The sequence below is a fragment of the Subtercola frigoramans genome, assembly GCF_016907385.1.
Lineage (GTDB): Bacteria > Actinomycetota > Actinomycetes > Actinomycetales > Microbacteriaceae > Subtercola > Subtercola frigoramans.
This window is the reverse complement of record NZ_JAFBBU010000001.1, coordinates 2,750,869-2,808,539: the sequence shown is the minus strand read 5'-3', so window position 1 is coordinate 2,808,539 and position 57,671 is coordinate 2,750,869. Positions and strand designations below refer to the sequence as shown.

The window sequence follows — 57,671 nt, the reverse complement described above, 5'->3', positions numbered from 1 at the left end:
GCCGAACAGAAAGACAACCTGGTCACGCGCATCCTGCGCAAGCGAGTCGCACTGACGCCGGACTACCACGGCACGAAGGTGTCGGTGAAGATCGACGGCAAGAAGTTCTTCACGCCGATGATCATCGTCTTCATCGCGATCGGCTCGACCGACCTGCTCTTCGCGCTGGATTCGATTCCCGCGATCTTCGGCATCACGCAGAGCCCGTTCATCGTCTTCGCCGCGAACATCTTCGCTCTGATGGGTCTTCGGCAGCTCTACTTCCTGCTCGGCGGCCTTCTCGACAAGCTGGTGTACCTGCACTACGGCATCGCGTTCATCCTCGCGTTCATCGGCGTCAAGCTCGTTCTGCACGCCCTTCACGAAAACGAACTGCCGTTCATCAACGGCGGCCAGCACATCGAGTGGGCGCCCGACATCAGCACTCTCACGTCTCTCATCGTGATCATCGCCTCGATGGCTGTGGCGACGATCGCGAGCCTGCTGCGCATGCGGCACGACGCTCGAAAGGGAATTACCGAGACCCCTCGCGGTTAGAATGAGCGGATAGTCACGCGTATTTTCTAAGGTGGAGAGAAGTATGTCAGAAGAGCAGGCACGCACCCTTGCTGAGAAGGTGTGGGACGACCACATCGTCGTCAAAGGCGAAGACGGCAACCCTGACCTCCTCTACATCGACCTCCACCTCGTGCACGAAGTCACAAGCCCGCAGGCCTTCGACGGCCTGCGTGTCGCGGGTCGCCCGGTTCGACGCCCCGACCTGACGATCGCCACCGAAGACCACAACACGCCGACACTGGCCATCAACAAGCCGATCGTCGACCTCACGAGCCGCACGCAGATCGATACGCTGCGGGCCAATGCCCGCGAGTTCGGTATTCGCCTGCACTCGCTGGGTGACGTCGAGCAGGGCATCGTGCACGTGGTCGGCCCCCAGCTCGGCCTGACCATGCCCGGCATCACGGTGGTGTGCGGCGACTCGCACACCTCGACGCACGGTGCGTTCGGCGCAATGGCCTTCGGCATCGGCACCAGCGAGGTCGAGCATGTTCTCGCCACCCAGACGCTGCCGCTGAAACCGTTCAAGACAATGGCGATCACCGTCGAGGGCACGCTCCGCCCCGGTGTGACGGCCAAAGACATCATCCTCGCCGTCATCGCGAAGATCGGCACCGGCGGCGGGCAGGGCTATGTGCTCGAATACCGGGGGTCGGCCATCCGTTCGCTCTCGATGGAGGGCCGCATGACGATCTGCAACATGTCGATCGAAGCGGGCGCCCGGGCGGGTATGGTCGCGCCTGACCAGATCACCTTCGACTACCTCGAAGGTCGCCCGCACGCACCGGCCGGAGACGACTGGGACGAGGCTGTTGCCTACTGGAAGACGCTCGCCAGCGATGAGACCGCTGTCTTCGACGCCGAGGTGTTCCTCGATGCCGACGAACTCGAGCCGTTCGTGACCTGGGGAACGAACCCGGGCCAGGGTGTCTCACTGAGCGAGAACGTGCCGGACCCCGCGCAGATCACCGACCTGAACGAGCGTGCCAACGCCGAGCGTGCCCTGGAGTACATGGACATCGCCGCAGGCACCCCGATGAAGCAGATCGCGGTCGACGCCGTGTTCATGGGTTCGTGCACCAACAGCCGCATCGAAGACCTGCGTGCCTTCGCGTCGGTGATCAAGGGCCAGAAGAAGGCCGACAACGTGCGGGTCATGGTCGTGCCGGGTTCTGCCCGCGTGAGGATCGAAGCCGAAGCCGAGGGCATCGACAAGATCGTCGAAGCGTTCGGTGCAGAGTGGCGGTTCGCGGGCTGTTCGATGTGCCTCGGCATGAACCCCGACCAGCTGGCTCCGGGTGAGCGGTGCGCCTCCACGTCGAACCGCAACTTCGAGGGCCGCCAGGGCAAGGGTGGGCGCACGCACCTCGTGTCTCCGCTCGTCGCTGCGGCGACCGCGATCAGGGGCACACTCTCGAGCCCCTGGGACCTCGACAAGGCCGATCAAGCCCCGAGCTCGAACACCGATGTCTCGAACACCGATGTCTCGAACACCGATGTCTCGAACCTGACCTCAGTGAAGGCGGTCTGAACAATGGAAGCAGTTTCGGTCATCACCGGCGTCGCGATGCCGCTGGCGCGTTCGAATGTCGACACCGACCAGATCATTCCCGCCGAGTTTTTGAAGCGCGTCACGAAGACGGGCTTCGAAGACGCCCTCTTCTTTCGCTGGCGGCAGGACGCCGACTTCGTTCTGAACGACCCGGATTTCACCGGTGCTCGAATTCTGGTCGCCGGCCCCGACTTCGGTACGGGCTCCAGTCGCGAGCACGCCGTATGGGCGTTGCGCGACTACGGATTCGATGCAGTTCTCAGCTCGCGGTTCGGCGACATCTTCCGCGGCAACTCCGGCAAACAGGGGCTGCTTGCTGCCGAGGTCTCCGAAGCAGACATCGAGAAGATCTGGGCGGCCATCGACGAGGCCCCGGGCCGTGAGATCAGCATCGACCTGAACACGAAGACGGTCACTGTCGGGGACTTCACAGTCGATTTCTCCATCGATGACTACACTCGATGGAGGCTGCTCGAAGGACTCGACGACATCGGGCTCACTCTGCGAAGTGAAGAGCAGATCACCGAATTCGAACGTCACCGGCACAACTGGCGACCGAAGACCCTCCCAGTGAAGTAGGTAACAACCTCTATGAACACACTCCTTCAAGATGCTCAGAAACTCGACGCGCAGAAGGCGGCGGCACACGTGGGTCTTGTCTCTGACACGATCATCGTCAATGGTGGCAGGCCCCTCCGTGGCCGCATCGATGTGCGTGGCGCCAAGAACCTGGTGACCAAAGCCATGGTCGCGTCGCTTCTGGGCGACACGAAGAGTGTCTTGAGAGACGTTCCCGACATCAGTGACGTTCACGTCGTCTCGCGCCTGCTGGAGATCCACGGCGTCGAGATCACGGGCAGCCCGGAGTCGGGCATCCTCGTTCTCGACCCCGCCAACGTGGCCATCGCCCAGAGCGCTGAGATCGACGCACTGAGCGGGTCGAGCCGTATTCCGATTCTCTTCTGCGGCCCCCTGCTGCACCGTCTGGGGCACGCGTTCATTCCCGACCTCGGCGGCTGCCGCATCGGCGACCGGCCCATCGACTTCCACCTCGACGCCCTGCGCGCTTTCGGCGCCGTGGTCGAGAAGCTCCCGAGTGGCATCAACATCACCGCCCCGAACGGACTCAAGGGTGCCAACATCGAGTTGCCCTACCCGAGCGTGGGCGCGACCGAGCAGGTTCTGCTCACCGGGGTTCGTGCCCAGGGCATCACCGAACTCAAGAACGCGGCGATCGAGCCCGAGATCATGGATCTCATCGCGGTGCTTCAGAAGATGGGCGCGATCATCTCGATCGAGCCGAACCGCGTCATTCTCATCGAGGGTGTCGACGAGCTCAAGGGCTACGACCACCGCGCACTGTTCGACCGTAACGAGGCCGCGAGCTGGGCATCCGCTGCCCTGGCGACCAAGGGCGACATCTTCTGCGTGGGCGCGAAGCAGCAGGAGATGATGACGTTCCTGAACGTCTTCCGCAAGATCGGCGGCGCCTTCGACATCGAAGAAGACGGAATCCGCTTCTACCACCCGGGTGGTGACCTGAAGCCCGTCGTCATCGAGACCGATGTGCACCCCGGCTTCATGACCGACTGGCAGCAGCCGCTGATCGTTGCGCTCACGCAGGCGGTCGGAACCTCGATCGTTCACGAGACCGTCTACGAGAACCGCTTCGGTTTCACCGAGGCGCTCGTTGACATGGGCGCGAACATCGAGGTGCACAAGGATGGGCTCGAAGGCGGCTATCGCCGGGTACCCCGTCGTGCTCTCGAGCAGGCGGCAGTGATCACCGGCCCCACGAAGCTGCACGGCGGCGACATCGAGGTGCCAGACCTCCGCGGCGGTTTCAGTCACCTGATCGCGGCGCTCACGGCCGACGGTCGCTCGCGCGTGAGCAACGTCGGCCTCATCAGCCGCGGCTACGGCGACTTCGCCGGAAAGCTCGAGAAGCTGGGAGCCGACTTCTCCTTCGAGGCATAGACACAAGGCCGTGGCGTCTGAAGATCCGGCACAGCCGGCCGACGAAGCGCGTCGAGGTTCCGAGAAGGGTTTTGCCTTCTCGCTCCTGGCCGCGCCCGCGCTCGTCTTCGTGAACTCGATTGCGAAGCTCGATGTTCGAGGCGGCGAAAAGCTTCCGAAGACCGGGGCGTTTGTGCTCACCCCCAACCACTACAGCAACTTCGACCCGGTGATCGTGGGCTGGTCGGTGTGGAACCTCGGCCGGGCGCCACGGTTTCTCGCGAAAGCCTCCCTCTTTCGGGTTCCGGTGCTCGGCGGCGCGCTGCGCCTCATCAAACAGGTTCCCGTCGAGCGCACCGGTCGAACGAGTGCGGGCACGGCCCTGGGTGCGGCCCACGACCTCGCAACGACGGGCGAGGGCATCATCGTGTACCCCGAAGGCACGCTCACGCGGGAGCCGGAACTGTGGCCGATGCGGGGCAAATCGGGAGCCGTGCGCATCGCGCTCGAGAATGGTGTGCCGATCATCCCGATGGCGCACTGGGGAACGCAGGCGATTCTGCCGCGGTATTCGAAGAAGCTCAGTCTCTTTCCGCGCAAGACCGTGCTCATCGCCTACGGTGAACCCGTCGACCTCGACCGGTTCCGGGGTGTGCCCCTGACCCAGAGTGTGCTCTCCGAGGCGACCGAGCTCGTGATGGGGGCGATCACCGCGCTACTCGAAGACCTGAGGGGCGAGACGGCACCTGCCGAACGCTGGAACCCCTCCGCTCACAACCAGACCGAATTCGGGGCACTGTGATGGCCAGGAAACGACGGCCGATTCCCGCCCCCGTGCGGCAGGTCAGCGTGCTCGGCGCCGGCAGCTGGGGAACGACCTTCGCGAAGATCCTCGCCGACGGCGGCAACGACGTCACCCTCTGGGCGAGACGCCCAGAGCTGGCGAGGGAGATCAACCAGGCCAAGCGCAACAGCGACTACCTCCCCGGAATCAACCTGCCCCCGAGCATCCGTGCCTCTGCCTCGCTCGAGCAGGCGGTGGGCTCGTCGTCACTGATCTTCGTGTCGATTCCCAGCCAGTCGCTGCGGTCGAACCTGGCGGCACTGAAGCCGTTGCTCGGGCCAGAGACCGTGGTGGTCAGCCTCATGAAGGGGGTCGAGAAGGGCACGGGCCTCCGCATGAGCCAGGTGCTCGAAGAGGGCCTCGGCATCGACCTCGACAGGCTTGCAGTCGCCTCGGGGCCGAATCTCGCCCTCGAGATCGCCAGGGAGCAGCCCACCGCGGCTGTCGTGTCGTCTGCCAGCCTCGCCACGGCCGAAGCCGTCGCCATGGTGGCAACCAACCGGTACTTCCGTTCGTTCGTCAACACCGACGTGATCGGCACCGAATTCGGCGGGGTGCTCAAGAACCTCATCGCGGTGGCGATCGGCATCGTCGACGGCGTGGGCTACGGCGAGAACACCAAGGCCTCAATCATCACCCGGGGCCTCGCCGAGATGACCGACTTCGCGGTCGCGTATGGCGGGCACCCTGAGACGATGGCGGGGCTCGCAGGTCTCGGCGACCTCATCGCGACCAGCAGCTCCCCGCTGTCGCGGAACAACACGGCAGGTCGCCTGCTCGGCCAGGGCTACAGCTTCGCCGACGTCATCTCGCGCATGCAGCAGACCGCAGAGGGGCTGGCCTCCGTCGCCCCGATTCTCACGCTCGCCGCGGCGCGCGGAGTCGACATGCCCATCGTTCAACAGGTGAGCCAGGTGCTTGCCGGTACGCTGAATCCCCGGGACATCGCTCCGCATCTCACAACCGATTCACTCGAACCCCAGGGCGAAAGGCCGAACGATGGCAGAAAAGACCGTGGTGGTGCTGCTCTTTGGCGGCCGTTCAAGCGAGCATTCGATCAGCTGCGCAACGGCGGGCGGGGTACTCCGGGCGATTGACCGCTCGCGCTACGAGGTGATCCCTGTGGGCATCACCGCCAGTGGCGCGTTCATTCTCGAAGACGACGACGCGGCGAAGTTCACCCTCGACCCTGCGAAACTGCCCACCGTCGAAGACAACGGCACCCGGGTGCACTGGCCAGAGAGCACAGAGACGCGCGAGCTGACGGTGACGGATGCCCGGGGCCAGACCCGCTCGCTCGGCCCCGTCGACGTGGTGTTCCCGATCCTCCACGGGCCCTTCGGCGAAGACGGCACCGTTCAGGGCCTGCTCGAACTCGTCGGGCTCCCGTATGTCGGCTCCGGCGTGCTGGCGTCGTCCCTCGGAATGGACAAGCACTTCACCAAGACCGTGCTGGTGCAGGCCGGAATCGCGGTGGCACCGTGGCACACGGTCTCAACGCGCGAGTGGCTCCGTTCGCCCGAAGGGGTACTCGAGGCCGTCTCCGACCTCACGCTGCCTGTCTTCGTGAAGCCGGCGCGCGCCGGGTCATCGGTCGGCGTCAGCAAGGTCAAGAGCTGGGAGACGTTCGCCGAGGCCATGCGGGTCGCCCTCGTCGAAGACGACCGCGTGCTGGTCGAGGAGGGCATCGTCGGGCGCGAAGTCGAGTGCGGGGTGCTGGGGTCTCTCGAGGGGGCAGCGCCCCGGGCATCCGTCGCCGGTGAGGTCGTCATGACTGGGCGCGAGTTCTATGACTTCGACGCGAAGTACCTCGATGCGCCGGGAATCGACCTGGTCTGCCCGGCCGACCTCAGGGCCGATCAACTCGCCGAGATGCAGGAGCTCGCCGTGCGAGCCTTCACGGCGATCGGATGCGCCGGGCTCGCTCGCGTGGACTTCTTTCTCACGCCCGCAGGGTTCGTCGTGAACGAGATCAACACGATGCCCGGGTTTACCCCGATCAGCATGTTCCCCGCGTGCTGGATCGCCTCGGGCATCTCGTACCCGCACATCATCGACGAACTCATCGCCCTCGCCCTCGAGCCCTGAGGGTTCGGAGTGCGGGTTTCGATACGCACGGCTGTGCCGCGCTACTCAACCAGCGGCGCGTCTCGCCGGTTGAGTAGCGCGGCGGCCCCCTGAACGGGTGCTCGCTTGGAGGGCGGCGCAACACGTCGCCGGTTGAGTAGGCGCGAAGCGGCGTATCGAAACCCCTCTCGCCTAGGGGATGTAGTTGAACTCGTCGGGGTTCGGGCCGGTGCGCTCGTCGCGGTTGAGGGCGGTGATCGCCGAGACGTCGTCGTCGGTCAGCTCGAAGTCGAAGAGCGCGAAGTTCTCCTCGACGCGGGAGCGGGTGACCGACTTGGGGAACACGATGTCGCCGCGCTGGATCGCCCAGCGGAGGGTCACCTGCGCCGGCGAGCGGCCGAGGCGTTCGCCGATCGACACGATCACGGCGTCGTCGAGCACCTTGCCCTGGGCGATGGGCGACCACGCCTCCGTCGCGATTCCGTGGGAAGTGTTGAAGGCGCGCACGTCATCCTGGGTGAGGTACGGGTGAACCTCGATCTGGTTCACGGCCGGCACGATGTCGGTCTCGTCGAAGAGTCGCTGCAGGTGGTGCGGCTGGAAGTTCGAGACGCCGATCGACTTCACCCGGCCCGAGGCATGCATCTCCTCCATGGCCTTCCACGTTTCGACGTAGTCGCCGACCCCGGGCAGCGGCCAGTGGATGAGGAACAGGTCGAGGTAGTCGAAGCCGAGCGACTCGAGCGTGCGGTCGAAGGCATCCAGGGCATCCTGTCGCGCATGGAAGCCGTTGTTGAGTTTGCTGGTCACGAAGATGTCGTCGCGGGCGAGGCCGGAGGCGGCAACGGCCTCGCCGACACCCTTCTCGTTGCCGTACATCTCGGCGGTGTCGATGTGCCGGTAGCCGACCTCGAGGGCCGTCAGCGTCGCCTCGCGGGTTTCGGCCGGGTCGATCTGGAAGACGCCGAACCCCAGCTGGGGGATGGTGGCGCCGTTGTTCAAAGTCACAGTGGGAACAGTCATGACAGCAGGGTACGCCTGAGCGGCCTGTCGTCTCGTTTTCAGGCCGGGGGCTTGCAATCTACCGGGGCCTTCCGGCACGCCCACACGGCCAACCGGCCTCGAGACCTAGGCTCGACGCATGACCAATCCCTTCTTCGCGCCGAGCGCCCTCGAATACGGGCTGCCGCCCTTCGCCGACATCCGCGACGAGCACTACCGGCCCGCGTTCGAGCAGGGCATGGCCGAACATCTCGCCGAGATCGCGGCGATCACCGGGTCGGCGGATGCCCCAACCTTCGAGAACACGCTCGTCGCCCTCGAGCGGGCGGGCCAGACGCTGTCTCGCGTCTCGACGGTCTTCTACAACAAGGCGTCAGCAGACAGCAATGACGTGACAAACGCCCTGGAGGAGGAGCTGGCACCGCTGCTGGCCGCGCACTCCGATGCGATCAAGCTCGACCCCGTGCTCTATGCGCGGATCGGCGTGGTGTACGAGGAGCGCGACTCTCTCGACGCAGAGGCCTGCTACCTCGTCGAGCGATATTACGCCGAGCTCACGCAGGCCGGTGCGGGGCTGGGGGAGTCGGAGAAGGCCCAGCTCACCCAGTACAACCAGCGGCTCTCGACCCTGACTACCCGGTTCGAGAAGAACCTGCTCGCCGAGACCAACGACCTCGCGGTGGTCTTCGACGACGTGAGTGAGCTCGACGGGCTCGGCGAGGGTGAGCTCTCGGCCGCGGCGCAGGCGGCAGCGGAACGGGGTCTGCCGGGCAGGTTCGTCGTGACGCTCGTGCTGTTCACCGGGCATCCGTACCTCGCCTCACTCACGAACAGGGCATCGAGGCAGCGCATCATGGAGGCCTCGCGTGCCAGGGGCGATCGACCGGGGGAACACGACAACCGGCCACTGGTGCTCGAGATCACGCGTGTGCGGGCCCTGCGGGCGGCGTTGCTCGGGTTCTCGACGCACGCCGCTTTCGTGACGAGCGACGAGACGGCGAAGACGCCGGAGGCCGTCGACGAGCTGCTGCGGAGACTCGCGGGCCCGGCGGCGCGGAATGCGCGGCGTGAACAACTGGCGCTCCAAGCTGAGCTCGCGCAGCGAGCCCCGAGCGGTGAATCTCCCGAACTCGCAGCCTGGGACTGGGCGTTCGCGAGCGAGGCGGTGCGAAAGGCCGAGTTCGACGTCGACACCGCCCAGATGCGCCCCTACTTCGAGGCAGAGCGTGTGCTGCAGGGCGGTGTCTTCTTCGCCGCGACGTCGCTGTACGGGGTGACGTTCACCGAGCGGCCCGACCTCGTTTCGTACCACCCGGAGGCGCGTGTCTTCGAGGTGCACGACGAAGACGGCGCACCGGTGGGCCTCTACGTGTACGACCTCTACACGCGGGACTCGAAACGCGGGGGCGCGTGGATGAACTCGCTGATCGCGCAGAACGGCCTCCTCGGGCATCCGGTCGTCGTCACCAACAATCTGAATGTGCCGAAGCCGGGCGCGGGCTTGCCCACCCTGCTCACGTTCGACGAGGTCACCACGCTGTTCCACGAGTTCGGACACGCGCTGCACGGCCTGTTCGCGCGGGTCACGTACCCGAAGTTCGCCGGCACCCGCACTTTTCGCGACTTCGTCGAGTTCCCCAGCCAGGTGAACGAGATGTGGATGCTGTGGCCAGAGGTGCTGGCGAACTACGCCGTGCACCACGCCACCGGTGAACCGATGCCCGCGTCTCTCGTGGCGAAACTGCAGGCCTCGGCCGGTTTCAACCAGGGATTCGCCACCTCGGAGTATCTCGGGGCGGCGCTGCTCGATCAGGCGTGGCACGGGCTGCGGGCGGGCGATGCGCCGGTGACCGACGTCGCTGTCTTCGAGGCGGCGGCGCTCGCCGAGGTGGGGCTCGACAACCCGGCCGTACCGCCCCGGTACTCGAGCACGTACTTCGCCCACACCTTCTCCGGAGGCTACGACGCCGGGTACTACTCGTACATCTGGAGTGAGGTGCTCGACGCCGACACCGTGGCGTGGTTCCGGGAGAACGGTGGGCTGACCCGAGTGAACGGCGACCGCTTCCGGGCGCGGTTGCTGGGCGTCGGCGGTTCGAAGGATCCACTGGAGGCATTCGCGGATTTCCGCGGCCGTGCGGCGGAGATCGGCCCGCTTCTGAACCGGCGGGGGTTGAACGACTGATCGTTCTCACCGGGCCGACCACGGGCTTCCTGAGCTTCGCGTCGAGCGCAGATGCACTATGGTCGTCTCATCGCCGCGAGAGACCGAGAGGAGCACGTGTGATTCCTGCAGCCAACGCGGGGGCCTTCGCCCTCGTCGCGCTTGCCCTGATCGTCATTCCCGGCCCCAGCGTGCTCTTCGTCGTCGGCCGATCGCTCTCGCTCGGCCGACGGGGCGGCTTTCTGAGTGTCGTCGGCAACGCGCTCGGGATGCTGCCAGCCATCGCGCTCGTGTCGCTGGGCGTCGGTGCGATCGTGGCCGAATCGGTGGTCGTGTTCACGATCATCAAGTTCGCCGGGGCCGTGTATCTGATCTATCTGGGCGTGCAGGCCATCCGCCACCGGAACGATCATGTCGACACGGCTGACCCGAGTTCTCAGCAACCGCCGTCGGCCTTCCGGCTAATCCGTGAAGGGTTTGTCGTCGGTGCGACAAATCCGAAGACGATCGTATTCTTCGTCGCTGTGCTGCCGCAGTTCGTGAGTCGCGAAGCTGGCTCCATCTCTGTTCAGATGGCTGCGCTCGGCATGATCTTCTTTGCGATCTCGTTGGTCAGCGACAGCGTGTGGGCGTTCACAGCTGGCACATTGCGGGCCTGGTTTGCCCGTGACCCGAAGCGTGTCGCCCGCATGGGTGCTGGCGGCGGCGTCATGATGATCGGCCTCGGCGGGGTGCTAGCGGTCGCTGGCAACAAGACGTAGTGAGGACCAGAGTGCGCGGCTGGAACGCTGGTCTTGACGCATCGAAGGCGTAGCCCTGTTCTTCGAGCTGACCGACCCTGATGGCAACCGGATCGGGTTCGTGACCGAACTGGTCTGAGTGTCAGCCTGCGGGAGTCGGGGCCGGCGTATCGAGCGTGAACGGTGCGGGCGTGCCCGTAGTGGCGGGAGCGGTCGGGTTCGATCCGGTGGTCGGTGCGATTCCCTGGAGATCCGTGGCGTTCAGGCACTTGTTGGTCTGGGCCACTGCGGCGATGGCGCTCTGCAGGTCGACCAGGGCCGTGGAGGCGGAGACAGCATTCGAGTCGATGATCACCTCGGTGGCCGGCACCCGGCCGAAGGTGGTGAAGGTGTACGACGGTGCTTTGGAGTCGTCTTCGATCCAGTCGATTCCCGAGACGTTGTCGCAGGGCAGGGTGGTGGGTCCGTAGGGAGTGACACCGCACCGGAGCAGCACCGACGCGGGCGAGCCCCATGCTGCGGTGGCCTGCGCGTTCGTCTCGCGGGAATCCTGGCTCGCCACCGAGCTGGGGAGCCGCACCATGATCTCGGCGCAACCCGGGTCGGTGGCCGCGGTGGCAGGATCGAGGGCGACGGTGGGCGTGCATCCGGTGAGCGCAACGGCGAGAAGGCCGGCCACCAGGGCACCGGGAAGCAGAAGACGTTTACGGGCGAGCATCACTGACAGGCTACCGTTTACGAGTGAGTACTCATGGGGCAGACCCTCAGCTTCCGGTGGCACGCGTCGACACCGTCGTGTCGATCGGCGAAGTCGAAACACTGAAGAGAATCTTCCCGAGGCTTCCGGCGGCCTCGAGCGCACTACTCGGGCCCGGCGATGATGCTGCCGTGGTGGCCGCACCGGATGGCCGGTTCGTCGTCACGACGGACATGATGATCCACGGGCCAGACTTCAGGCTGGCATGGTCGACAGCGCACGACCTGGGGTGGAAGGCAGCGGTGTCGAACCTAGCCGACGTCGCGGCGATGGGGGCCACTCCCTCGGCGCTCGTGGTTGCCATTGCTGCCCCGCTCGACACTCCGGTGGCGCTGCTCGAAGGCATCTCTGACGGGCTCCGCGATGCGTGTGCAGCGTTGTCGCCCGGCACCGGCGTGGTCGGCGGTGACCTCTCGGTGTCGAACACACTGACTCTCGCAGTCACAGCTTTCGGCGACCTCGACGGGCGGCCCCCGGTCACCCGCGCGGGCGCACGGCCAGGTGATGTAGTCGCGGTCGCGGGCGACCTGGGGAGGGCGGGAGCGGGCATCTGGCTCCTGTTCGACCAGGGTGTGCACACAGAGCGTGAGCCGGACACCATTCTCGGCCAGGCTCTCAGGGTGGCCCACCCGGTCCTGGTCGAGGCGCAGCTTGCCCCGACCTCCCCGCTCCAAGCGGGACGATCGGCCGCTCAGGCGGGCGCGACGGCCATGCTCGACGTCTCCGACGGGCTGGTGCTCGATGCCGGTCGCATCGCAACGGCCAGTGGATGCTCCCTTGAACTGTTCCATGAGGCCATCGAAGCCGAGGCCGATGCCCTGCGTGAGGTCGACGCTGTGGTCGGTGCACAGGCGCGGGATTTTGTGCTCTGTGGGGGAGAGGACCATGCGCTGCTGGCCACTTTTCCGGCCGGGCAGGAGGTGCCGCCGGAATTCCGCGTGATCGGAGAGGTGCGGGGCCGGGCTGCCGGGCATCCACTTGTCACCATCGGTGGCGAAGCCTATGTCAGGCCCGGGGGATGGGATCCGTTCGCCGACTGGAACGGTGGGGTGGGCTGAGGCTGGCGCTCGCGAGCAGCTCTGACTTGTTACCGCGTCGGCGGTACGCCCGCCGTGTCGTGATCGATGATCTCGGCCAGTTCGGCATCGGCAGAGGCAGCGTCTTCGGTAGCAGTGTCTTTGTGCGCTCCGTCGCCAAGCGATACCCGTGATGCTCCATCGACCTCGAGTGACTCGGCGAGAACCTCGCCCCGCTCGAGCGTGGTGGCCAGCGGCTTCTCCTTCACGAAGATCAACAGCACGGTGGCAAGCAGCACCAGGGGCACCAGGTAGAGGAACACCGGCGTGAGTGCATCGTTGTACGAGCTGATGATCACTTCGCGAACGGCCGTGGGAAGGTTCCGCACGATGTCGGGCGTGAATGAGTTGCTGCCGCCCGTGGAGCCGGCTCCAGCAGGCATCCGTTCGAGCAGGAGCGAGGTGAGCTTGTTGGCGAACAACGACCCGACGACGGCGGTGCCGAGGGACGCACCGATCTGACGGAAGTAGTTGTTCGATGCGGTGGCCGTGCCGACCTCGCGAAGCGGGAACGAGTTCTGCACGATCAGGATCAGGATCTGCATGCACATGCCGAGCCCGATGCCCATGACCGCGAGGTAGGCGCAGATGATCCAGACCGGCATCGAGGGCGTCATGGTCGACAGCAGCAGGAGCGCCACCGCGGTGATGAACGTACCGACGATCGGCAGGAACTTGTAACGACCTGTGCGGCTCACGAGCTGACCGGAGCCGATCGAGGTGACGAGCAGGCCCGCCATCAGCGGGATCATCAGCAGGCCAGCCTGCGTGGCGTTGGCCCCGGTGACCATCTGCAGGTACGTCGGCAGGTAGGCGAGAGCACCGAACATCGCGACACCGATGATCAGGCCGGCGCCGGTCGTCAGGTTGAAGTTGCGGTCCTTGAACAGGTGCAGCGGCATGATCGGCTCGGAGGCCCGGCGTTCGATCATCACAAAGGCGAACGCGGCAACCACGGTTGCAGCGATGAGGGCGACGATCTCGACCGAATCCCAGGCGTAGGTGGTGCCGCCCCAGACGCTCAGCAGAACCAGGCCGGTCGAGGCGAGGGCGAGGGTGACCATGCCGGCGTAGTCGAGGCGCGGCTTGCTCTGCGACCCCTTCGGCAGGTGCAGAAAGGCGACGGCAGAGACGATGGCGAGGATGCCCAGAGGAATGTTCATCCAGAACGCCCAGCGCCATCCGATGCCTTCGGTGAACCAGCCTCCCAGCAGCGGGCCGGCGACGCTCGACAGGGCGAACACACCGCCCATGATTCCCATGTACTTGCCGCGCTCGCGGGCCGGCACGACGTCGGCGATGATCGCCTGCGAGAGGATCATCAACCCACCGCCACCGAGGCCCTGGATGGCGCGGCCGACGATGAGCGATGTCATGTCGCCCGAGAGGCCTCCGACGACGGAGCCGGCGATGAAGAGGCTGATCGCGGCGAGGAAGAGACCCTTGCGGCCGATGAGGTCGCCGAGCTTGCCGTAGACCGGCAGCATGATCGTCGAGGCCAGGATGTAGGCCGTCGTCACCCAGAGCATGTGGTCGACGCCGTTGAGCTCGCCGACGATCGTGGGCAGCGCGGTGCTGAAGATGGTCTGGTCGAGAGATGCCAGCAGCATGGTGACCATGAGGCCGCCGAAGACGAGGAGGATATTTCGCTTCGCAGCGGCGTTGACCGCCGTCTGCTCGGGCTGGGGACTGCGGCTGCCCGATGTGGTGCGTGCAGGAACTGATGTACTCATGGATAAATAATTGCACGCCATGCAAGATTACACAAGCGCAAACTTGCCCTGTTTGGTTCAGGGTGCACTATTGGGCCTATTCCGCGGGCCGCCGCGTACTGTCTAAACCGTGGTGATCCACCAGAGGGTCGTCTCGCCGTAGTCCTTACGGCGGTCGAGGGTGAGAGACGCCGGGAGGGTCGGTTCGGGCGACCTCGAGGTGCGCTCGACCACGATCCGGGCATCCGGTGTCACGTGCTCGGCGAGCGCCACCAGCGTCTCAGCAAGTTCGGCCTCGGCGAGGTCGTAAGGCGGGTCGACGAAGACGAGGTCGAAACTCGCCGGTGTCGACCGCAGGAACGCCAGCACCGATTGCGGGGCCACAGTGATGCGCGGTTTCAGCTGGCCGTTGGCGAGGGCGCCCCGAACGGCCGCAGCCTTCTGGATGATCGCGGCATTGCTCTTCGCCACCTTCACTGCAGCGGGGTTCTTCTCCACCAGGGTCACCTCGGCGGCCCCGCGGCTTGCGGCCTCGAGCCCGAGCGCCCCCGAACCCGCATAGAGGTCGAGAACCGCAGAGCCCTGGACCACGTCGCGGGCCTCGAGGGCCGAGAAGATAGCCTCGCGAACGCGGTCGCTCGTGGGCCTGGTACCCGACGAGGGCACCGAGAGTTTCTGCGAACCGGCGAACCCGGCAATTATTCGTGTCACAGCCTGCACCATAGTCGAACGGGCTGGCTTGGCGCGTCTGGTGCGCGTTGCGGTGTCAGACCCTGAGCCTAGAATCGGCGTATGCTTACGCCCCCACTGCCCTCGGCTCACCCGGCCGACGACCGTGAGCCGCGGGTGCCGAGCATCACCACGCTGCCCGAGCCTCGTGGCCGCACCGATCCGCGGGCCACGGCAACCCTCGATCATGCGTCGCCGCTCGACCGCAAGCTCACCACCGTGCTCGGTGGCCGAACTGCGGCGCCGCTCGAGAAGGCGTTCGGCATCGAGACCATTGGCGACATGGTCTCGTACTACCCGAGGCGGTACGCCCGCCGGGGCGAGCTGACCGCACTCACTGAGCTGCCGATCGACGAATCGGTGACCATCGTCGCCGAGGTGCGCGATGTGCGGGAGCGAAAGATGCAGTCGCGCCGCGGCTCCATTCTCGAGGTCTCCATCACCGACGGCCGCGGCATCCTGACCCTGACGTTCTTCAACCAGGCCTGGCGGGCCAAAGAACTGCGCCCCGGCGTGCGTGGCATCTTCGCAGGCAAGGTGTCGGCCTACCGGGGTGCACTGCAACTCGCGCACCCCGACTACGAGCTGTTCACCGACCTGGTGCTCGGTGAGCCAGACGCCGGCGGGGCAAAACGCTGGGCCGAACTTCCGATTCCCATCTACTCGGCCACGTCGACAATCTCGAGCTGGCAGATCCAGAGGTCGATGGAGCTCGTCGTCGGCTCCCTCAGCCATCTGGGCGACCCGGTTCCCGCTGCCGTGCGGGCCGAGCGGGGGCTCGTCGACTACCTCACCGCGCTCCGTGGCATCCACCTGCCTGAGCGCGACAGCGACTGGCGCCGGGCCCGTGAGGCGCTGAAGTTCCAGGAGGCGTTCGTTCTGCAGACAGCGCTTCTCCTGCAGCGCCGAACCGCGCACGCGCAGAAAGCACTGCCTCGCGTCGCCAAGCCGGGCGGGTACCTCGAACGCTTCGACACGGCTCTCGCGTTCAACCTGACCGGCGACCAGAAACTCGTCGGCAGCGAGATAACGGATGACCTGGCCAGAGGTGAGCCGATGAACCGCCTCATTCAGGGCGAGGTCGGCTCCGGAAAGACCATCGTCGCTTTGCGGGCGATGCTCGCCGTTGCCGACTCAGGAGGGCAGTCCGCCCTGCTCGCGCCCACGGAGGTACTGGCCTCGCAGCACCTCCGCTCCATCGTGAAGATCCTCGGCCCCGACCTCTCGGCGGCTCTCGTGCCCACCCTCCATACCGGCCAGGTGCCCGTGGCCCAGCGCCGGAAGGCCTTACTCCGAATGGTGTCGGGGCAGGCGCAGATCGTCATCGGCACCCATGCCCTGCTCAGCGACGCCGTTCAGTTCTACGACCTCGGCCTCGTGGTGGTAGACGAACAGCATCGTTTCGGCGTCGAACAGCGCGAGGCGCTCCGGCTGAAGGGCGCCCAGCCGCCCCACGTGCTCGTTCTCACGGCGACCCCGATTCCCCGCACGGTCGCCATGACCGTCTTCGGCGACCTCGACATCAGCACGATCGCCGAGCTGCCGGCCGGGAGGCAGGGCATCTCCACCTTTGTCGTTCCCTTGGCCGAGAGGCCCGGCTGGGTCGACCGCATCTGGCAGCGCACCGCCGAAGAGCTGGCCCTCGGCAGGCAGGCCTTCGTGGTTTGCCCGGCCATCGACCCGACCGCCACCGAGGCCGGCCAGCAACTCGAAGCGCCGGGCGAAGCCACCAATTCGGTGCCGGTCGTCGTTGTCGGGCCGCGGGTCGGCCCCCGCAAGCGCGGCGAAGAGCGGGTTGCCACACCCGATGCCTCCCCAGCCCGGCCGGTGGCGAACGTCGCCGAGATGCTGTCGGAGATCCGCGCCAATCCGCTTCTCGCCGGTAGGCGCATCGAACCGCTCCACGGGCGCATGAGCACCGACGAGAAGGAGCAGACCATGCTTGCGTTCGCCGCCGGCGACATCGACGTGCTGGTGGCCACCACCGTCATCGAGGTCGGTGTCGACGTGCCGAACGCCTCCACGATGGTGGTCATGGATGCTGACCGCTTCGGTGTCTCGCAACTGCACCAGTTGCGCGGCCGCGTGGGTCGCGGATCGGTGCCCGGTCTCTGCCTTCTCGTCACCAGTGCCGAACCCGAGTCCCTCGCGCGGGAGAGGGTCGACGCCGTCGCCTCGACCCTCGACGGCTTCGAGCTCGCCCAGATCGACCTGCAACTCCGACGCGAGGGCGATGTGCTCGGCAGTTCGCAGTCGGGTGGCCGATCGAAGCTGCGGCTGCTGAAGGTGATCACCGACGGCGAACTGATCGGCGAGGCCCGGCAGGCCGCTGGCGAAGTGCTTGAATCCGACCCGGCACTCGCCGGGCATCCGGAGCTCTCCCAGGCTCTCGACCGTCGGCTCAGCGAGAGCGACCGGTCTTTTCTCGCGAAGAGCTGAGCCTCAGCGGGCCGTCTGGAGCCCGGCGGACCCCACGGGCCCGGAGCGCGCCGTAACCCTGCGCCTTGTGTTCGCCGCGGCTTGCTACCCTGAACCAATGAGCACGATCGCTGTCGTCCCCGGTTCGTTCGACCCTGTGACCCTCGGGCACCTCGATGTCATCGGGCGTGCCGCAGGAATCTTCGACGAGGTGCACGTGCTGGTCGTGCACAACCCGTCGAAGACCGCCCTCCTCCCGATCGCGCAGCGCGTGTCGCTCATCCAGCAGGCGATCGTCGATGGCGGGCTGCCCGCCAACATCCTGGTGACGTCGTGGAGCGTCGGGCTCCTGGTCGACTACTGCGTCGAAGTGGGTGCGAAGGTGCTGGTCAAGGGCATCCGCTCGCAGGTCGACGTCGCCTACGAGACGCCGATGGCCATCGTGAATCGCAACCTCGCCGGAGTCGAGACCGTCTTCCTGCTCCCCGACCCGGCCCACGCGCACGTCTCGAGTTCACTCGTACGGCAGGTGGCGTCGCTGGGTGGCGACGTTGCGCCGTATGTGCCCGCGGCAGTCGCTGCCTTCCTCAAGGCTCACGCGTAGGCTGCACTCCGCAACTGGCCCCGGCGGCGCGATAGCCCACAACAGCCCGCTGCCGACAACTGCGCATTCCCCGCTGTGTACCCCCTCGTGACGGGCCTGAGCCGTGACCGCGAGTGGCAGAATTGACGGATGACTGAACTCCAGGTCGGCTATGCCGCAATGCTTGAACAGTTCCACCCGACGGAGGCGGTCGCCCTCAGCGTTCTCGCGGAGCAGCACGGGTTCAGCGGAGTCATGGCAGCAGACCACTTTCAGCCGTGGGTGCCGCAGCAGGGCCAGAGTTCGTTCGTCTGGAACGTTCTGGCCGCGGTGGGCGAGCGCACGAAGGGTGACTTCGGCCCGGGAGTGACGGCCCCCACCTTTCGCTGGCACCCCGCGATGATCGCTCAGGCCTCGGCGACGATGGCCGCGATGTACCCGGGCCGCCACTGGCTCGGGCTGGGCTCGGGCGAGGCCCTCAACGAGCACATCGTCGGCCAGTACTGGCCGGAGACACCCGAGAGAATCAACCGGATGTTCGAAGCCATCGACATCATCAACAAACTCTTCACCGCCTCGCTCGCTGGCAGAGACGTGAAACACCGCGGGGAGTTCTACAAGCTCGAGTCCACCCGGCTCTGGACCATGCCGGAGGTCGCCCCCGAGATCCTCGTTGCCACGTCCGGGCCGGTGACGGCCAAGCGCGCCGGTCGCCAGGCCGACGGGCTGATCACTGTCGGCGCCCCACTGGAGAAGATCGCGGGACTGTTCTCCAGATTCGGCGAGGGTGCACGCGACGCGGGCAAAGACCCCGACGTGATGCCCAAAGTGCTGCAATTGCACCTGTCCTGGGCACCAGACGAGAAGGATGCCCTCACGAACGCGATGGTCGAGTGGCCGAACGGCGGCATGAGGTTTCCGAAGGCCGACATCCGCTCGCCGTTCGAGTTCGAGCAGCTTGCCAAGCTCGTGCGCCCCGAAGACTTCGAGGGCCGCATGGTCATCTCGGCTGACCCCGACGTGCACCGCGAGCACATCCAGCGGTTCGTCGATCTCGGGTTCGACCGCATCTACCTGCACAACGTCGGTCGCAACCAGGCCGAGTGGATCGAGGTCTTCGGCCGCGACGTTCTGCCGAAGCTGAGGCGTTAGCGTGGGCACGTCAGCGTATTTCGCGGTGTATGCCGTTGAGGGCATACCCGAAGTGATTGAGGGCGACGACGTCGCCGAGCTCATCGGCACGGCGATCGATGCGAGTGATCTGGTGCCCGAAGCCGGCGACATCCTGGTCGTCACGAGCAAGATCGTCTCCAAGGCCGAGGGTCGCAGTGTCTTGGCGGATGACCGTGAAACCGCCATCACGGCCGAAACCGTTCGCGTGGTCGCCACCCGAAGGCACCCCGGTGGCGTGACCAGAATCGTCGAGAACCGGCAGGGAATCGTGCAGGCCGCTGCCGGGGTCGACTCCAGTAATACTCCCGCCGGCACGGTGCTCCTGCTGCCGATCGACCCCGATGCTTCAGCGCGAGTCATCGCAACCGCCCTCCGCTCGAGATTCGGGGTCGAAGTCGGGGTGGTGGTCTCAGACACCCTGGGGCGGGCCTGGCGCGAAGGCCAGACCGATGCGGCGATCGGCTCGGCCGGGGTCCGAGTGCTCGACGACCTGCGTGGAGGCATCGACACCTTCGGGCAGCCCCTGATCGTCACCCAGATCGCGGTGGCCGACGAACTCGCTGCTGCTGGCGACCTGATCAAGGGCAAGGCGAGTGGCGTGCCCGTGGCGCTCGTCCGCGGGCTCTCGCACTACGTGACACCCTCACTGCAGACGCCTGCTCGTGCCCTGAACCGCACCGGGCCGGGCGACATGTTCCGGCTCGGCACCGATGAAGCACTGGCAGAGGGCTTCGAGAAGGGTCGTTCAGAGGGGTTCGACCAGGCGTTCGCCGAGGGATTCGTGGCGGGTCGCACTGCGGGTCTCGAGGAGGCGCACCGCTCTGGGCGCCCAGCCGGGTCGACCGCGAGTCCAGGCGACGGAGCCCCGGTCTCATGACGGGCTGGGTCGTGGTCGTGCCCGTCAAGGGGTCGACGGAATCGAAGACCAGGCTCGCGGCGGCGTGGACGACTGAGGCAGGCCTCACCGGCGAGCAACGCCGCGAGCTCGCCCTTGCCTTCGCGCTCGACGCGGTGACGGCCATCGCGGCAGCGGCAGACGTGCGCGAGGTCATCGTCGTGACCGGGGATGCCGTCGCTGCCGTGGCGTTGGCGGCTCTGGGCGCTCATGTCGTGGACGACCCGGGTGCTGGGCTGAACGGTGCGATCAGCGCTGGAATCGCCGCGGCCCGCCTCCGGCACCCCGACGCGATGGTGGCCGCTATGACCGCAGACCTGCCCGCTCTGACCCCCGCCGACGTCGACGATGTGCTCAGGGCGGCAGCCGGGCATCCACTCGCCTTCGTTGCCGACGAACAGGGCACGGGCACGACGACCATCACTGCGGCACCCGGAGTCGAGGTGATTCCGCGCTTCGGGGAGCAGTCTGCGCAGGCTCATGCCGACAGCGGAATGTTTCGGCTCGCCGTGCGTCCAGGTTCCACCGTGAGGCAGGACGTCGACACTCCGGAAGACCTGGATCGGCTGCGGGGCGGTTTCGGGCCTCACACGAGCGCACTGCTCACGCTGCGCCGCTGACCCCTACCAGCGCACGGCCCCAACGCCGGATGAGTAGCCGCGGAGCGGCGTATCGAAACCCCGCGGGCCAACTTGCCATGTCAGGGGCGCCTGATCGCTGGTTGACTACCCGCCGCGCGGCGTATCGAAACCCCCAGGGCCCAACTCGCGAGGTTAGAGACGCCGGATCTGGCGGTGCGGAGCCAGCCGTGAGCGGGCCGGCAGTTCGTGGGCGACTGCGTTGTAGCGAAGTCGAGGCGCTTCGGCGGCGACGGTGGCGAGCCAGCCCTCGGCGGTCGCCGCGACCGGAAACGCGGTGATCAGCCGCAGCCGGCCACCCAGCAGAACGCCGTAGGCGACGGCACTCGAGCCGGCGATCCCCGTGACGTAGACCGCGCGGAACACCTCTTCGCGCTCGTCGGGCGCGAACTCGTCGACGACACACCGTGGGCGGACTGCGCCTTCGAGGGTCTCCGGATTCTGCAGGATCGGCACCAGCGCCCCTGTCACCTCCTGCAGCCATCCGGTGCCGTCCCGGCCGCTCACGAAGCTCGACGGTCGTCCTGCGGCACTGCTCAGCGCCTCGGTCACCCAGCGCTCGCGTTTGAGGCCATAGGGCGTCACCGTCGCCGAGAGCAGGTAGCCGTAGAGGTGCAGCACGCCGGCATTGCCCACGGGCCAGTCGGCGCTCAGCCCGGCCAGCGAGTGCAGGGTCTCGAAGAGAGTGCGCCCCACCACGGGTGCACCGAGGTTCTCGTCGATCACCGTCGACAGGCCCCAGTGCGCGAACGAGCCAGCCGCCCTATCTGCAGCCAGCTGCGAGAACAGGAGGGGTGTGTCGTGCCGCATGATTCTCTGCGCGTCGGCGTCTGACTCGGCGGCGACCAGTGCAACGGATGCCCGCTGAAGCTGTTCGGCGAACGAGAGAGGTGCGGGCATCCACCCATCGTAGGAGCCGTGGCGCAGATCGGCACCGCTGCGAACATTCCGTGCATCTTCGTGCGTTGACACGCAGAACTAGTCATGCGAGAGTAGTTGCATGTCATCGATCCGGCTCTTCATTCTGGGGTCGCTCTCCCAGCACGGCGAGCTGCACGGTCACCAGCTCCGCCTTCTCGCCGAAGAAGAGCGCGTGCACATGTGGACCGACATCAGCGTCGGCGCCATCTACGGCGCCATCAAGCGAATGGCGGCCGACGGACTGATCGACGTGGTGCGTACCGAACGCGAGGGCGGCTACCCCGAACGACAGGTCTACGCGATCAGCATGAGCGGCAGGCGTGCGCTCGACGAAGAGCGTCGCGAGGGCTTGGAGCAGGTGCACCTCAAGCCCGACCCGTTCGACCTCGCACTCACCCGCCTGGACCGAACCCGGCTGGATGATCTGCAGCCCGTTCTCGAAGGCCGCCTGGTGGCTCTCAAGAACGTGCTGGCCGACGCTCTCGCCGCGCACCAGCGTGCGGCGCCCCACGTCACGGTGAGCGAATCGTGGGCGCTCGACCACCGTACGCACCGCATCCGCGCCGAGATCAGCTGGCTCGAAGCGCTCCTGGCCGGGCTGCCTGAGCTCGTCGCCGACGAGCGTGCGAGGCACGGCAACCCCGACCCGCTGCCCGAATCGTCACCCCGTTCGCCGAACACCGGCTAGTCAAACCTGCGGTCAGCCGAGAATTCGGCTGACCGATCCATCCCATCAGATTCCACCCCCCAGAGTCCCTCCCGCCAGAACCACGCTCCTCACCACCCATCCGGCTGATTCGTAGTCGGGTACGAAAGGCCTATTCACCATGACTTCACCCACTTCCAGCGCCGGCGGCGCCGCGGCGTACGCCCCGCCGGCCGTGCCCCGGCAAGCCTGGCAGGCACTCATCGTGCTTCTTGCCGGCATGTTCATGGCACTGCTCGACACTACGATCGTCAATGTCGCCCTCCCCACGATCCGCACCAGCCTCGACGCCTCGGAGTCGACCCTTTCGTGGATCATCTCGGGCTACGCTCTCGCGTTCGGCCTGGCACTCATTCCGGCGGGCCGTGTGGGCGACCGTATCGGTCACAAGTGGGTGTTCTTCACCGGGCTCGCACTGTTCACCGCGGCAAGCGTGGCGTGCGGAATCGCCCAGAACGACACGCAGCTCGTCGTCGCGCGAGTCGTGCAGGGGCTGGCCGGCGGTATCTTCGTGCCGGCCGTCACGGCCTTCATCCAGACCCTCTTTCCGGGCCAGGCGCGTGGCAAGGCGTTCGCGATCATGGGCGCCGTGATCGGTGTGTCGTCGGCGTTGGGGCCGATTGTGGGCGGACTGATCATCCAGGCCTTCGGCAATGAGAACGGCTGGCGCCTGGTGTTTTGGGTGAACCTGCCGATCGGTGCGGCGACGCTCATTGCGGCCGCGATTCTGCTGCCCAGTAGAGAAGCTGCAGAAGCGGTCTCCCGCCAGGCTGCGGGTGCAGCGCATCCGGCTTCGCTGAAGACCGGTTCTGCTGCGATGTCGACTACTTTTGGTTCTGCGCGACCCGCAAGCTCTGGCATCGACTGGATCGGGCTCGTGCTCATCTCCGGTGGACTCGTCGCGCTCCTCGTGCCGCTCATCCAGGGGCAGGACGCGGGCTGGCCGCTCTGGACGTACCTCACGATCGGGCTCGGTGTTGTGCTGATCGCTGCGTTCGGCTTCTGGGAGGTCGCCTACACGAAGCGCGGCAACAGCCCGCTCGTTCCGCCCCGCCTGTTCGCGCACCCCGCCTTCACGGGTGGCGTGATTCTGGCGCTGGTCTACTTCGCGGCCTTCACCAGCATCTTCTTCACCATCTCGATCCTGTGGCAGGCCGGGCTCGGCCACAGTGCCCTCGAGTCCGGGGTCGTCTCGCTCCCGTTTGCGATCGGCAGCATCGTGGGTTCTGCCCAGAGCAACCGCCTCACCCAGCGACTCGGCCGTGGCGTGCTGCTGATCGGTACCGTGCTGGTCGCCGTCGGACTCATCTGGCTCTGGCTCGTTCTGCTGCTCACGAAGGGCTCAGACCTCTCGGTGTGGCAGCTCGTGCTGCCCTTGCTCATCGCGGGTGTCGGCAACGGTCTGTTCATCGCCCCGAACGCGCAATTCATCGTCGCGACGGTCGATCGCGCTGAGGCCGGTGCGGCCAGCGGTGTCATCAGCGCGATCCAGCGCATCGGCAGCGCTGTCGGCATCGCGGTCATCGGCAGTGTGCTGTTCGGCTCCATCACCATCACCGGCCACACTCCGGCCGATGTCGCCACCGGGTTCGGCTCGGCGGCAGCGTCGGCCATGCTCGTCAGTGCGATCTTCGCCGTGGTCGCAGTGCTTCTCGTCTTCGCGCTGCCGAAGCGCGTGCAGCAGCCCGGCCGGCCGCCGGCAGCTGCCGGAGTGGTGCCCGCTGGGGCGAAGCACTCGGCGTAACGCGCGACCCGGCCGCCACGCCGGGAGAACGGGCGGAGATCGGCCACCATGGTGACGTATTGCGCGCATGGTGCCGCATCTCCGCCCGAACTCGTGTCGTGCGTCTCCGCGGGAGCAGCGCGGGTTGCGGCAATCGTCGGAAATGCCCTTCACGCAGCCGCTGTCCCGCGCCGCTGCCTTCGTATCTCCGACCACTTCGCGGGGGAGAACGGGCGGAGACAGGGCGCCATGTCGACGTATTGCGCGCATGGTGCCGGATTTCCGCCCGAACTCGTGTCGTGCATCTCCGCGGGAGCAGCGCGGGGCGCGACGCCGGCCGCGAACGACGCGTCAGCCCCGGGGTGGGAGCGCGCGAGCCGCAGCGAGGGCCGTCGCCGCGATGGCCGCCGTGTGTGCGACCGAGTTCATCCAGAGCGGGGTCGCCGTCACCGAGACACCGGCCGCCTCGACTCCGGCAGCCAGCGCGGCATCGGTGTCGTCGACGAGCCAGGCGTCGAGCACGCCGCCGCTTCGTCGGGCGCCGTAGTGGAGGGCCACAGCATCCGCCGCCGTTTCGACCCCGATCGCGCTGAGGCACGCGTGCGCCATACCCCGCACGGCCGCCCCCGAGATGATCGGCGAGACGCCGACGACCGGTGCCTGTGTTGCCTGAAGGGCGGCACGGATGCCCGGCACAGCCAGGATCGTATCGATCGAGACCACGGGGTTCGACGGCGCGACGAGCACCACATCGGCACCGGTGATGGCCTCGAGCACCCCGGGCGCGGCGACGGCGGACTCGATGCCGTGCTGCTCGAAGCGCAGAGCAGGCAGCGAGGCGCGGTAGTGCACCCACCACTCTTCGAAGTGCATGGTGCGGGTACCGGTGCCATCGCGTGTGCCTGCGCCTGCGCCGTCTCCAGTCTCGTCGGCGACCACCACGTGCGTCTCGACCGGCTGGTCGCTCATCGGCAGCAGTCGCACGCCGAGGTTCCAGCGGGCGGTGAGCTGAGCCGTCGCCTCGCTGAGCGTCAGACCCTCGCGCAGCAGGTGCGAGCGCGTGATGTGCGTGCCGAGGTCGAGGTCGCCGAGGGTGAACCACGGCCATCCGACACCGTAGGCGGTGAGCTCGGCACTGACGCGCTCCGACTCGCCGAGCCGGCCCCAGCCCCGCGTCTCGTCATTCGCGCCGCCGAGCGTGTACATGATCGAATCGAGGTCGGGGCAGACCCGCAACCCCGTGAGCCAGAGGTCATCACCCGTATTGACGACCGCGGTGACCTCGGCTGTGGTTCCGCCCACCCCATCGGGCAGCGTCTCCCGGAGGTGTTCTCGCAGCCCCCGCAGAAACTTCGCCCCGCCAACGCCGCCAGCCAACACCGTGATCTTCACCGGTCAATCCTGACACTGTTTCGCTGCCCGGCTGTCTCGCGCAAGCGGGCTGCGTGAATCACGCCAGGCGTGACGCGACCTCGAGGAGTACGTCTTCGCGCCCCGCATAGATGCCGTCGGCGCGCGGCCAGTGGCTGATCACGTCCGTGAATCCGAGATCGGATGCCCGGCCCACCAGCTCGTCGAACACCGCCACGCTCTCGAGCGAGAACCGCCCGCCAGAATCGAGAGACAGGTAGCGGTCGATTGTGGCGGGGTCGCGCCCGGCCTTCCCTGCGGCGTCGTCGAGGCGCAGGCCGAGCTCGCGCACCGCCGACCACCACTCCTCGCCGACCGCGCCGTCAGCGCCGGTGGTCACCCACCCCTGGCCGTGTTTCGCGACGAGCGCCAGGCCTTTCGGGCCGTTGGCTGCGAGAACGAACGGCACCCGCGGCTGCTGTGCCGGAGTACCGACCATCCGTGCCTCGTGGGCGGTGAACCACGAGCCGGTGAAGCTGATGCCTGCGCCCACTCCGGCACCAGTAGTGTCGCCAGTGCCAGTGCCAGTGCCAGTGCCAGTGCCAGTGCCAGTGCCCGTGCCCGCATCAGTGCCATCGACGGCCCCATCGGCATCCGGATGCTCGAACCGAAGCAGCGCGTCCAGACCCCCCACGAATTCGGCGAACCTCTCGTGCCGCTCCCGGGGCGTCAGCGCGGGCTGGCCCAGCACGAAGGCGTCGAAACCCGTTCCTCCGGAGCCGATGCCCACGAGCATCCGGCCGCCTGAGATGTCGTCGAGTGTGGCGAGCTCCTTCGCGAACGGCACCGGGTGTCGAAAGTTGGGCGAGGAGACAAACGTGCCGAGCAGGATGCGTTCGGTGACGACCGCGGCAGCCGTGAGCGTCGGCACGGTTGCGCCCCACGGTTCGTCGGCGAGGCTGCGCCACGAGAGGTGGTCGTACGTCCACGCGTGGTCGAAACCGAGTTCGTCGGCGAGCATCCACTTTCGGCGAGCCTGCGGCCAGGGGTCCTGGGGCAAGATGACAATCCCGAATCGCATTTCCCCACCCTAACGAGGCTCATGGCCGCCAGCCAGCGTGGTTGGGAGAACCTGTTCGATCGGCGGGGGGCACACCGTTCGTAAGCACGAAGGGCCGGGGGAGGAGTCCGGCCGGGTGGAGCGCACTGGGGTGAAGCGCACTGCGGTGAAGTACGCTGCGGTGAAATACGCTGCGGTGAAATGCGCTGCGGCGGAACGCGCTGGGGCGAAGCGCAGCAGGGGTTCCGCGGTCAGGCGCGGGTTGCACTCGCCAGGTGGGTCGCGACGTCGTCGAACTCGTCACGCACCAGCCCCGCAGTGACCCGCACGTGCTGGCCGGCAGCCAGCCCCGCCTGCTCGGTGAACGAATTCGCCAGGAACGGGGTTCCGGCAGCGACGCGGATCCCGCTCGCAGCCAGCGAGACGATCGCCGCCTTCTCGTCGGCAACGGGCAGCCACAGATTGATGCCGTCTGCCGTGTCCAACTCCACGCCGTGCCGGGCCAGCGCCGTGCCGAGCTCGATCTGGCGCAGCTGGTACGTGCGACGGGCCGCCGACACCTGCGTGACAGACTCGCGCGCCGTGAGGAGCTCGTAGAGGATCACCTGCAGCATTCTCGAGGTCCAGCCCGGCCCGAGCATCCGTCTCGCCACAATGCGGTCGATCAGCGCCGCCGGCCCGGCGAGAGCACCGATTCGCAGGTCGGGGCCGTGCGACTTGGCGTAGCTGCGAACATGCAGCGTGCGGTGGGGCAGCCAGGTGCCGAGGCTCGTTGCCGGTGCCCCGCTGATCTCGCCAGAGTGGTCGTCTTCGATGATCACTGGGTCGGTCAGGTGCGAATGCGACCGCAACAGGCCCACGAGTTCACGCGCGCGTTCCTCGGTCATCGTGGCGCCGGTCGGGTTCTGTGCCCTGGGCTGCAGGATGATTGCTGCCGGGTTCGACCGCAACGCCGCCGCAAACGGGCCGGGCAGCATGCCGTGCCTGTCGATGGGCACCGCGACACGTTCGGCGCCGAGGTGCTCGAGCAGATCGAGAAAGGGAGGGAAGCCGGGTTCTTCGATGACGACCCGGTCTCCGTAGCGGATCACCACCTCCAGTGAACGGGAGATGGCGTCGAGGGCACCGTCGGTGATGGTGAGCGATTCCGGGCTGTAGGGCCAGGATGCCCGGAGGAGCCTCTCGAGCTCCGGCAGCACCCTGACAGTGAGGTAGCTGGTCGTGTCTGCGCGGGTGGGGAGGTGTTGGAAGGCCGCTGCGAGATCGGGAAGCAACTCCGGATCGGGCGTGCCGGTGGAGAGGTCGAGCCTGCTCTGCACGTGCGAGCCTGCCAGCTCTGCGAAGTGGGTGGGCATCCACCGGGTGCTCGCTTGGAGTACGAAGCTGCCTGCGCGGCCTCGCGAGGTGATCAGGCCGACTCCGGCCAGGGCCTGCCAGGCGTTCGAGACCGTGGCGGGGCTCACACCGAGCCCGGATGCGAGGTCGCGCACCGTGGGAAGCCTGTCGCCCGAGGCAATGCCGCCCGTGCGGATTAGGCGCGAGACAGCGGCAGCGATACCCTCGGGCGACTTGTTCTCCACAGCCGCGACGATCTGCTCGATCATGCACACCTCTTGACTTATTTACGCTCACGTCACACGCTGAAACACGAGAGAAATGTTCAGCACGAATAATAACAAAACCGGGTTTGAGAGGAATATACACAGATGACGGTCATTCGAGCAGCAATTACCCAGACCACGTGGACGGGCGACAAAGAGTCGATGATCGCCAAACACGAGCAGTTCGCCCGCGATGCAGCGGCCGACGGGGCCCAGGTCATCTGCTTCCAGGAGCTCTTCTACGGCCCCTACTTCGGCATCACCGAAGACGCGAAGTACTACGCCTATGCCGAACCGGCAGACGGCCCGATCGTGCAGAAGTTCGCGGCGCTCGCGAAGGAGCTGAACCTGGTGATGGTGCTGCCCATCTACGAAGAAGACATGCCGGGGGTCTACTACAACACCGCTGTCGTGGTCGACGCAGACGGAACGATTCTGGGCAAGTACCGCAAGAACCACATTCCGCACGTCGAGAAGTTCTATGAGAAGTTCTACTTCCGCCCGGGGAACCTCGGGTACCCGGTCTTCCAGACCGCGGTCGGTCCGATCGGCGTCTACATCTGCTACGACAGGCACTTCCCGGAGGGGTGGCGTGAACTCGGTCTGAACGGGGCTCAGATCGTCTTCAACCCGAATGCCACCAAGCCGGGTCTCTCCAACCGTTTGTGGGAGCTCGAGCAGCCCGCTGCTGCCGGCGCGAACGGTTACTTCGTCGCCGCTCCCAACCGCGTCGGCCTCGAAGACAACGAGTACGGTGACCTCGCTGTCAACTTCTACGGCAACAGCCAGTTCGCCGACCCGCAGGGCAATATCGTCGGCGAATACGGCAGTGGCGAGAACGAGGAGATTCTCATCCGCGACCTCGACCTCGGCCTGGTGCGGGTAGCGCGCGACAACTGGCAGTTCTACCGTGACCGCAGGCCGGAGACGTACACCTCGATCCCCAAGCCGTAGACACCTACCCCCCGACGCTGGTTGAGTAGCGCACAGCGCGTATCGAAACCGTCTCCTCGGCTGAATCCTTTCTGCCGAGCATGATTTCGACGGCCTCACTCAGCGATGATCGAAGGAGCAGTGCGATGAAGACCCTCATCACCAACGGAACAGTTGTCAACGCCACGGGAACGGCCACGGCCGACGTGCTGATCGACGGGGAGACCATCGCCGCCGTGCTCGCGCCCGGCTCGACGCTCCTGGGTTTCGACCTCGCAGGCAGCGTCGACCGGGTGATCGACGCGCGGGGCAAGTACGTCATCCCCGGTGGCATTGATGCCCACACGCACATGCAGATGCCGTTCGGGGGCACGGAGGCCAGCGACACGTTCGAGACCGGCACCCGTGCGGCGGCGTGGGGCGGTACAACGAGCATCGTCGACTTCGTCGTGCAGTACGCGGGTGAGAACATCCTCGACCAGTACACCCTGTGGCACCAGAAGGCTGCCGGCCAGTGCGCGATCGACTACGGCTTCCACCAGATCCTGAGCGACGTGCAAGACAGTTCGCTCACCGCGATGGATGAACTGCTGAACGAGGGCGTATCGAGCTTCAAGCTCTTCATGGCCTACAAGGGCGTCTTCCTCAGCGACGACGGCCAGATCGTCAAGGCGATGCAGCGCGCCAGCGAGAACGGCAGCCTGATGATGATGCACGCCGAGAACGGCAGCGTGATCGACTTGCTCGTGCAGCAGTCCATTGCGCGCGGCGACACCGCGCCGTACTTCCACGGCATCACCAGGCCCTGGCAGGCCGAAGAAGAGGCCACCCACCGGGCGATCATGCTGGCGAACCTCACCGGCGCACCGCTGTACATCGTGCACGTGAGTGCCAAGCAGGCCGTCGAGCAGATCGCTGTCGCCCGCGATCGAGGCCAGAACGTGTTCGCTGAGACCTGCCCGCAGTACCTGTACCTGTCGCTCGAAGAGCAGCTGGGCGCCACGAGTGAGCAGTGGGGCGATTTCGAGGGCGCGAAGTGGGTGTGCTCGACACCGCTGCGCTCCCGCGCCGAGGGGCACCAGCACCACATGTGGCAGGGGCTCCGCACGAACGACCTTCAGGTGATCTCCACCGACCATTGCCCATTCTGCATGAAGGGCCAGAAAGACATGGGGCTCGGGGACTTCTCGAAGATCCCCAACGGTATCGGTTCGGTCGAGCATCGCATGGACCTCATCTACCAGGGTGTGGTGATGGGGGAGATCAGCCTGCCGCGCTGGGTCGAGCTCACCTCGACCACCCCGGCACGCATGTTCGGCATGTACGGCAAGAAGGGCGTCATCCAGCCGGGGGCCGACGGCGACGTCGTCATCTACGACCCCAACGGCCACACCTCCATTGGCATGGGCGAGGGCAAGAAGAACCACATGAACATGGACTACGCCGCCTGGGAGGGTTTCGAGATCGACGGGCACGTCGACACCGTGATCTCCCGGGGCAAGGTCATCGTCGACGACAACCAGTACCTCGGCACGAAAGGTGACGGCAAGTACTTCAAGCGCGGCCTCAGCCAGTACCTGATTTAGGTTCTTCTTGTCCCGCCGGTCCCCGCCCGGCGTGACGTCTCACCCCTCGAATGGCGGTCCAGATCGCTGGTTGAGTAGGGCGAAGCCCGTATCGAAACCTCACATGAACAGAAAGCACCCCATGGAATTCGGAGCAGTCCTCCAGACGCACCCGCCGGCGTCGCGCACGCTGGCGCTTGCCAAACTCGCCGAGCAGCACGGGTTCGACTACGCGTGGACCTTCGACTCGCACCTGCTGTGGCAGGAACCGTACGTCATCTACAGCCAGATCCTGAACGAGACCCATCGCATCAAGGTGGGTCCCATGGTCACGAACCCCGCGACCCGTGACTGGACGGTCACCGCGTCGATCTTCGCCACACTGAACGAGATGTACGGCAACCGCACCATCTGCGGCATCGGCCGGGGCGATTCGGCGGTGCGTGCCACCAACGGCGCGCCCACGACGCTCAAGACCCTGCGCGAGTCGATCCATGTCATCCGCGAGCTCGCGAACAGCCGGCCTGTCGAATACAACGGGGCCACCGTGCAGTTCCCGTGGAGCCGCGGCTCCGAACTCGAAGTCTGGGTCGCTGCGTACGGGCCTCTCGCGTTGAAGCTCACCGGTGAAGTCGGTGACGGCTTCATCCTTCAGCTGGCCGACCTCGACATCGCCGAGTGGATGATCGGGGTCGTTCGCAAAGCGGCCGAGAACGTGGGTCGCGACCCGATGTCGATCAAGTTCTGCGTAGCCGCCCCCATGTACATCGGCGATGACTGGGAGCACATGCGGGAGCAGTGCCGCTGGTTCGGTGGCATGGTCGGCAATCATGTAGCCGACATCGTCTCGAAGTACGGCACCGACTCGTCGGTACCCACAGCCCTCACCGACTACATCAAGGCGCGCGAAGGTTACGACTACAACGAGCACGGCCAGGCGGGCAACACGCATGCGAACTTCGTGCCCGATGAGATCGTCGACCGTTTCTGCCTGCTCGGCACGGCCGAACAGCACATCGAGAAGCTCAAGGCACTCAAGGAGCTCGGTGTCGACCAGTTCGCCGGGTACCTGCAGCACGACAACAAAGAAGAGACGCTGCGCGTCTACGGCGAGACGGTCATCCCGGCCCTCAGAGACCACATCACGGCTACCGCATGAGCGATCGGGCCGCGGGCAGACCAGAGTCGAGAGGTTCGGCGCGCCTCAGCGCCGTCGTCTGGGGTCTGGTCGGCCTGATCGTGCTCGTCGTGCTGTGGGAGGGGTACAAGGCCTTCGGACCGGCTTCGGGAGTGCAGGTGTTCGACACGAGCATCCTGCCGCGAACGGACGACCGCTCGATGCCTCACCTGCTCGCGATGGTGCAGCGCGCACTCGAACCCGTGAACTCCTCCGCCGGGTCGCAGGCGGTCTGGGTCGCGGTGGTTGCCGCTGCTCTGACCAGCCTCGGCGTGGCTGCTGTGGGCTGGGCGATCGGTTCTGTGGTCGGGTTCCTGCTGGCGCTGCTCATGCAACGACTGCAGGTCGCTGAGCGTGCCGTTCTGCCGTGGCTCATTCTGAGCCAGACGGTGCCGCTGATCGCTCTTGCTCCGGTGATCGTCGCCTGGGGCGGAAAGATCCAGATCGGTGCCTTCTCCTGGGACAGGTGGATGTCGGTGGCCGTCATCGCCTCCTACCTCGCGTTCTTCCCGGTTGCGGTCGGTGCCCTCCGCGGCCTGCAGTCGCCCGACACCATCCACGTCGAGCTCATGCACACGTACAACGCCGGGTGGTTCAAGACCCTGCTGCGACTTCGGCTGCCCGCCAGCGTGCCCTTCCTGCTCCCGGCACTCCGTCTGGGCGCTGCAAGTGCCATCGTCGGCACGGTCGTCGCCGAGGTCTCCACCGGGTACAAGGGGGGCATCGGGCGCATGATCATCGAATTCGCCCAATCGGGAACCTCCGACCCAGCCAAGGCCTACGTCCCGATTGCCGGCGCGGTCATTCTCGGACTGGCATCCGCCGGGCTCGTGGCACTGCTCGGGCTCGCCCTCAAACGCTTCAACCGCCAGGAGGCGTCATCGTGACCGACAGCACACAGCCCCCGGCCGCATCGAGCGCGCCAGGTCCGGCCATCGTCGAGCCTGCCATCGTTGTCAGCGGCGCGAACAAGATCTTCCAGGTCGCCAGGGGTGCCGAAGTCCGGGCGCTCGACGACATCAACCTCTCGGTTGCTCCCGGCGAGTTCGTCTCGCTGATCGGGCCCTCCGGGTGTGGCAAGAGCACGCTGCTTCGTCTGATCGCCGATCTCGATTCTGCGACCAGCGGCGACATCACGGTGTTCGGCAAGACAGCCCGCCAGGCGCGTATCGACCAGGAGTACGGCATCGCCTTCCAGAGCGCTGGGCTGCTTCCCTGGCGCACGGTCCAGGCGAACATCGAGTTGCCGCTCGAACTGCACGGCGTGGGCAAGACCGAGCGGGCCGCGCGGGCAGAGGAGCTGATCGAACTCGTCGGCCTCACGGACTTCCGGTCGCGCTTCCCCGACCAGCTCTCCGGCGGTATGCAGCAACGAGTCGCCATCGCCCGCTCGCTCGCCGAGCGCCCGAAGCTCCTGCTGATGGACGAACCGTTCGGCGCGCTCGACGAGATGACCCGCGAGCGCATGCAGCAGGAGCTCGTTCGCATCTGCTCCGAGACAGGCGCGGCTGTCGTTTTCGTGACCCACTCGATCCCCGAGGCGGTCTTCCTCTCCGACCGTGTCGTGGTCATGTCGCCCCGGCCCGGGCGGATCGTCGACATCGTGGACATCGACCTGGGCCCCGGCACCGAGCGTAGCGAGGTCCTCAGGGAGAACCCCGCCTACTACGCCGGCGTCATCGCCGTGCGCGAGGCGCTGCACGGCCGGGCTGCCGCTCCCTTGGGGGCTGATCTCCGATGACCAGTGAACGGGTCACAGCGCTTGCCGGGCCCTCTTCTCCCGTGGTCGCGGCGCTTCCCGGCGAATCGGTGTCGCCGGTCGCAGCAGGCGGTGCCACGCGCGGCCAGGGTGGCCGGTGGATCGCCAGGTCGATCGTGCCTCCGCTCGTACTGGGGCTCGCGTTCCTCCTGCTCTGGCAGCTCGCCGTGCTCGTGTTCGACATCAAGCCCTATCTGCTGCCGAGCCCGACCGACATCGCCGGACAACTCGTCACGGTCTTTCCGTTGCTCTGGTCGTCGATGCTCGCGACTGGCCTGAACGCTCTGATCGGTGTGGTCGTCGGCGGCCTGCTCGCGGTCGTGCTGGCACTCCTGGCCTCGCGCCTCACGATCTTCGACCGGATGATCGTGCCGATCGTCGCGGGCATCGCCGTCGTGCCTATTGTCGCCGTCGCACCCATCCTGAACACGATGTTCGGCTCCACCTCCGACACGCCCAGGCGTATCGTCGTGCTGATCGTCGTCTTCGCGCCCATCTTCATCAACACCCTGCGGGGGCTCCGCCAGGTGAGACCGGTGCACCGTGACCTCATGCGGGCCTATGCAGCATCCAATTGGCAACTGACCCGCACGGTCACCTTGCCGGGCGCCGTACCGTTCATCTTCACCGGCCTGCGCATCGCCGCACCTCTCGGTGTCATCTCCGCGATCGTGGCTGAATACTTCGGCGGGCTCCAGAACGGCCTCGGTTCGCGCATCACGTCTGCTGCAGCCAACAGCGCCTACCCCCGCGCCTGGGCCTATGTGTTCGGAGCGATCGTGCTCGGGCTCGTCTTCTACGGCGCGAGCCTCCTCCTCGAGCGGCTTGCCACCCGGCGGCGCGCCTAGCCCGCCTGCGGCAGACACCAGAACATCCCCGAGACCGCACCACCCAGACCGCACCACCCAGACCGCAACACCCACAGCACCACTGCACCACCGATCTGATGGAGGAACAGATGAAACACAGCAAACGCATCACCCTCGGCGTGGCGGCCCTCGCCGCGTCGGCAGCACTCGTGCTTTCCGGCTGCTCGAGTTCGTCGAGCACACCGGCACCCTCGGCGACAGCAGGTGCCCTCACTCCGGTGAAGCTCCAGTTGCAGTGGTTCACCCAGGCGCAGTTCGCTGGGTACTACGCGGCGCTCGACCAGGGCTACTTCAGGGACCAGGGCCTCGACGTCACCATCGTCGAAGGTGGCACCGACATCGTTCCGCAGACCCAGCTCGCCGATGGCGCGGTCGACTACGCCGTGGCCTGGGTCCCCAAGGCCCTCGCCTCCCGTGAACAGGGCGCCGGCATCACCGACGTCGCCCAGATCCTCCAGAAGTCAGGCACCCTGCAGGTCTCCATGGCGGCCAAGAACATCACAACGGCTGCCGACCTGAAGGGCAAGGTCGTCGGCAACTGGGGCTACGGCAACGAGTTCGAGATGTTCGCCGGTATCACCAAGGCAGGCCTCGACCCGGCGAAAGATGTCTCTCTCGTGCAGCAGAACTTCGACGAGGCCGGTCTTCTCGACGGCTCTATCGATGCGGCGCAGGCGATGACGTACAACGAGTACGCGCAGATCCTCGAGACGATGAACCCGGCAACCGGCAAGCTCTACCAGCCCAGTGACCTCAACGTCATCAACTGGAACGATGAGGGAACGGCAATGCTCCAGGATGCGATCTGGGCGAACACCGAGAAGCTGAAGAGCGACGAGGCGTACCAAGCCACGACGGTCAAGTTCCTCACTGCCGCACTGAAAGGGTGGATCTACGCCCGCGACAACCCCGAGAAGGCCGCTGACATCGTGGTGGCCAAGGGCTCGCAGCTCGGCGCCAGCCACCAGCTGTGGCAGACCAACGAGATCAACAAGCTGATCTGGCCGTCACCCGACGGCATCGGAATCATCGACACCGCGGCCTGGAAGCAGACCGTCGATGTCGCCATGACAGCGAAGAACCTCGAAGGAACGACAGTCATCACCAAGGCACCCGATGCAGACGCGTACGACAACACCTACGTGCAGAAGGCGCTCGACGCGCTGAAGGCCGACGGTGTCGACACCACCGGCACGTCCTTCAAACCGATCACCGTCACCCTCACCGAGGGCGGCAAGTAAGCGAGCGCGGCGGGGTGGCCTGAACGGCCACTCCGCTCATAGCGCGGCGCGAGGCGTGCGAAACCCGTACACAGACTGTCGTCCAGTGGGCGGGTTTCGATACGCTCCTTTCGGAGCTACTCAACCAGCGGCACCACTCAGACGAACAGACAAGGCACCACACCGTGAACCTCTCACCCGAAGACGGGCAGCTCGCCTACGAACTCGATCGCGCGCACGTCTTCCACTCCTGGTCTGCGCAGGCAGCCCTGAAGCCCATGGTCATCGCCGGCGGTCTCGGCAGCACCGTCTGGGACTTCGACGGCAATGAACTGCTCGACTTCTCGAGCCAGCTCGTCAACGTGAACATCGGGCACCAGCACCCGGCCGTGGTTGCCGCAATCCAGGCGCAGGCCGACATTCTGGCCACGGTGGCGCCGGCCCACGCGAACCTCGCCCGCGGGCAGGCGGCCCAGCGCATCCTCGAGCGAGCGGGCAGCGAGTTCAGCAAGGTCTTCTTCACCAACGGGGGAGCTGATGCGAACGAGAACGCCATGCGCATGGCGCGTCTGTACACGGGCCGTGACAAGGTGCTCTCGACGTATCGCTCGTACCACGGCAACACCGGTTCGGCCGTCGTGGCCACCGGGGACTGGCGTCGTGTGCCGAACGAGTACGCCAGGGCGCACGTGCATTTCTTCGGCCCGTTCTCGTACCGGTCGGAGTTCTGGTCGATGACCCCCGAAGAAGAGTCGGCCAGGGCTCTTCACCACCTCGAGAGAGTCATCCAGGCCGAGGGGCCGTCGTCGATCGCGGCCATTCTGATCGAGACGATTCCCGGTACCGCCGGTGTGCTTGTTCCGCCGCCGGGGTATCTCGCCGGCGTGCGTGCCCTCGCTACCAAGTACGGCATCGTTCTCATCTTCGACGAGGTCATGTGCGGCTTCGGCAGAACCGGCGGCTGGTTCGCCTTCCAGTCGCTCAGCGAGGGCGGCGAGACGGTGATCCCCGACCTCATCACCTTCGCCAAGGGAGTGAACTCGGGCTATGTGCCGGTGGGCGGCGTCATCATTCCGCCGTTCATCGCGGATGTCTTCGACGAGCAGGTGTTCCCGGGCGGGCTGACCTACTCCGGGCATCCACTCGCCATGGCGTCGATCGTCGGTGCACTCGACGCGATGCAGAACGAGGGCATCGTCGACAACGCGGCGCGGGTCGGGGCCGACGTGATCGGGCCGGGCCTCAGGGCGCTCGCGGAGAAGCACGACGCCATCGGTGAGGTGCGCGGCCTCGGTGTCTTCTGGGCGCTCGACCTCGTGGCCGACCCCGTCACCCGTGAGCCGCTCTCGCTGGCCACGATCGGCGTGCTCAAGGCGAAACTGCTCTCGCTCGGGTTGCTGCCCTTCTTCGCCGACAACCGCCTCCACGTGGTCCCTCCGTGCGTCGTCACCGACGCCGAGGTCGCTCGCGCGCTCGCGATCTACGACGAGGCCTTCACTGCCGTCTTCGCGTAGCGAGCGGAAACCCCATCGACTCTCCCGAATGTGCATCTTTTTTCGAAATATCGTGCACGAACGGGAAAGTCGATGGGGGCATCAGCGCGCCGCGTGGGCCCGCAGGAGAGATGCGGGGGAGATGCGCGAACCCACCAACACAGTGCTGCGCTGACGCTGTAGCGTGGCTTCATGGACGTGCGCCGGCTCGAACTGCTTCGTGAGCTTGCCGAGCGCGGGAGCATCACCGAAGTGGCAAAGGCCACGCACCGCACCCCCTCCGCGGTCTCACAGCAACTCCGAGTCCTCGAGCGCGAGGCCGGGCTGCCGCTGACCGAGAAGGCGGGCCGGGGCATCGTGCTCACCGATGCCGGTCGCGCCCTCGCCCGAAGCGCCGCCGACGTCGCCGTGGCGATCGAGCGTGCGGATGCCCTCTGGGACGAGTTCCGCCACGATCCCACCGGAGAGGTCTCCCTTGCCACCTTCCCCACCGGCGGCCAGATGATGCTCCCTGGCGTGCTGCACCGCCTGGCCCGGCAGAGCGGCCTCACGCTTCACGCAAACGACCGTGACCCCATCTCCGAGGCCTTCCCCGAGCTCACCAACGATTTCGACATCGTGATCGCCCATGCGCCGACCCGCCCGCCGTCGATGTGGCTCGGCAGGGGCCTGAGCATCGTGCACCTGATGACAGAGCCCCTCGACGTGGCGCTGCCGTTCGGGCATCCGCTCGACTCTGCAGCCAGCGTCACGCCAGCAGACCTGATCGGCGAGCAGTGGATCGGCGTGCCGTGGGGGTACCCGTTCGAGCGCACGCTCTACGACATCTCGGCGGCGGCCGGTGCGCCTGTCAACATCGTTCAGCGTTTCGCCGACACCCGCGTGACCGAGGCTCTCGTCTCAGCGGGCCTCGGTGTCGCCATCCTGCCGCGATACACCGCAGGGGGCGCCTACCTGACCTCCAGCGCCATGTCCCAGCGCATCTCCCTCAAGCCTCTCTCCGGCGTGCGTGCCGAGCGGCACATCTACGCCCTCATGCGACCCGACCGGGCCGAGCGCCTCGCCGTGCGTACTGTGGTGGATGCCCTGCGAGCCGAATCCGACGCAATCACTGAGGCCAACCCGACGACCGCCCCGTGACCTCCGATCCGCAGGTAAACTCATTCCCCGTGAGCAAATTCAACATAACTCCGTTCACGCTGAACGTCTGGGACCTGATGCACCAGCCCGGCGAGATGCGTGAGCGACAGCTCGACCTCGTCGTGCCTGAGAAGCTGGGCGAAGGCCTGGTAGCCGTGCAGGCAGGCAGTGTTCTCGAGACCGATGTGCGCCTCGAGGCCCTCCACGACGGCATTCTGGTGACCGCCGAGGTCCGGGGAACTGCCAGCGGAATCTGCGGCAGATGCCTCAAAGACATCGATTTACCCGTTCGAGTCGAGTTTGCGGAGCTTTTCGCGTATTCTCGTGACGAAGCTTTTGATTTTGAGGTTCAGAACGACCATGTCGATCTTGAACCACTGATCAGGGATGCGGTTGTTCTCGCACTCCCGTTCCAACCGGTTTGTCGGCCGGATTGCCCAGGCCTCGACCCCGTAACGGGCGAGCGACTGGAAGATCTGCCTGACCGGGCGCCGCAGCAGAATCTCGATTCCCGCTGGTCTGCCCTCGCCGGGCTGCTCGATTCATCAGAATCTGCGGGGTCAGAAGCTTCCACAGACTTGTCGGCCACTGCCGACACGGCCACCGAAGGCGAAACAACGCCCGGCGGCCACGTACCTGAGACAGAAAAGAGTTAGCTGATGGCTGTACCAAAGAGGAAGATGTCGCGGGCTTCCACCCGCATGCGCCGCGCACAGTGGAAGGCCACCGCGCCGACCCTGGTCAAGACCGTCGAGAACGGCAAGACCACGTACAGCCTGCCGCACCGCGCCAAGGTTGTTGAAGACTCCGCCGGCACCGCGCTGTTCCTTGAGTACAAGGGCCGCAAAGTCGCCGACATTTGATCCGACAGTTCGCCCCTGGGGCGGCACGGTGCGAAACTGCACCGGTGGGTTTCGAACTCTGCACGACCAATTGGTGTGGCCGGGTGAGGTGAATTCATGACGAAAGTCACGAAGTCACCCGCGCGTTCGCACCTTTTGGCGACCCTGCAGGTCGAGATCCCCGATGACCTGCTCGACCTGGCGCTCACCCACCGGTCGTGGTCGTACGAACACGGCGGGGTTCCCACCAACGAGCGCCTCGAGTTCCTCGGCGACTCCATCCTGGGCCAGGCCGTCACGGTCATGCTCTACAACCGCTACCCCGAACTCGGCGAAGGCGACCTGGCCAAACGCCGCGCAAGCCTTGTCTCGACTGTGGCGCTGGCAGGCATCGGCAAGACGATCGGCCTCGGCCCGTTCATCCTGCTCGGTCGCGGCGAAGACCTCACCGGCGGCCGCAGCAAGGCGTCGATTCTCGCCGATACCGTCGAGGCCCTCATTGGCGCGACCTACCTCGGTGTCGGAGCCGACACCGCTACCGCCCTCGTGCTGCGCCTGGTCGAACCCCTCATCGAGAACCCCGACACCTTCGGCGAGTCGATGGATCCGAAGACCACGCTCCAGGAGCTTGCCGCCACGCTCGGCGCTGAAGCCCCGGTGTACGAGGTCTCCGAGAGTGGCCCCGACCATCGCAAGAGTTTTGTTGCCACCGTGACCGTCGGCACCCTCGCCACGGCAACGGGCGAAGGGTCGAGCAAGAAACAAGCCGAATCGGCTGCCGCCAGACTGGCCCAGCAACTGCTGGCTCCCGGTGCCTGAACTCCCCGAGGTCGAAGTCGTTCGCGCCGGGCTCGAACGAGCGGTCTCCGGCTCGCTTGTGACGGGCGTCGAGGTGTTCGAACCGCGTTCCCTGAAGCGCCACAGCCCGCTGGGGGGCGCGTTCGCTGAACAGCTCACCGGCCAGCGCATGCTCGCCGCCGTGCGCCGCGGAAAGTTCCTGTGGTTCCCGCTGGGCTCGGGTCGCGCCCTCGTCACCCACCTCGGAATGAGCGGGCAAGTGCTGCTTCGCGAGCCCGGGTTCGCCGAAGGCGGACTGCTGCGCATCAGGCTGGGCATCGAGCATCCCTCGTTCGGGGAGTTCTGGGTGAACTTCGTCGACCAGCGCATCTTCGGCTCGATGGCGGTCGACACGATGGTTCCGACCAGCGACGGTGCCGCCGCGGGTTTTTCCGGGTTGGTGAACCCGGCGGCCGGAGTCACGCCAGGCGAGGCTCGGACGAGTGGCTCCGATGCCGTTGCCTGGGCGAACCTCATCCCGTCGCAGGTCGCCCACATCGCCCGCGACCCGCTCGACCCCGCCTTCGACGAGTCTGCCTTCCTGGCTTCCCTCGCTCGAAAGTCGACGGGAATAAAGCGGGCCCTGCTCGACCAGACGCTGGTCAGCGGTATCGGCAACATCTACGCCGACGAAGCCCTCTGGGCGGCGAAGCTGCACTATGCCCAGCCCACGGCGACACTCACCACTCGCCGGGCACGCCTGCTGCTGGCTGAGGTGCGGCTGGTGCTCACCAAGGCCCTTGCCGAAGGCGGCACGAGCTTCGACGCGCAGTACGTGAACGTCAACGGCGCTTCGGGGTACTTCTCGCACAGCCTGAACGCCTACGGCCAGCAGGGCAAGCCGTGCCCGCGGTGTGGGCGGCCGATCATCCGTGAGTCGTTCATGAATCGTTCCTCGCACTTCTGCGGCCACTGCCAGCGGCTGCGGTTGACATAGCCAGCATTCATCTGCTGTTCACAGGGCGTCCATCCGATTCGCTGCCCCCGACGAGGTCGTGCTCGTAGGTTCGTCTGACAAGCGCGCGAGGTCTCGTACGCGCTGGTCGGCAGTGGGGTGGGGTGACAGGCGATGGCGATGGTCAGTACCCGTTCGCGCTCGGCAGTCCAGCTCACCGATCTCGTCAAGCGCTATCGCTCCGGAGTGGTTGCGGTCAACGGCCTCACGGTGAGCGTCGAACCCGGTGAGATCATCGCGCTGCTCGGGCCTGCCGGTGGAGGCAAGTCCACCGTGCTCCGCGTCATCGCCGGCCGCGAGAGCCCGACCAGCGGCGAAGTGCTCATCGGGGCCGAACCGGCCCACGTGGGCGGAGCCCGACACAGAGGCGGGCACCAGTGCGAGCTGATCACCGATTCCCGTTTCCGGAACACGCTCCTGGCTCCGGAGAGTGCGTGCCGGCATCTGCGCGACGTCGTCACACGAGCTCTGGCATCAAGGCCCGAGGTGGTGATGCTCGACGAGCCATTCGGTTCAGTGGATGCCCGGTCCCGCGTTCTGCTGAGGGAAGAAGTCCGCCGCATCCATGCCGAGCTCGGCATCACGATGATTCTCGCCACCCAGCACCACGATGATGCCCTGGCGATCGCTGACCGCGTCGTTGTGCTGCGTTCGGGCCGCGTGGAGCAGATCGGGCGGCCGGAGGAGATCTACCGGGAGCCGGCGAATGCGTTCGTCGCCGAATTTGTCGGCCAGGTCAACCGGTTGCCCGGTGAGGTTCGAGGGGGATTCGTCGAGGTCTATGGAGCGTGGATCCCGCTTCTCACTCCCGTGGCGCCGCCGGGGCCGGCCTTCGCCCTGGTCAGGCCGGAAGACATCGTGCTTCTCCCGCCTGAACACGGCGAAGCGGCGCCGAGCGGGACGACCTCCAGAATTGACGCAATTGTGAACGGTGTTGTCGTCGGTTCGAGTTTTTTGGGCTCGACGAGACTCACGAGCGTGCTCCTCGTCGACGGCACCCAGGTCATCGTTCAGCATCATCCGGGCATAGTGCCGCAGACGGGCGAGTGCGTGAGACTCGGCTTCACTGGCGCGTGCGTCTCCGTCCAGTTGCGGAGTCTGCGGCCACGACAGGCCGGGGCGGATTCAGTTCGCGTCTGAGCCTGCTGTGGCGTGCTGGCGAGCGCCGACGTGCCCGAGAATGGCGACCGCCACGGTGATCAGCGCAGAGAGCGAAACTCCCCAGCCCAGCCCGAGTCGCAGCAGCAGGGCGCCCACTCCGGCTCCCAGCGCGATCAGGAAGATCGCCGCTGCGCGGCGGAACCAGGGCTGGCCTTTCCCTCCGGCGAGGCGCGAATCCGCGGCGAAACCGGTGATCGTCGAGGTCACCACAACGGTTGTCACGTCTTTCACGCCGATGTGCCGCGCCGTGCCGGCCTGAATGCCCATGGCGATCGCGAGGAAGAGCGTCACGATGTACTCCTGCGGTTTCGGCGGTGTGCCACCGTAGATCAGCAGTGTGATCGCGAGGCCGACCATGATGACGGCGACCGTCGTCAGCAGCGAGGTGCTGCGGTGGGTCCAGCCGGCTTTGATCGGGCGAAGGATCCGCCCCGCGATCACAGCGCCCAGCATGAAGCTGAGCAACGCGATGACCGGCCCGATGATCGGAAGGCCATCCGCGCCCGCCAGGGCCATGCCGAGAATCACGACGTTGCCTGTCATGTTGCCGGTGAAGACCCGGTCGAGCCCGAGGTAACCGACGGCGTCGACGACGCCAGTTGAGAAGGTGAGGGCGAGCATGAGGCCGAGGTGCAGGTTCTCGGGGTTGGAGCTGAGTCGTCGAATCACAAAGGGTCCTCTGCTGTGTGGGGGTGATGGTGTGTGGCGAGCCGCGGGCCGGTGCCACGGCGGGGGTCGGTCAGTCGGTCAGTATGCAGTGTCAGTGGTGCGACGGGGCCGCTGCCGCGGGCCGGTGTCGCAGGGCGGTACTCTCGAATCGTTGACGGAAGGCAGATCCCCTGATGATCCTCGAACCACTCCAGCCCGGGAACGGCCCTATCCGTTCACAACACTATCTGCCTGCAACAGGCCGGAATGTGCTCTGGGGGAGGCTGCCCTGCGCCGCCGATGAGGCCGTGCTCGACATCGAATCGGGTGATGACGTCACCATCGACACGCTGAGTCACGAGGGCATCCTCGAAGACCAGGGTCGCGACCCGCGCCGGTTCTTCGGTGGCCACGGGGTGGACGGGCACTACGTTCTCGACGACGCCATCGCCATCGCGGCCTCCGACTACCCTCGCGATCGCGCCGTCGACGGGCCCCACGTCGTGACCGGGCCCATTCGCGTGCGGGGGGCGAAGCCCGGCGATCTGCTCAAGATGACCCTCGTCGAAGCGCTGCCGAGAGTGCCCTACGGCGTCATCTCCAACCGCCACACCAAGGGTGCCCTGCCGGGTGAGTATCCCCAAGGGCTCGAGACGGTGAGTGCGTACGCCGAGGTCGACGAAGACGCCGATGGAACCCGGGTGGGCACCCTGCCCCTCGTGCACGGCGGACCCAAGCTCGTGAGGTTCCCCCTCGCGCCGTTCCTCGGCATCATGGGCGTAGCCGTCTCGGGCGACACCCGCCCGCACTCCGTTCCGCCGGGGCCGCACGGGGGCAACATCGACATCAATCTCCTCACCGCCGGCAACTCGCTCTACCTTCCGGTCCAGGTCGCGGGCGCGCTCGCGTACGTCGGAGACCCGCACTTCGCCCAGGGCGATGGGGAGGTCGCCCTCACCGCCATGGAGGCCTCGCTCCGCGTGACGGTGCGCTTCGAGGTCGTTCCCCAGGCGGATGCCCTGCAGCAGTTCGGCCGCCTCATCGGCCCCCTCGCCGAGACCCGTGACTTCCTCGTCCCCACCGGCATGAGCCTCGACCTCGACGAGGCCGTGCAGCACTGCGTGCGGGCGGCGATCTCGCTGTTGGGCGCCCGCTACGGAATGGACTCGCACCTCGCCTACGCCTACCTCAGCGCGGCCACCGACTTCAACATCTCCCAGGTCGTCGACATCGTCAAGGGCGTGCACGCGCGCATCCGTGTCTCCGACTTCGACGGGGTCCCCCGCCACGCCGGTTGAGTAGGCTCGCGCAGCGCGCCGTATCGGAACCCCCTCGCGACATCGTTTCAATACGCAACGCTGCGCGCCGCGCCACTCACCCAGCGGCCTGCAACATCCCTGAAACACTTGTTGCGTATACTGGAACCCTGAAACACTTGGATCACACCCACCCGTAGCGCCCCGAGGAGCACCCCATCGCCAGCCTGCCCATCAACCCTCCCTCCCGCCTGCTGATGGGCCCGGGCCCGATCAACGCCGACCCGCGGGTACTCCGCGCCATGTCGGCCCAGCTGGTGGGCCAGTACGACCCCGCAATGACGGCCTATATGACCGAGACCATGGGCCTCTATCGCCAGGTCTTCAAGACGCAGAACGAGCAGACCCTGCTCATCGACGGCACCTCCCGGGCAGGCATCGAAGCCGCGATGGTGAGCATGATCGAGCCGGGTGACCGAGTGCTCGTGCCAGTCTTCGGCCGCTTCGGCCACCTCCTTCGAGAGATCGCCGAGCGCTGCGGTGCAGAGGTCCACGTGATCGAGGCTGAGTGGGGCACGGTCTTCACTCCGGAGCAGATCGAGGCAGCCATCATCCAGACGCAGCCCAAGATCCTCGCGGTCGTGCACGGCGACACCTCCACCACCATGGCTCAGCCCCTCGACGAGCTCGGCGCGATCTGCCGCGCGCACGACGTCATCTTCTACACCGACGTCACCGCCTCGCTCGCCGGCAACACCTTCGAAGCCGACGCCTGGGGCCTCGATGCCGTGACGGCTGGCCTCCAGAAGTGCCTCGCCGGCCCCTCCGGTTCTGCGCCGGCCACGTTCTCAGCGAAGGCCGTCGACCTCGTCAATTCCCGAAAGAGCATCGAGGCGGGCATCCGGTCAGAGGGTGACGAGGTCACCGCGACCCCGATCCGTTCGAACTACTTCGACCTCGCCATGATCTTCGACTACTGGGGTGTCAAGCGCCTCAACCACCACACCGAGGCCACCACCATGCTCTACGGCTCGCGGGAATGCGCGCGCCTGCTCGTCGAAGAGGGTATCGATGAGGCGGTCGAACGGCACCGGATGCACGGCGGAGCCATGCTCGAAGGCCTCCGCGGCCTCGGCCTCACCATCTTCGGCGACGAGTCGCACAAGATGAACAACGTGACCGCCGTGTTCATCCCCGACGGTGTCTCCGGCGACGCCGTGCGGGGCGAACTGCTCGACGACTTCGGCATCGAGATCGGTACGAGTTTCGGCCCCCTTCACGGCAAGGTCTGGCGCATCGGCACCATGGGCTACAACGCCCGCAAAGACACTGTGCTCACGACGCTCTCGGCGCTCGAGCAGGTTCTTCGGCGTGCCGGGGCGAACGTCGTCGGCGGTTCTGGTGTGCGGGCCGCGTACGACTTCTACGCCAGTGAGTCTGGCGGCCCTGTTGCGGCCGCCACGCCGGAGGTCGCGCCGGCGCTCGCCGAGAGCCTGGCGCTCTAGTGCAGCAGGGCCAGACTGTATCGGTACCATCCGCCAGCGCGGCGATCGACCGAACCAGCGCGCTCTCGATCCTGGCTCGCTGCGACGAACTGGCTGCCCACAGCACGCTCCCCGGCGGGCTGATCAAGCGGGTCTACCTCTCGAACGAACACCGTGCGGTCAATGCCCTCGCAGCCCAGTGGATGATCGAAGCCGGCATGCGCACCTGGCAGGATGCTGCTGGCAACCAGTGCGGGCGACTCGAGGGGCGAACGCCGGGCCTGCCCGCGCTCCTCCTCGGCTCTCACCTCGACACCGTTCCCTCCGCCGGTCGCTACGACGGCATCCTGGGGGTGCTCATTGGGATCGCCGCCGTCGACCGGATCCACGCCAGCGGCACAGAGCTGCCCTTCGCCCTGGAGGTCGTCGCGTTCGGCGACGAAGAAGGCACCCGGTTCGGCCGCGCACTCCTCGGCTCCCGCGCACTCGCCGGCACCTTCGACCGCGACTGGCTCGACCTCAGCGATGCCGACGGAATCTCCCTCAGCGATGCCTACCGGGCCTTCGGGCTCGACCCAGAGAACCTGGGCGATGCGGCCAGGGGCTCTGACGATCTCATCGGCTACCTCGAGGCGCACATCGAGCAGGGCCCGTACCTGGAGGAAGCCGACCAGGCACTCGGAATCGTCTCCTCCATCGCCGGAGCCCGCCGCTTCGCCATCACGGTGACGGGCAAGGCCGGCCACTCCGGCACACCGTTCGACCGTCGGCACGATGCCCTGGCTGGTGCCAGCGAGATCGTCACGCTCATCGAGCGCACGGCTCGCGATGCCGGCCTCATCGCGACGGTCGGGCACCTCGACGTCTTCCCGAACGCGGTCAACGTCATTCCGGGTCGCGTGGAGCTGAGCCTCGACCTGCGCGCAGAATTCGACACCGAACGCGATGCCGTCTTCGAACGGCTGTCCACCATCATGACGGAGATCTGTCACTCCCGCGGGCTGACTCTCGACATTCGCCAGACGCACAATGCCCCTGCGGTCGCCTGCAGCCCTGGCCTGCGTGAGGCCATCGCCGTGGGCATCGCCGCGACCGGTCAGAAAGACGCGCAGCTCCTGCTGAGCCGTGCGGGTCACGACGGCATGGCTGTCGGCGATCTCACCGAGATTGCCATGCTGTTCATCCGGTGTCGCGGGGGAGTCAGCCATCACCCCGACGAGCACGTCACAGCGGCCGACGTCGCCAGTGCCACAGATGCGTTCGAATCCGCCGTGCTCTCGCTGGCTGGTGCGACCCTGTGACCCTGGCTCCCGCCGCACCGATCGGCCAGCGCATCGACGAGTCATACGGCGACCTCTCGCCACAGGAACAGCGCGCGGCGGACTTCATCCTCGATCATCTGGCCGACCTCGCCGTCTACAACGCCTCAGAGCTCGCGCGGCTCAGCGGCGTGTCCAAGGCAACGGTCTCGCGGCTCTTCCGCAGCCTCGGCTTCAGCGATGCCCAGGAGGTGCGCGACCACGCCAGGGCCCTCCGCAACCAGGGCGTTCCGATCGGCGGCATCTCGCTCGGTGAGCCGCAGGCAGAAGGGGGGCTGCCTGCCGGTACCAGCGCAGCACTGAACTCTCACATCGAGCAGGAGCTGTCGAACATCCGCACCGCACTGCTCGCTGTAACCGACGGCAGAGTCGCCGAAGCCGCCCGCATTCTCGCCGCAGCACGCCGCGTCGTCGTGATCGGCCTGCGGAATTCGTATCCGGTGGCCCTTCATCTGCGCCAACAGCTCATCCAAGGACTCGACGACGTTCGCCTGGCGCCGCAGCCCGCGCAGTCGATCGGTGAAGAACTCGCCGGCCTCGGGCCCGAAGACGCCGTGGTGATCGTCGGTTTCCGCCGCAGGCCCAGCGGGTTCACCCGGGTGGTGGATGCTGTACGGCACCGCGCCGTTCCCCTGGTGTTGATCGCCGATTCCTCAGCGGGCCGCTTTGCCGACGACGCGAGCGTCTGGCTCGACTGCCCGGTCGACAGCGTGTCGGCCCTCGACAGTTATGCGGCGGCGAACAGCCTGGTCGCCCTCCTCGCGAGCGAAACTCTCGGTGTCGCCGCAACGGGCAGCCGCACGCGTATCTCGTCGATCAACCGGCTCTACGGCGACCTCGGGGAGCTCGAGCCGACGGTCTGAGTGGGCGCTTCTCCTGCCTCAGACCGGCCCGAATCGAAATATTCTGTGCCCGACACGAATTTTCTTGCCGCCGTGTCCTTTCGGTGGCACTCCAATCGTTCCTACAGTAGAGCCAACCATCCGGGCTGGCTCGACCGAACCTAGGAGTACTCATGCCTCTCTACGCTGCCATCATCTACTCAGCCGATGTCGACTGGTCGCTGCCCGAATACGCTGACGAAACGAAGGAGTACATGGCCTTCAGCGAGAGCGCTGCCGCCGTCATCCGGGGCGGCGCTGCGCTCTACCCCACGGCGACCGCAACCACCGTCACCGTTCAGGGAGGCAAGGGCGGGGACGTGGTGCTGAGCGACGGCCCCTACGCCGAGACCAAAGAGGCACTCACCGGCTTCTACCTGCTCGAATGCGCAGACCTCGATGAGGCGATCCGCCACGCCGCCACCATCCCCGGTGCCTGGAACGGGGCCATCGAGGTCAGGCCGGTCCTTCCACTCATGTCGTGACAACCGGCGAGACCACCCCGGGCGTCGGGTCGGTGATGAGCAGCGCTCCTCTCCGACCCGACGCTCGAGTGTCCTCCGACGTGGTGGGATCCGGCGGGATCCCCGGCGAGCCGATGCCCACGGACGCGATGGCCGCGGACGCGATGCCCGCAGACGCGATGCAAGCCGACCTGGCGCTCGCCGAGTTCCTCCGAAGCGAGGGGCGCCGGGTCGTCGCGACCCTCACTCGTCAACTCGGCGACCTCACGCTGGCTGAAGACGCCGTGCAGGACGCGTCGCTCCGAGCACTTCAGGCATGGACCCGCGACGGCGTGCCCGAGAACCCCAGAGCGTGGCTCTTCGTCTCAGCAAAGCGTCGCGCCATCGACATCCTCCGCCGCGAGAAGACGCGATTCGACAAAGAACGGCAGGCGACCATCATGACTGCCCTAGCGGCTCCGGATGATGCACCCCACGATCTCGAAGACGACCAACTGCGACTCATCTTCACCTGTTGCCACCCTGCCCTGTCGACCGAGGCCCAGGTCGCGCTCAGTCTGCGCGTACTCTGCGGACTCACCGTTGCCGAAGTCGCCCGCTCCCTCCTCGTCTCTGAGCAGACGATGGCCAAACGGTTGACCCGGGCTCGTACGAAGATCGCGAAGGCTCGCATTCCCTACGTCGTGCCCGGCCCCGACGAACTTCCCGACAGGGTCAACGGAGTCACGACCACGGTCTATCTCCTCTTCGGCGAGGGGTATGCCTCGCTCTCCGACGGGCCGGCCCTGCGCAGTGCCCTGGCCGATGAGGCGATCCGTCTTGGGCGCCTGCTCACCGTTCTGTTGCCCGGCTCTCCAGCCGTCGAAGGCCTTCTCGCGACCATGCTCCTCCAGCACTCGCGCCTGCCAGCCCGCTTCGACGCGAATGGAGACGTGGTGCTGCTGGCCGACCAGGATCGCGCGCTCTGGAACTCCGCCCTCATCAACGAGGGGGTGGCGCTCGCCGCCGCCGCCATCACACACAGCCCTCGTCAGCCCGCACGGTTCGCCGTGACGGCGGCAATCGCCGGGTGCCACGCCTTGGCTGCAGATCCCTCGGAGACGGATTGGCTCGCGATCCTGAGTTGGTATGACGTTCTTGCCACGATCGACCCGAACCCGGTGGTGAAATTGAATCGGGCAGCGGCACTCGCCGAGAGCGGATTTCCCGCCGAGGCCCTGGCCGAGGTCGATGCGCTGGCCGGGCTCGACTCGTACTTCTGGTTCCACGCCACCCGCGCCGAGCTCCTGGCGCGCCAGGGTGCCGCCGCCGAGGCCTCCGTTGCCGCGCAGCGGGCCCTCCAGCTCACCGACTCCGAACCGCAACGCCGTCTGCTGCGTCTGCGCTATCCACCGGTGCCGGGCGCGACGTCGTCCGGGGTGCCGCTGTAGTCGACGTCGGTTCCGTCCCACAGCTCGCCACACTCAGCCGACACGGCATTGTGCTCGGCGAGATAGTTCTTCGCCCCGGCATCGCCAGACAATCCGGCAGCCAGCGCCCCCCAGTGCGCCCTGCCGATGAACACCGGATGCCCGGGCGCACCCGAGTACGCAGCCTGAACCAGGGCGTGCTGTGCCCCCCGCGTATCGAATGCCCGGGCGATCACGCGCTCGACTGCCGACAGGGGCAGGTCTGGCAGATCGACCAATGTCACGATCAGGCCGGCCGCCACCGGTGCATGCGTGGCAAGCTCGGCGATTCCCGCACGAAGCGAAGCGGCCATGCCCGATACCCAGTCGTCGACCACCACGATGAGCACGTCCGTGTCAGCGCCGAACTCTTCTCCGATTACGGCTACGGCATTGTCGGCATCGGCACCGACGGCGATGACGACAGGTGAGCATCCGGCAGCCTGGAGCGTGCGCGTGCTGCGTACCACCCAGGCCTCACCCGCGGCGGTGCGAGCCAGCGCTTTCGGGCCACCGAACCGGCGTCCCGCCCCCGCTGCGAGAACGAGGCCCGCGACCTGCGCCGGTGCCGATTCCGCTGCTGCTGAGCTCATCCGCCCATCGTATCCGGGGCCGATAAACTGAGGTCATGAGGCTCTTGTGCTGAACCTGACGACTGACGAACTCCGTTCGCGGCTTCGTGGCTGCTTGAACGTGAACCGGTGGGTCGACGACGTTGCAGGGCAAGCCCCTTTCGACTCTGTCGATCAGCTTCTCGACGCAGCCCGGAATGCGGCAACCCCGCTCACCGAACCAGAGATCGACGAAGCGCTTGCCGATCATCCACGCATCGGTGAGAAGCACGCAGGGCAGGGTGCAGCCCAGGCCTTCTCGAAGTCAGAACAGTCCTCGGTCGACGCAGACGACGTCGAGGTCAACGCAGCCATAGCGCGCTGCAATGCCTCCTACGAACAGCGATTCGGCCGGGTCTTCCTGATCAGGGCCAAGGGTCGCTCCCGGGCGGAGATCCTCGGCGAACTGACCCGTCGTCTCGAGCTCGACCCCGAGACTGAGGTGGGCATCGTCGCCAGCGAACTGCGGGACATCACGATGCTCCGGCTCCGGGCGGTCGCAGAAGAGATCGACGCCGAGTCGTCACAGAGCCAGGAGTTGCAGAAATGACCGAACGCAGCCATGTGACCTCTCATGTGCTCGACTCGACCACGGGCAGGCCTGCCAGGGGAGTGGAGCTCGTTCTCGAATCACAGACCGGCGGTGAGTGGATGCCCGTTGCATCCGCCACCACCGACGCCGACGGCCGCGCAACCTCCCTCGGCCCCGTTGCTCTGCCCGCCGGTCGCTACCGGGTGACGTTCGACACCGGGGCCTATTTCGGTGCGCAGAACAGGCAGACGATGTACCCCGAAGTGTCGATCACCTTCGAGCTCGCACACCCGGGCGAGCACTATCACATCCCGCTCCTGCTCAGCCCGTTCGGTTACTCGACCTATCGAGGTAGCTGAGACACGCCGGTTGTGGCGCATGATTTCGGGCTTCATCAGCTCGATTTGCATCATCGCCAAAACCCCCATAGAGTAACTACTCGTCACCCCAAAGGTGCCGGAAAGCCGCAGAGCTTCCGGGCCTCAAGTGGGGGCCATCCCCCGCAAACAAGCAAGTCATTCCTTAGGGAATCTCTGCTTGCGAGCGTAAGATGTAAAACCACTCCCGCAACAGTCAGTTCGGGTTTTCTTGGCGACTCTTCAACTGCCTCGAATGCCTCGATTTGACAAGGATGCAGAGAGTGATAAGATAGTAAAGTTGCCCCGAACTGCTTCTCTCTCAGAGAGTCAAGCGCTTGGGAGCGTCCGATCTTTGAGAACTCAACAGCGTGCACATTGTCAAATGCCAATTCCCCGTGGCACCTTTTGGGTGTCCGGGTTCCTTTGGGAAATGAAATTAGCGATTGCCTTTCGGGGTGGTCGCGGACAAGCAAGTCAGTAATGATTTGTTCTGTCAGTATCGAACTTGTCAGTCAGCATTCGATTCCCGTTTGTTGGTTGGCGCGTAAGCATTTACGGAGAGTTTGATCCTGGCTCAGGACGAACGCTGGCGGCGTGCTTAACACATGCAAGTCGAACGATGATCCAGAGCTTGCTTTGGTGATTAGTGGCGAACGGGTGAGTAACACGTGAGTAACCTGCCCTTGACTCTGGGATAAGCACTGGAAACGGTGTCTAATACCGGATATGACCTTCGGCCGCATGGCCTGTTGGTGGAAAGATTTTTTGGTCAAGGATGGACTCGCGGCCTATCAGGTTGTTGGTGAGGTAATGGCTCACCAAGCCTACGACGGGTAGCCGGCCTGAGAGGGTGACCGGCCACACTGGGACTGAGACACGGCCCAGACTCCTACGGGAGGCAGCAGTGGGGAATATTGCACAATGGGCGAAAGCCTGATGCAGCAACGCCGCGTGAGGGATGACGGCCTTCGGGTTGTAAACCTCTTTTAGTAAGGAAGAAGAACTTCGGTTTGACGGTACTTGCAGAAAAAGCACCGGCTAACTACGTGCCAGCAGCCGCGGTAATACGTAGGGTGCAAGCGTTGTCCGGAATTATTGGGCGTAAAGAGCTCGTAGGCGGTTTGTCGCGTCTGCTGTGAAAACTGGAGGCTCAACCTCCAGCCTGCAGTGGGTACGGGCAGACTAGAGTGCGGTAGGGGAGATTGGAATTCCTGGTGTAGCGGTGGAATGCGCAGATATCAGGAGGAACACCGATGGCGAAGGCAGATCTCTGGGCCGTAACTGACGCTGAGGAGCGAAAGCATGGGGAGCGAACAGGATTAGATACCCTGGTAGTCCATGCCGTAAACGTTGGGAACTAGATGTAGGGGCCATTCCACGGTTTCTGTGTCGCAGCTAACGCATTAAGTTCCCCGCCTGGGGAGTACGGCCGCAAGGCTAAAACTCAAAGGAATTGACGGGGGCCCGCACAAGCGGCGGAGCATGCGGATTAATTCGATGCAACGCGAAGAACCTTACCAAGGCTTGACATATACCGGAAACCTGCAGAAATGTAGGCCCCGCAAGGTCGGTATACAGGTGGTGCATGGTTGTCGTCAGCTCGTGTCGTGAGATGTTGGGTTAAGTCCCGCAACGAGCGCAACCCTCGTTCTATGTTGCCAGCACGTTATGGTGGGAACTCATAGGAGACTGCCGGGGTCAACTCGGAGGAAGGTGGGGATGACGTCAAATCATCATGCCCCTTATGTCTTGGGCTTCACGCATGCTACAATGGCCGGTACAAAGGGCTGCAATACCGTAAGGTGGAGCGAATCCCAAAAAGCCGGTCTCAGTTCGGATTGAGGTCTGCAACTCGACCTCATGAAGTCGGAGTCGCTAGTAATCGCAGATCAGCAACGCTGCGGTGAATACGTTCCCGGGCCTTGTACACACCGCCCGTCAAGTCATGAAAGTCGGTAACACCCAACGCCAGTGGCCTAACCCGTAAGGGAGGGAGCTGTCTAAGGTGGGATCGGTGATTAGGACTAAGTCGTAACAAGGTAGCCGTACCGGAAGGTGCGGCTGGATCACCTCCTTTCTAAGGAGCACGTTCATCGGTCCTCTGTATACAGGGACATAAACGGTGACAGTCATTTCAACGGAAGTTATCTGTTGGTGGCGCTCATGGGTGGAACATTTGACATTCACGTAGTGCGTGGTTGGTTGTTAGTACGACCCTTTCGGGGGTTTGGAACAGGGCTGGTTATCGTAACCGTGTTGTGCACGCTGTTGGGTCCTGAGGGACCGGGCAGCTTTTTCGTCGTTCACAGGCCTTTTGGGTGTGTGGGGGGTGGGAGGGTTGGCTGTAACTTGTTTGGACCTTATTTCGGCCCTGGCTTTGTGCTGGTGGTTGTTTGGGGTACCGCCCGTATTTTGAGAACTACACAGTGGACGCGAGCATCTTCAGATGTGTCACGTAAATGAACCGGATGGCCTTTGGGTTGTGCGGTGATTGTTGCGGGCACTGTCTGATAATCAATGTTCCCCGGACTTTCGGGTTCGGGATAAACATTGGTCTTTGTTGTGTAATTTTGTTTGTTGAAGTTTTTAAGAGCAAACGGTGAATGCCTTGGCATCTGGAGCCGAAGAAGGACGTATAAATCTGCGATAAGCCTCGGGGAGCTGATAATAGAGCTGTGATCCGAGGGTCTCCGAATGGGGAAACCCCGCCAGGCCCGTGAGGTGACCTGGTGACTCCCGCCTGAATATATAGGGCGGGTAGAGGGAACGTGGGGAAGTGAAACATCTCAGTACCCACAGGAAGAGAAAACAACATGTGATTCCGTGAGTAGTGGCGAGCGAAACCGGAACAGGCTAAACCGATCATGTGTGATAGCCGGCAGGCGTTGCATGGTCGGGGTTGTGGGACTTTTCAGCAGTTACTGCCGTACTGCGAGGATTACAGCGCCATATAGACGAATGGGATTGAAAGCCCAGCCGTAGCAGGTGCCAGCCCTGTAGTCGAAATGTGGTTATGGTCCGAAGAGTATCCCAAGTATCGCGGGGCCCGAGAAATCCCGCGTGAATCTGTCAGGACCACCTGATAAGCCTAAATACTCCCAGATGACCGATAGTGAACAAGTACCGTGAGGGAAAGGTGAAAAGTACCCCGGGAGGGGAGTGAAATAGTACCTGAAACCGTTTGCTTACAAGCCGTCGGAGCGCCCTTTGTTGGTGTGACGGCGTGCCTTTTGAAGAATGAGCCTGCGAGTTAGTGATCAGTGGCGAGCTTAACCCGTGAGGGGAATGCGTAGCGAAAGCGAGTTCGAATAGAGCGTTTGAGTCGCTGGTTCTAGACCCGAAGCGAAGTGATCTATCCATGGCCAGGTTGAAGCGACGGTAAGACGTCGTGGAGGACCGAACCCACTTCAGTTGAAAATGGAGGGGATGAGCTGTGGATAGGGGTGAAAGGCCAATCAAACTTCGTGATAGCTGGTTCTCTCCGAAATGCATTTAGGTGCAGCGTTGCGTGTTTCTTGCCGGAGGTAGAGCTACTGGATAGCCGATGGGCCCTAAAAGGTTACTGACGTTAGCCAAACTCCGAATGCCGGTAAGTGAGAGCGCAGCAGTGAGACGGTGGGGGATAAGCTTCATCGTCGAGAGGGAAACAACCCAGACCACCATCTAAGGTCCCTAAGCGCGTGCTAAGTGGGAAAGGATGTGGAGTTGCATAGACAACCAGGAGGTTGGCTTAGAAGCAGCCACCCTTGAAAGAGTGCGTAATAGCTCACTGGTCAAGTGATTCCGCGCCGACAATGTAACGGGGCTCAAGCACGCCACCGAAGTTGTGGCATTTATATTTTTGGCAGGCCTTCGTGGTCCAGCCGTATGGATGGGTAGGAGAGCGTCGTGTGGCCAGCGAAGCGGCGGTGTAAACCAGCCGTGGAGGCCACACGAGTGAGAATGCAGGCATGAGTAGCGAAAGACGGGTGAGAAACCCGTCCTCCGAAAGATCAAGGTTTCCAGGGCCAGGCTAATCCGCCCTGGGTAAGTCGGGACCTAAGGCGAGGCCGACAGGCGTAGTCGATGGACAACGGGTTGATATTCCCGTACCGCAGAAGAACCGTCCAAGCCAATCCGCTAATGCTAAGCATCTGAAACCAGATAGACCGATCCCTTCGGGGTGAGGCGTTTTGGCGTAGCGTGCGACCCGATGTGGTGCGGTTAGCGTATTAACAGGTGTGACGCAGGAACGTAGCTGAGCCGGGCGATGGTTGTCCCGGTCTAAGAATGTAGGCCGAGGGGTAGGCAAATCCGCCCCTCTTATAAGGCTGAGACTCGATGGGTACCCTTCAGTGGGGAAATCAGTGATCGTCTGCTGCCAAGAAAAGCATCGGCGTGAGGTTCCATGTGCCCGTACCCCAAACCGACTCAGGTGATCAGGTAGAGAATACTAAGGAGATCGAGAGAATCGTGGTTAAGGAACTCGGCAAAATGCCCCCGTAACTTCGGGAGAAGGGGGGCCGGAGCTGTGAAAGGACTTGCTCCTGGAGCAGTGTATGGCCGCAGAGACCAGTGGGAAGCGACTGTTTACTAAAAACACAGGTCCGTGCCAAGTCGCAAGACGATGTATACGGACTGACGCCTGCCCGGTGCTGGAAGGTTAAGAGGAAGAGTTAGCCGCAAGGCGAAGCCCAGAATTTAAGCCCCAGTAAACGGCGGTGGTAACTATAACCATCCTAAGGTAGCGAAATTCCTTGTCGGGTAAGTTCCGACCTGCACGAATGGCGTAACGACTTCCCAGCTGTCTCAACCGCGAACTCGGCGAAATTGCACTACGAGTAAAGATGCTCGTTACGCGCAGAAGGACGGAAAGACCCCGTGACCTTTACTATAGCTTTGTATTGGTGTTCGGTGTGGCTTGTGTAGGATAGGTGGGAGACTGTGAAGCGGGCACGCTAGTGCTGGTGGAGTCATTGTTGAAATACCACTCTGGTCACTCTGGATATCTAACTACGAACCGTAATCCGGTTCTGGGACAGTGCATGGTGGGTAGTTTAACTGGGGCGGTTGCCTCCTAAAGAGTAACGGAGGCGCCCAAAGGTTCCCTCAACCTGGTTGGCAATCAGGTGGCGAGTGTAAGTGCACAAGGGAGCTTGACTGTGAGACTGACAAGTCGAGCAGGGACGAAAGTCGGGACTAGTGATCCGGCAGTGGCTTGTGGAAGCGCTGTCGCTCAACGGATAAAAGGTACCTCGGGGATAACAGGCTGATCTTGCCCAAGAGTCCATATCGACGGCATGGTTTGGCACCTCGATGTCGGCTCGTCGCATCCTGGGGCTGGAGTAGGTCCCAAGGGTTGGGCTGTTCGCCCATTAAAGCGGTACGCGAGCTGGGTTTAGAACGTCGTGAGACAGTTCGGTCCCTATCCTCTGCGCGCGCAGGAAATTTGAGAAGAGCTATCCCTAGTACGAGAGGACCGGGATGGACGAACCTCTGGTGTGTCAGTTGTACTGCCAAGTGCACCGCTGATTAGCTACGTTCGGAACGGATAACCGCTGAAAGCATCTAAGCGGGAAGCCGGCTTCGAGATGAGATTTCCATACCATTTATGGTGAGAGGCTCCCAGGAGACTACTGGGTTGATAGGCAGGATGTGGAAGCACCGACGAAAGAGGTGTGGAGCTGACCTGTACTAATAAGCCGATAACTTCAACACCACCACCACACCCCCGCAAGGGCCCGGTGTGGCTGAAAATCTTTGCGCAACAAAAACACTCGCGTCCACTCTGTGGTTCCCGACATACGGTCGGGTCACAACCAAACCCGCTAACGGTTTGGCACAACTAAACATGAACGAAGCTAAACACTTCCGAACATTTTAGACACCCCATCAGGATGTCCCTAATGTTTCGGCGGCCATAGCGCGAGGGAAACGCCCGGCAACATTCCGAACCCGGAAGCTAAGACTCGCAGCGCCGATGGTACTGCAAGGGAGACCTTGTGGGAGAGTAGGACACCGCCGGACTCACTCTAGAAACACGACAGAGGCCCACCCCACCAGGTGGGCCTCTTGCCGTTAACGGATGTCTCTCGAATTCGGTCTCTATAGTGACCAGGTGAGCGATGAGCTGCTGAAGCCGAGATGGTCCCTTCCTCTGTGGGCGGTGTGTGTGCTCTTGAGCCTTCTCTCGGCCGGCGTGCTCTTCTTGGCCGCTGCCGTGGCCCCCGTGCCTGAGCACCTCCACTCCCACGTCTCCATCACCGTCGATGGAGTGCCGCAGGTAGTACCGGCAAATGTGGGAATCGATGAGAAGACACAGGTGACGTTGCCGTTGCACACGCACGAGGCCACAGGCATCCTTCACGTCGAATCGCCCATTCAGCGCACGTTCGAGCTGGGGGAATTTTTCGCCGAATGGGGTATCCCGCTCGATTCAGAGGGTGTCGGAGACTTTCGCCAATCGTCGACCGAGTCGTTCATGTTAACGCCAACTCAATATGGGGCCACGGTT

The 57,671-nt window shown here is 65.1% G+C and carries 50 protein-coding genes and 3 rRNA genes (2 of these 53 only partly in view); 43 read left to right on the top strand and 10 right to left on the bottom strand.

Going from position 1 to position 57,671, the window contains the following annotated elements:
- The 7 genes in view from JOE66_RS13115 to JOE66_RS13085 are tightly spaced (at most 43 nt apart) and all read left to right on the top strand, a layout consistent with a single transcriptional unit that may run on beyond the window.
- Positions 1–537, top strand: the 3' portion of a protein-coding gene (locus JOE66_RS13115) for a TerC family protein (RefSeq protein ID WP_205110094.1). It extends 468 nt beyond the left edge of the window; 537 of the gene's 1,005 nt are visible here — the last part of the coding sequence; the start codon falls outside the window, past its left edge; the stop codon is at positions 535–537.
- Between the two features lie 43 nt (positions 538–580).
- Positions 581–2,089 carry a 3-isopropylmalate dehydratase large subunit gene (gene leuC, locus JOE66_RS13110; RefSeq protein ID WP_239518305.1) on the top strand — a complete coding sequence of 503 codons (1,509 nt, stop codon included), beginning with the start codon at positions 581–583 and terminating at the stop codon, positions 2,087–2,089.
- Positions 2,090–2,092: 3 nt separating this feature from the next.
- Positions 2,093–2,689 carry a 3-isopropylmalate dehydratase small subunit gene (gene leuD, locus JOE66_RS13105; RefSeq protein ID WP_205110092.1) on the top strand — a complete coding sequence of 199 codons (597 nt, stop codon included), beginning with the start codon at positions 2,093–2,095 and terminating at the stop codon, positions 2,687–2,689.
- Between the two features lie 12 nt (positions 2,690–2,701).
- Entirely contained in the window at positions 2,702–4,087 is a 1,386-nt protein-coding gene (gene murA / locus JOE66_RS13100; protein ID WP_205110090.1) for a UDP-N-acetylglucosamine 1-carboxyvinyltransferase, read from the top strand.
- A gap of 10 nt (positions 4,088–4,097) precedes the next feature.
- Positions 4,098–4,868, top strand: coding sequence for a lysophospholipid acyltransferase family protein (locus JOE66_RS13095; RefSeq protein WP_205110088.1), 771 nt, complete (start codon positions 4,098–4,100; stop codon positions 4,866–4,868).
- A complete protein-coding gene (locus JOE66_RS13090; RefSeq protein WP_205110086.1) occupies positions 4,868–6,007 on the top strand; it encodes an NAD(P)H-dependent glycerol-3-phosphate dehydrogenase in 1,140 nt (379 codons plus the stop codon). Before JOE66_RS13095 ends, JOE66_RS13090 begins: the two co-directional genes overlap by 1 nt.
- The gene (locus tag JOE66_RS13085) at positions 5,910–6,998 is read left to right on the top strand and encodes a D-alanine--D-alanine ligase family protein (protein WP_205110084.1); all 1,089 of its coding nucleotides are present in this window, start codon (positions 5,910–5,912) and stop codon (positions 6,996–6,998) included. Before JOE66_RS13090 ends, JOE66_RS13085 begins: the two co-directional genes overlap by 98 nt.
- 171 nt (positions 6,999–7,169) lie before the next feature.
- On the opposite strand, the gene JOE66_RS13080 is transcribed toward JOE66_RS13085, so the two are convergent.
- Positions 7,170–8,000 (bottom strand): aldo/keto reductase, encoded by an 831-nt coding sequence (locus tag JOE66_RS13080; RefSeq protein ID WP_205110082.1) that lies wholly within the window; start codon positions 7,998–8,000, stop codon positions 7,170–7,172.
- A 118-nt stretch (positions 8,001–8,118) separates the two neighbouring features.
- On the opposite strand from JOE66_RS13080, the gene JOE66_RS13075 reads away from it, so the two are divergent.
- Together JOE66_RS13075 and JOE66_RS13070 are read left to right on the top strand one after the other, a co-directional pair.
- Positions 8,119–10,164 carry a M3 family metallopeptidase gene (locus tag JOE66_RS13075; RefSeq protein WP_205110080.1) on the top strand — a complete coding sequence of 682 codons (2,046 nt, stop codon included), beginning with the start codon at positions 8,119–8,121 and terminating at the stop codon, positions 10,162–10,164.
- 98 nt (positions 10,165–10,262) lie between these two features.
- Positions 10,263–10,904 (top strand): LysE family translocator, encoded by a 642-nt coding sequence (locus JOE66_RS13070; protein ID WP_205110078.1) that lies wholly within the window; start codon positions 10,263–10,265, stop codon positions 10,902–10,904.
- Between the two features lie 121 nt (positions 10,905–11,025).
- Here JOE66_RS13070 and JOE66_RS13065 read toward each other — a convergent pair whose 3' ends face one another.
- On the bottom strand, positions 11,026–11,601 hold the full coding sequence (locus tag JOE66_RS13065; protein WP_205110077.1) for a DUF3515 family protein: 576 nt from the start codon (positions 11,599–11,601) through the stop codon (positions 11,026–11,028).
- Positions 11,602–11,624: 23 nt separating this feature from the next.
- Between JOE66_RS13065 and JOE66_RS13060 the strand changes: the two genes are divergently transcribed.
- On the top strand, positions 11,625–12,698 hold the full coding sequence (locus JOE66_RS13060) for a thiamine-phosphate kinase (RefSeq protein WP_307827198.1): 1,074 nt from the start codon (positions 11,625–11,627) through the stop codon (positions 12,696–12,698).
- Between the two features lie 29 nt (positions 12,699–12,727).
- Here the strand turns inward: JOE66_RS13060 and JOE66_RS13055 are convergent, their stop codons facing one another.
- Both JOE66_RS13055 and rsmD read right to left on the bottom strand, forming a co-directional pair.
- Entirely contained in the window at positions 12,728–14,449 is a 1,722-nt protein-coding gene (locus JOE66_RS13055; RefSeq protein ID WP_205110076.1) for an MDR family MFS transporter, read from the bottom strand.
- 102 nt (positions 14,450–14,551) lie between these two features.
- Positions 14,552–15,139: a 16S rRNA (guanine(966)-N(2))-methyltransferase RsmD gene (gene rsmD / locus JOE66_RS13050; protein ID WP_205110075.1), complete on the bottom strand. Its 588-nt coding sequence runs from the start codon at positions 15,137–15,139 to the stop codon at positions 14,552–14,554.
- 81 nt (positions 15,140–15,220) lie between these two features.
- Here rsmD and JOE66_RS13045 point away from each other — a divergent pair, with 81 nt between their 5' ends.
- The 5 genes from JOE66_RS13045 to cofC all read left to right on the top strand — a co-directional run bounded on the left by JOE66_RS13045 (position 15,221) and on the right by cofC (position 20,846).
- Entirely contained in the window at positions 15,221–17,596 is a 2,376-nt protein-coding gene (locus tag JOE66_RS13045) for an ATP-dependent DNA helicase RecG (RefSeq protein ID WP_205110074.1), read from the top strand.
- Positions 17,597–17,693: 97 nt separating this feature from the next.
- Positions 17,694–18,179 carry a pantetheine-phosphate adenylyltransferase gene (gene coaD / locus JOE66_RS13040; RefSeq protein ID WP_205110073.1) on the top strand — a complete coding sequence of 162 codons (486 nt, stop codon included), beginning with the start codon at positions 17,694–17,696 and terminating at the stop codon, positions 18,177–18,179.
- Between the two features lie 129 nt (positions 18,180–18,308).
- On the top strand, positions 18,309–19,310 hold the full coding sequence (locus tag JOE66_RS13035; RefSeq protein ID WP_205110072.1) for a TIGR03557 family F420-dependent LLM class oxidoreductase: 1,002 nt from the start codon (positions 18,309–18,311) through the stop codon (positions 19,308–19,310).
- Position 19,311: 1 nt separating this feature from the next.
- A complete protein-coding gene (locus JOE66_RS13030) occupies positions 19,312–20,208 on the top strand; it encodes a coenzyme F420-0:L-glutamate ligase (RefSeq protein WP_205110070.1) in 897 nt (298 codons plus the stop codon).
- Positions 20,205–20,846 carry a 2-phospho-L-lactate guanylyltransferase gene (gene cofC / locus JOE66_RS13025; RefSeq protein ID WP_205110068.1) on the top strand — a complete coding sequence of 214 codons (642 nt, stop codon included), beginning with the start codon at positions 20,205–20,207 and terminating at the stop codon, positions 20,844–20,846. The genes JOE66_RS13030 and cofC overlap by 4 nt, the downstream gene beginning before the upstream one ends.
- A gap of 153 nt (positions 20,847–20,999) precedes the next feature.
- Here cofC and JOE66_RS13020 read toward each other — a convergent pair whose 3' ends face one another.
- The gene (locus JOE66_RS13020) at positions 21,000–21,764 is read right to left on the bottom strand and encodes an amino acid deaminase (RefSeq protein ID WP_205110066.1); all 765 of its coding nucleotides are present in this window, start codon (positions 21,762–21,764) and stop codon (positions 21,000–21,002) included.
- Positions 21,765–21,864: 100 nt separating this feature from the next.
- Here JOE66_RS13020 and JOE66_RS13015 point away from each other — a divergent pair, with 100 nt between their 5' ends.
- Both JOE66_RS13015 and JOE66_RS13010 read left to right on the top strand, forming a co-directional pair.
- Positions 21,865–22,473, top strand: a complete 609-nt coding sequence (locus JOE66_RS13015; protein ID WP_205110064.1) for a PadR family transcriptional regulator — start codon at positions 21,865–21,867, stop codon at positions 22,471–22,473.
- 139 nt (positions 22,474–22,612) lie between these two features.
- Positions 22,613–24,235 carry an MFS transporter gene (locus tag JOE66_RS13010; RefSeq protein WP_205110062.1) on the top strand — a complete coding sequence of 541 codons (1,623 nt, stop codon included), beginning with the start codon at positions 22,613–22,615 and terminating at the stop codon, positions 24,233–24,235.
- Between the two features lie 330 nt (positions 24,236–24,565).
- Here JOE66_RS13010 and cofD read toward each other — a convergent pair whose 3' ends face one another.
- The 3 genes from cofD to JOE66_RS12995 form a co-directional block, all read right to left on the bottom strand.
- A complete protein-coding gene (cofD, locus tag JOE66_RS13005; RefSeq protein WP_205110060.1) occupies positions 24,566–25,606 on the bottom strand; it encodes a 2-phospho-L-lactate transferase in 1,041 nt (346 codons plus the stop codon).
- A gap of 58 nt (positions 25,607–25,664) precedes the next feature.
- A complete protein-coding gene (locus JOE66_RS13000) occupies positions 25,665–26,645 on the bottom strand; it encodes an LLM class flavin-dependent oxidoreductase (RefSeq protein WP_205110058.1) in 981 nt (326 codons plus the stop codon).
- Positions 26,646–26,875: 230 nt separating this feature from the next.
- Positions 26,876–28,228, bottom strand: coding sequence for an aminotransferase-like domain-containing protein (locus JOE66_RS12995; RefSeq protein ID WP_205110057.1), 1,353 nt, complete (start codon positions 28,226–28,228; stop codon positions 26,876–26,878).
- A 102-nt stretch (positions 28,229–28,330) separates the two neighbouring features.
- Here JOE66_RS12995 and JOE66_RS12990 point away from each other — a divergent pair, with 102 nt between their 5' ends.
- The 14 genes from JOE66_RS12990 (at position 28,331) to JOE66_RS12925 (ending at position 42,155) form a co-directional block, all read left to right on the top strand.
- Complete coding sequence (locus JOE66_RS12990) at positions 28,331–29,179, top strand: nitrilase-related carbon-nitrogen hydrolase (RefSeq protein WP_205110056.1); 849 nt, start codon at positions 28,331–28,333, stop codon at positions 29,177–29,179.
- 125 nt (positions 29,180–29,304) lie between these two features.
- Positions 29,305–30,744, top strand: coding sequence for a dihydropyrimidinase (gene hydA / locus JOE66_RS12985; protein WP_205110055.1), 1,440 nt, complete (start codon positions 29,305–29,307; stop codon positions 30,742–30,744).
- Between the two features lie 121 nt (positions 30,745–30,865).
- Positions 30,866–31,882, top strand: a complete 1,017-nt coding sequence (locus JOE66_RS12980) for a TIGR03842 family LLM class F420-dependent oxidoreductase (protein ID WP_205110054.1) — start codon at positions 30,866–30,868, stop codon at positions 31,880–31,882.
- A complete protein-coding gene (locus JOE66_RS12975; RefSeq protein WP_205110052.1) occupies positions 31,879–32,787 on the top strand; it encodes an ABC transporter permease in 909 nt (302 codons plus the stop codon). The genes JOE66_RS12980 and JOE66_RS12975 overlap by 4 nt, the downstream gene beginning before the upstream one ends.
- On the top strand, positions 32,784–33,641 hold the full coding sequence (locus JOE66_RS12970; protein ID WP_372435494.1) for an ABC transporter ATP-binding protein: 858 nt from the start codon (positions 32,784–32,786) through the stop codon (positions 33,639–33,641). Before JOE66_RS12975 ends, JOE66_RS12970 begins: the two co-directional genes overlap by 4 nt.
- On the top strand, positions 33,638–34,507 hold the full coding sequence (locus tag JOE66_RS12965) for an ABC transporter permease (protein WP_205110050.1): 870 nt from the start codon (positions 33,638–33,640) through the stop codon (positions 34,505–34,507). The genes JOE66_RS12970 and JOE66_RS12965 overlap by 4 nt, the downstream gene beginning before the upstream one ends.
- 110 nt (positions 34,508–34,617) lie before the next feature.
- Entirely contained in the window at positions 34,618–35,769 is a 1,152-nt protein-coding gene (locus tag JOE66_RS12960) for an ABC transporter substrate-binding protein (protein ID WP_205110048.1), read from the top strand.
- 164 nt (positions 35,770–35,933) lie between these two features.
- On the top strand, positions 35,934–37,262 hold the full coding sequence (locus tag JOE66_RS12955; protein ID WP_205110047.1) for an aspartate aminotransferase family protein: 1,329 nt from the start codon (positions 35,934–35,936) through the stop codon (positions 37,260–37,262).
- A 171-nt stretch (positions 37,263–37,433) separates the two neighbouring features.
- On the top strand, positions 37,434–38,381 hold the full coding sequence (locus tag JOE66_RS12950) for a LysR family transcriptional regulator (protein ID WP_205110045.1): 948 nt from the start codon (positions 37,434–37,436) through the stop codon (positions 38,379–38,381).
- Positions 38,382–38,410: 29 nt separating this feature from the next.
- Positions 38,411–39,037 carry a YceD family protein gene (locus JOE66_RS12945; RefSeq protein ID WP_307827196.1) on the top strand — a complete coding sequence of 209 codons (627 nt, stop codon included), beginning with the start codon at positions 38,411–38,413 and terminating at the stop codon, positions 39,035–39,037.
- A 3-nt stretch (positions 39,038–39,040) separates the two neighbouring features.
- A complete protein-coding gene (gene rpmF / locus JOE66_RS12940) occupies positions 39,041–39,244 on the top strand; it encodes a 50S ribosomal protein L32 (RefSeq protein WP_205110043.1) in 204 nt (67 codons plus the stop codon).
- 96 nt (positions 39,245–39,340) lie between these two features.
- A complete protein-coding gene (rnc, locus tag JOE66_RS12935) occupies positions 39,341–40,042 on the top strand; it encodes a ribonuclease III (RefSeq protein WP_205110041.1) in 702 nt (233 codons plus the stop codon).
- A complete protein-coding gene (locus JOE66_RS12930) occupies positions 40,035–40,997 on the top strand; it encodes an Fpg/Nei family DNA glycosylase (RefSeq protein ID WP_205110039.1) in 963 nt (320 codons plus the stop codon). The genes rnc and JOE66_RS12930 overlap by 8 nt, the downstream gene beginning before the upstream one ends.
- A 138-nt stretch (positions 40,998–41,135) precedes the next feature.
- The gene (locus tag JOE66_RS12925) at positions 41,136–42,155 is read left to right on the top strand and encodes an ABC transporter ATP-binding protein (protein WP_205110037.1); all 1,020 of its coding nucleotides are present in this window, start codon (positions 41,136–41,138) and stop codon (positions 42,153–42,155) included.
- Here JOE66_RS12925 and JOE66_RS12920 read toward each other — a convergent pair.
- Positions 42,141–42,845: a YoaK family protein gene (locus JOE66_RS12920; RefSeq protein WP_307827194.1), complete on the bottom strand. Its 705-nt coding sequence runs from the start codon at positions 42,843–42,845 to the stop codon at positions 42,141–42,143. The two genes, JOE66_RS12925 and JOE66_RS12920, sit on opposite strands and share 15 nt — an antisense overlap.
- Before the next feature lie 173 nt (positions 42,846–43,018).
- Here JOE66_RS12920 and JOE66_RS12915 point away from each other — a divergent pair, with 173 nt between their 5' ends.
- The 6 genes from JOE66_RS12915 (at position 43,019) to JOE66_RS12890 (ending at position 49,658) form a co-directional block, all read left to right on the top strand.
- Positions 43,019–44,122 carry an acetamidase/formamidase family protein gene (locus tag JOE66_RS12915; protein ID WP_205110035.1) on the top strand — a complete coding sequence of 368 codons (1,104 nt, stop codon included), beginning with the start codon at positions 43,019–43,021 and terminating at the stop codon, positions 44,120–44,122.
- 215 nt (positions 44,123–44,337) lie between these two features.
- Entirely contained in the window at positions 44,338–45,585 is a 1,248-nt protein-coding gene (locus JOE66_RS12910; protein WP_205110033.1) for a pyridoxal-phosphate-dependent aminotransferase family protein, read from the top strand.
- Complete coding sequence (locus JOE66_RS12905; protein ID WP_307827193.1) at positions 45,585–46,865, top strand: allantoate amidohydrolase; 1,281 nt, start codon at positions 45,585–45,587, stop codon at positions 46,863–46,865. Before JOE66_RS12910 ends, JOE66_RS12905 begins: the two co-directional genes overlap by 1 nt.
- Entirely contained in the window at positions 46,862–47,746 is an 885-nt protein-coding gene (locus JOE66_RS12900; RefSeq protein ID WP_205110031.1) for a MurR/RpiR family transcriptional regulator, read from the top strand. Before JOE66_RS12905 ends, JOE66_RS12900 begins: the two co-directional genes overlap by 4 nt.
- A gap of 152 nt (positions 47,747–47,898) precedes the next feature.
- Positions 47,899–48,249 carry a YciI family protein gene (locus JOE66_RS12895; RefSeq protein WP_205110029.1) on the top strand — a complete coding sequence of 117 codons (351 nt, stop codon included), beginning with the start codon at positions 47,899–47,901 and terminating at the stop codon, positions 48,247–48,249.
- A complete protein-coding gene (locus tag JOE66_RS12890) occupies positions 48,246–49,658 on the top strand; it encodes a sigma-70 family RNA polymerase sigma factor (protein WP_307827192.1) in 1,413 nt (470 codons plus the stop codon). Before JOE66_RS12895 ends, JOE66_RS12890 begins: the two co-directional genes overlap by 4 nt.
- Here the strand turns inward: JOE66_RS12890 and JOE66_RS12885 are convergent.
- Positions 49,613–50,269, bottom strand: coding sequence for a nucleotidyltransferase family protein (locus tag JOE66_RS12885; protein WP_205110027.1), 657 nt, complete (start codon positions 50,267–50,269; stop codon positions 49,613–49,615). The genes JOE66_RS12890 and JOE66_RS12885 overlap by 46 nt on opposite strands.
- Before the next feature lie 46 nt (positions 50,270–50,315).
- On the opposite strand from JOE66_RS12885, the gene uraD reads away from it, so the two are divergent.
- From uraD to JOE66_RS12855, 6 genes are all read left to right on the top strand, one after another.
- Positions 50,316–50,837, top strand: a complete 522-nt coding sequence (uraD, locus tag JOE66_RS12880; protein ID WP_205110025.1) for a 2-oxo-4-hydroxy-4-carboxy-5-ureidoimidazoline decarboxylase — start codon at positions 50,316–50,318, stop codon at positions 50,835–50,837.
- Complete coding sequence (uraH, locus tag JOE66_RS12875; protein WP_205110023.1) at positions 50,834–51,178, top strand: hydroxyisourate hydrolase; 345 nt, start codon at positions 50,834–50,836, stop codon at positions 51,176–51,178. The genes uraD and uraH overlap by 4 nt, the downstream gene beginning before the upstream one ends.
- A 551-nt stretch (positions 51,179–51,729) precedes the next feature.
- A 16S ribosomal RNA gene (locus JOE66_RS12870) occupies positions 51,730–53,255 on the top strand.
- A 499-nt stretch (positions 53,256–53,754) separates the two neighbouring features.
- Positions 53,755–56,875: ribosomal RNA gene (locus tag JOE66_RS12865) — 23S ribosomal RNA — on the top strand.
- Between the two features lie 192 nt (positions 56,876–57,067).
- Positions 57,068–57,184: ribosomal RNA gene (rrf, locus tag JOE66_RS12860) — 5S ribosomal RNA — on the top strand.
- Together the 16S, 23S and 5S rRNA genes form the textbook arrangement of a ribosomal RNA operon.
- Before the next feature lie 91 nt (positions 57,185–57,275).
- Positions 57,276–57,671, top strand: the 5' portion of a protein-coding gene (locus tag JOE66_RS12855; protein WP_205110021.1) for a hypothetical protein. Its footprint extends 9 nt past the window's final position; 396 of the gene's 405 nt are visible here — the first part of the coding sequence; it begins with the start codon at positions 57,276–57,278; the stop codon falls past the right edge of the window.

Coding starts and splice junctions, on each gene's coding strand:
- leuC (WP_239518305.1), top strand. CDS start 581: ATGTCAGAAGAGCAGGCACGCACCCTTGCTGAGAAGGTGTGGGACGAC.
- leuD (WP_205110092.1), top strand. CDS start 2,093: ATGGAAGCAGTTTCGGTCATCACCGGCGTCGCGATGCCGCTGGCGCGT.
- murA (WP_205110090.1), top strand. CDS start 2,702: ATGAACACACTCCTTCAAGATGCTCAGAAACTCGACGCGCAGAAGGCG.
- JOE66_RS13090 (WP_205110086.1), top strand. CDS start 4,868: ATGGCCAGGAAACGACGGCCGATTCCCGCCCCCGTGCGGCAGGTCAGC.
- JOE66_RS13085 (WP_205110084.1), top strand. CDS start 5,910: ATGGCAGAAAAGACCGTGGTGGTGCTGCTCTTTGGCGGCCGTTCAAGC.
- JOE66_RS13080 (WP_205110082.1), bottom strand. CDS start 8,000: ATGACTGTTCCCACTGTGACTTTGAACAACGGCGCCACCATCCCCCAG.
- JOE66_RS13075 (WP_205110080.1), top strand. CDS start 8,119: ATGACCAATCCCTTCTTCGCGCCGAGCGCCCTCGAATACGGGCTGCCG.
- JOE66_RS13065 (WP_205110077.1), bottom strand. CDS start 11,601: ATGCTCGCCCGTAAACGTCTTCTGCTTCCCGGTGCCCTGGTGGCCGGC.
- JOE66_RS13055 (WP_205110076.1), bottom strand. CDS start 14,449: ATGAGTACATCAGTTCCTGCACGCACCACATCGGGCAGCCGCAGTCCC.
- JOE66_RS13045 (WP_205110074.1), top strand. CDS start 15,221: ATGCTTACGCCCCCACTGCCCTCGGCTCACCCGGCCGACGACCGTGAG.
- coaD (WP_205110073.1), top strand. CDS start 17,694: ATGAGCACGATCGCTGTCGTCCCCGGTTCGTTCGACCCTGTGACCCTC.
- JOE66_RS13035 (WP_205110072.1), top strand. CDS start 18,309: ATGACTGAACTCCAGGTCGGCTATGCCGCAATGCTTGAACAGTTCCAC.
- cofC (WP_205110068.1), top strand. CDS start 20,205: ATGACGGGCTGGGTCGTGGTCGTGCCCGTCAAGGGGTCGACGGAATCG.
- JOE66_RS13020 (WP_205110066.1), bottom strand. CDS start 21,764: ATGCCCGCACCTCTCTCGTTCGCCGAACAGCTTCAGCGGGCATCCGTT.
- JOE66_RS13015 (WP_205110064.1), top strand. CDS start 21,865: ATGTCATCGATCCGGCTCTTCATTCTGGGGTCGCTCTCCCAGCACGGC.
- JOE66_RS13010 (WP_205110062.1), top strand. CDS start 22,613: ATGACTTCACCCACTTCCAGCGCCGGCGGCGCCGCGGCGTACGCCCCG.
- JOE66_RS13000 (WP_205110058.1), bottom strand. CDS start 26,645: ATGCGATTCGGGATTGTCATCTTGCCCCAGGACCCCTGGCCGCAGGCT.
- JOE66_RS12995 (WP_205110057.1), bottom strand. CDS start 28,228: ATGATCGAGCAGATCGTCGCGGCTGTGGAGAACAAGTCGCCCGAGGGT.
- JOE66_RS12990 (WP_205110056.1), top strand. CDS start 28,331: ATGACGGTCATTCGAGCAGCAATTACCCAGACCACGTGGACGGGCGAC.
- hydA (WP_205110055.1), top strand. CDS start 29,305: ATGAAGACCCTCATCACCAACGGAACAGTTGTCAACGCCACGGGAACG.
- JOE66_RS12980 (WP_205110054.1), top strand. CDS start 30,866: ATGGAATTCGGAGCAGTCCTCCAGACGCACCCGCCGGCGTCGCGCACG.
- JOE66_RS12975 (WP_205110052.1), top strand. CDS start 31,879: ATGAGCGATCGGGCCGCGGGCAGACCAGAGTCGAGAGGTTCGGCGCGC.
- JOE66_RS12965 (WP_205110050.1), top strand. CDS start 33,638: ATGACCAGTGAACGGGTCACAGCGCTTGCCGGGCCCTCTTCTCCCGTG.
- JOE66_RS12960 (WP_205110048.1), top strand. CDS start 34,618: ATGAAACACAGCAAACGCATCACCCTCGGCGTGGCGGCCCTCGCCGCG.
- JOE66_RS12950 (WP_205110045.1), top strand. CDS start 37,434: ATGGACGTGCGCCGGCTCGAACTGCTTCGTGAGCTTGCCGAGCGCGGG.
- rpmF (WP_205110043.1), top strand. CDS start 39,041: ATGGCTGTACCAAAGAGGAAGATGTCGCGGGCTTCCACCCGCATGCGC.
- rnc (WP_205110041.1), top strand. CDS start 39,341: ATGACGAAAGTCACGAAGTCACCCGCGCGTTCGCACCTTTTGGCGACC.
- JOE66_RS12925 (WP_205110037.1), top strand. CDS start 41,136: ATGGTCAGTACCCGTTCGCGCTCGGCAGTCCAGCTCACCGATCTCGTC.
- JOE66_RS12915 (WP_205110035.1), top strand. CDS start 43,019: ATGATCCTCGAACCACTCCAGCCCGGGAACGGCCCTATCCGTTCACAA.
- JOE66_RS12910 (WP_205110033.1), top strand. CDS start 44,338: ATGGGCCCGGGCCCGATCAACGCCGACCCGCGGGTACTCCGCGCCATG.
- JOE66_RS12895 (WP_205110029.1), top strand. CDS start 47,899: ATGCCTCTCTACGCTGCCATCATCTACTCAGCCGATGTCGACTGGTCG.
- JOE66_RS12885 (WP_205110027.1), bottom strand. CDS start 50,269: ATGAGCTCAGCAGCAGCGGAATCGGCACCGGCGCAGGTCGCGGGCCTC.
- uraH (WP_205110023.1), top strand. CDS start 50,834: ATGACCGAACGCAGCCATGTGACCTCTCATGTGCTCGACTCGACCACG.